The organism is Lysinibacillus sp. FSL R5-0849 (assembly GCF_038595075.1).
GTDB classification, from domain to species: Bacteria; Bacillota; Bacilli; order Bacillales_A; family Planococcaceae; genus Lysinibacillus; species Lysinibacillus fusiformis.
Genome location: NZ_CP152004.1, coordinates 1,960,833 through 2,015,748, shown reverse-complemented (window position 1 = coordinate 2,015,748; position 54,916 = coordinate 1,960,833). Strand labels below are relative to the sequence as shown.

75 protein-coding genes (2 of these 75 only partly in view) are annotated in these 54,916 nt (G+C 37.3%); 26 read left to right on the top strand and 49 right to left on the bottom strand.

Going from position 1 to position 54,916, the window contains the following annotated elements; all coding sequences use genetic code 11:
- On the bottom strand, positions 1 to 1,133 hold the 5' portion of the coding sequence (locus tag MKY80_RS09795) for an oleate hydratase (protein ID WP_008175118.1). 640 nt of this gene lie to the left of the window's left edge; 1,133 of the gene's 1,773 nt are visible here — the first part of the coding sequence; its start codon is at positions 1,131 to 1,133; its stop codon lies beyond the left edge, outside the window.
- Between the two features lie 302 nt (positions 1,134 to 1,435).
- Entirely contained in the window at positions 1,436 to 1,690 is a 255-nt protein-coding gene (locus MKY80_RS09790) for a hypothetical protein (protein WP_008175120.1), read from the bottom strand.
- Between the two features lie 149 nt (positions 1,691 to 1,839).
- Between MKY80_RS09790 and MKY80_RS09785 the strand changes: the two genes are divergently transcribed.
- The 5 genes from MKY80_RS09785 to MKY80_RS09765 all read left to right on the top strand — a co-directional run bounded on the left by MKY80_RS09785 (position 1,840) and on the right by MKY80_RS09765 (position 4,401).
- Positions 1,840 to 2,292, top strand: a complete 453-nt coding sequence (locus tag MKY80_RS09785; protein WP_008175121.1) for a CBO0543 family protein — start codon at positions 1,840 to 1,842, stop codon at positions 2,290 to 2,292.
- A gap of 296 nt (positions 2,293 to 2,588) precedes the next feature.
- Complete coding sequence (locus tag MKY80_RS09780) at positions 2,589 to 2,897, top strand: hypothetical protein (protein WP_089984686.1); 309 nt, start codon at positions 2,589 to 2,591, stop codon at positions 2,895 to 2,897.
- A 106-nt stretch (positions 2,898 to 3,003) separates the two neighbouring features.
- Complete coding sequence (locus MKY80_RS09775) at positions 3,004 to 3,195, top strand: hypothetical protein (RefSeq protein WP_008175124.1); 192 nt, start codon at positions 3,004 to 3,006, stop codon at positions 3,193 to 3,195.
- A 113-nt stretch (positions 3,196 to 3,308) separates the two neighbouring features.
- Complete coding sequence (locus MKY80_RS09770; protein ID WP_008175125.1) at positions 3,309 to 3,938, top strand: LysE family translocator; 630 nt, start codon at positions 3,309 to 3,311, stop codon at positions 3,936 to 3,938.
- A gap of 232 nt (positions 3,939 to 4,170) precedes the next feature.
- The gene (locus MKY80_RS09765) at positions 4,171 to 4,401 is read left to right on the top strand and encodes a hypothetical protein (protein WP_043989880.1); all 231 of its coding nucleotides are present in this window, start codon (positions 4,171 to 4,173) and stop codon (positions 4,399 to 4,401) included.
- A gap of 81 nt (positions 4,402 to 4,482) precedes the next feature.
- Here MKY80_RS09765 and MKY80_RS09760 read toward each other — a convergent pair whose 3' ends face one another.
- Entirely contained in the window at positions 4,483 to 4,911 is a 429-nt protein-coding gene (locus MKY80_RS09760) for a HEAT repeat domain-containing protein (protein WP_008175129.1), read from the bottom strand.
- A 337-nt stretch (positions 4,912 to 5,248) separates the two neighbouring features.
- Here MKY80_RS09760 and MKY80_RS09755 point away from each other — a divergent pair, with 337 nt between their 5' ends.
- The 3 genes from MKY80_RS09755 (at position 5,249) to MKY80_RS09745 (ending at position 8,531) form a co-directional block, all read left to right on the top strand.
- Complete coding sequence (locus MKY80_RS09755; RefSeq protein WP_008175130.1) at positions 5,249 to 6,208, top strand: bile acid:sodium symporter; 960 nt, start codon at positions 5,249 to 5,251, stop codon at positions 6,206 to 6,208.
- 540 nt (positions 6,209 to 6,748) lie between these two features.
- Positions 6,749 to 7,621: a DMT family transporter gene (locus MKY80_RS09750; protein ID WP_008175131.1), complete on the top strand. Its 873-nt coding sequence runs from the start codon at positions 6,749 to 6,751 to the stop codon at positions 7,619 to 7,621.
- 406 nt (positions 7,622 to 8,027) lie between these two features.
- Positions 8,028 to 8,531, top strand: coding sequence for a DinB family protein (locus MKY80_RS09745; protein WP_342532767.1), 504 nt, complete (start codon positions 8,028 to 8,030; stop codon positions 8,529 to 8,531).
- Between the two features lie 66 nt (positions 8,532 to 8,597).
- Here MKY80_RS09745 and MKY80_RS09740 read toward each other — a convergent pair whose 3' ends face one another.
- Positions 8,598 to 9,401 (bottom strand): SDR family NAD(P)-dependent oxidoreductase, encoded by an 804-nt coding sequence (locus MKY80_RS09740; RefSeq protein WP_008175135.1) that lies wholly within the window; start codon positions 9,399 to 9,401, stop codon positions 8,598 to 8,600.
- Between the two features lie 164 nt (positions 9,402 to 9,565).
- Here MKY80_RS09740 and MKY80_RS09735 point away from each other — a divergent pair, with 164 nt between their 5' ends.
- Positions 9,566 to 9,766 carry a hypothetical protein gene (locus MKY80_RS09735; RefSeq protein WP_008175136.1) on the top strand — a complete coding sequence of 67 codons (201 nt, stop codon included), beginning with the start codon at positions 9,566 to 9,568 and terminating at the stop codon, positions 9,764 to 9,766.
- A 306-nt stretch (positions 9,767 to 10,072) separates the two neighbouring features.
- Here the strand turns inward: MKY80_RS09735 and MKY80_RS09730 are convergent, their stop codons facing one another.
- The 3 genes from MKY80_RS09730 to MKY80_RS09720 all read right to left on the bottom strand — a co-directional run bounded on the left by MKY80_RS09730 (position 10,073) and on the right by MKY80_RS09720 (position 11,949).
- On the bottom strand, positions 10,073 to 10,279 hold the full coding sequence (locus tag MKY80_RS09730; RefSeq protein WP_171364765.1) for a hypothetical protein: 207 nt from the start codon (positions 10,277 to 10,279) through the stop codon (positions 10,073 to 10,075).
- Positions 10,269 to 10,817, bottom strand: a complete 549-nt coding sequence (locus MKY80_RS09725; RefSeq protein WP_342532763.1) for a DUF1697 domain-containing protein — start codon at positions 10,815 to 10,817, stop codon at positions 10,269 to 10,271. The genes MKY80_RS09730 and MKY80_RS09725 overlap by 11 nt, the downstream gene beginning before the upstream one ends.
- Positions 10,818 to 10,911: 94 nt before the next feature.
- Positions 10,912 to 11,949, bottom strand: a complete 1,038-nt coding sequence (locus MKY80_RS09720; RefSeq protein WP_043989882.1) for a low specificity L-threonine aldolase — start codon at positions 11,947 to 11,949, stop codon at positions 10,912 to 10,914.
- 416 nt (positions 11,950 to 12,365) lie between these two features.
- Here MKY80_RS09720 and MKY80_RS09715 point away from each other — a divergent pair, with 416 nt between their 5' ends.
- On the top strand, positions 12,366 to 12,863 hold the full coding sequence (locus MKY80_RS09715) for a hypothetical protein (RefSeq protein ID WP_008175141.1): 498 nt from the start codon (positions 12,366 to 12,368) through the stop codon (positions 12,861 to 12,863).
- Positions 12,864 to 12,932: 69 nt separating this feature from the next.
- Here MKY80_RS09715 and MKY80_RS09710 read toward each other — a convergent pair whose 3' ends face one another.
- From MKY80_RS09710 to MKY80_RS09695, 4 genes are all read right to left on the bottom strand, one after another.
- Positions 12,933 to 13,151, bottom strand: coding sequence for a hypothetical protein (locus tag MKY80_RS09710; protein WP_043989883.1), 219 nt, complete (start codon positions 13,149 to 13,151; stop codon positions 12,933 to 12,935).
- 248 nt (positions 13,152 to 13,399) lie between these two features.
- Positions 13,400 to 13,582, bottom strand: coding sequence for a hypothetical protein (locus MKY80_RS09705; RefSeq protein WP_230584799.1), 183 nt, complete (start codon positions 13,580 to 13,582; stop codon positions 13,400 to 13,402).
- Positions 13,583 to 13,654: 72 nt separating this feature from the next.
- Complete coding sequence (locus MKY80_RS09700) at positions 13,655 to 14,212, bottom strand: integrase (RefSeq protein ID WP_342532759.1); 558 nt, start codon at positions 14,210 to 14,212, stop codon at positions 13,655 to 13,657.
- Between the two features lie 191 nt (positions 14,213 to 14,403).
- Entirely contained in the window at positions 14,404 to 14,733 is a 330-nt protein-coding gene (locus MKY80_RS09695) for a general stress protein (protein ID WP_043989884.1), read from the bottom strand.
- A 225-nt stretch (positions 14,734 to 14,958) separates the two neighbouring features.
- Between MKY80_RS09695 and MKY80_RS09690 the strand changes: the two genes are divergently transcribed.
- From MKY80_RS09690 to MKY80_RS09680, 3 genes are all read left to right on the top strand, one after another.
- Positions 14,959 to 15,579, top strand: coding sequence for a hypothetical protein (locus MKY80_RS09690; RefSeq protein WP_008175149.1), 621 nt, complete (start codon positions 14,959 to 14,961; stop codon positions 15,577 to 15,579).
- 163 nt (positions 15,580 to 15,742) lie between these two features.
- Positions 15,743 to 16,450, top strand: coding sequence for a DNA alkylation repair protein (locus MKY80_RS09685; protein ID WP_342532756.1), 708 nt, complete (start codon positions 15,743 to 15,745; stop codon positions 16,448 to 16,450).
- 292 nt (positions 16,451 to 16,742) lie between these two features.
- Positions 16,743 to 17,345: a copper amine oxidase N-terminal domain-containing protein gene (locus MKY80_RS09680; protein ID WP_342532754.1), complete on the top strand. Its 603-nt coding sequence runs from the start codon at positions 16,743 to 16,745 to the stop codon at positions 17,343 to 17,345.
- 42 nt (positions 17,346 to 17,387) lie between these two features.
- Here the strand turns inward: MKY80_RS09680 and MKY80_RS09675 are convergent, their stop codons facing one another.
- Both MKY80_RS09675 and MKY80_RS09670 read right to left on the bottom strand, forming a co-directional pair.
- Positions 17,388 to 17,672: a hypothetical protein gene (locus MKY80_RS09675; protein ID WP_008179733.1), complete on the bottom strand. Its 285-nt coding sequence runs from the start codon at positions 17,670 to 17,672 to the stop codon at positions 17,388 to 17,390.
- A 109-nt stretch (positions 17,673 to 17,781) separates the two neighbouring features.
- Positions 17,782 to 18,561, bottom strand: coding sequence for an N-acetylmuramoyl-L-alanine amidase (locus tag MKY80_RS09670; RefSeq protein ID WP_008179735.1), 780 nt, complete (start codon positions 18,559 to 18,561; stop codon positions 17,782 to 17,784).
- Positions 18,562 to 18,949: 388 nt separating this feature from the next.
- Here MKY80_RS09670 and MKY80_RS09665 point away from each other — a divergent pair, with 388 nt between their 5' ends.
- Positions 18,950 to 19,858: a phosphotransferase gene (locus tag MKY80_RS09665; RefSeq protein WP_342532751.1), complete on the top strand. Its 909-nt coding sequence runs from the start codon at positions 18,950 to 18,952 to the stop codon at positions 19,856 to 19,858.
- A gap of 5 nt (positions 19,859 to 19,863) precedes the next feature.
- Here the strand turns inward: MKY80_RS09665 and MKY80_RS09660 are convergent, their stop codons facing one another.
- The 5 genes from MKY80_RS09660 to MKY80_RS09640 form a co-directional block, all read right to left on the bottom strand.
- Positions 19,864 to 20,676 carry a DnaD domain protein gene (locus MKY80_RS09660; protein WP_089984704.1) on the bottom strand — a complete coding sequence of 271 codons (813 nt, stop codon included), beginning with the start codon at positions 20,674 to 20,676 and terminating at the stop codon, positions 19,864 to 19,866.
- Between the two features lie 198 nt (positions 20,677 to 20,874).
- Positions 20,875 to 21,294, bottom strand: a complete 420-nt coding sequence (locus tag MKY80_RS09655; RefSeq protein ID WP_008179741.1) for a hypothetical protein — start codon at positions 21,292 to 21,294, stop codon at positions 20,875 to 20,877.
- Between the two features lie 108 nt (positions 21,295 to 21,402).
- Positions 21,403 to 21,711, bottom strand: a complete 309-nt coding sequence (locus MKY80_RS09650) for a hypothetical protein (protein ID WP_008179743.1) — start codon at positions 21,709 to 21,711, stop codon at positions 21,403 to 21,405.
- Positions 21,712 to 21,817: 106 nt separating this feature from the next.
- On the bottom strand, positions 21,818 to 22,033 hold the full coding sequence (locus tag MKY80_RS09645; protein ID WP_237068775.1) for a hypothetical protein: 216 nt from the start codon (positions 22,031 to 22,033) through the stop codon (positions 21,818 to 21,820).
- A gap of 25 nt (positions 22,034 to 22,058) precedes the next feature.
- Positions 22,059 to 22,343: a DUF5316 domain-containing protein gene (locus MKY80_RS09640; protein WP_008179747.1), complete on the bottom strand. Its 285-nt coding sequence runs from the start codon at positions 22,341 to 22,343 to the stop codon at positions 22,059 to 22,061.
- Between the two features lie 298 nt (positions 22,344 to 22,641).
- On the opposite strand from MKY80_RS09640, the gene MKY80_RS09635 reads away from it, so the two are divergent.
- The 3 genes from MKY80_RS09635 to csaA all read left to right on the top strand — a co-directional run bounded on the left by MKY80_RS09635 (position 22,642) and on the right by csaA (position 24,081).
- Positions 22,642 to 23,358, top strand: coding sequence for a hypothetical protein (locus MKY80_RS09635; RefSeq protein WP_089984706.1), 717 nt, complete (start codon positions 22,642 to 22,644; stop codon positions 23,356 to 23,358).
- A gap of 114 nt (positions 23,359 to 23,472) precedes the next feature.
- Entirely contained in the window at positions 23,473 to 23,649 is a 177-nt protein-coding gene (locus MKY80_RS09630; RefSeq protein WP_008179752.1) for a hypothetical protein, read from the top strand.
- A 99-nt stretch (positions 23,650 to 23,748) separates the two neighbouring features.
- The gene (gene csaA, locus MKY80_RS09625; RefSeq protein ID WP_008179754.1) at positions 23,749 to 24,081 is read left to right on the top strand and encodes a chaperone CsaA; all 333 of its coding nucleotides are present in this window, start codon (positions 23,749 to 23,751) and stop codon (positions 24,079 to 24,081) included.
- Positions 24,082 to 24,092: 11 nt separating this feature from the next.
- Here csaA and MKY80_RS09620 read toward each other — a convergent pair whose 3' ends face one another.
- The 4 genes from MKY80_RS09620 to MKY80_RS09605 all read right to left on the bottom strand — a co-directional run bounded on the left by MKY80_RS09620 (position 24,093) and on the right by MKY80_RS09605 (position 26,947).
- Positions 24,093 to 24,977, bottom strand: a complete 885-nt coding sequence (locus MKY80_RS09620; RefSeq protein ID WP_043990647.1) for an AraC family transcriptional regulator — start codon at positions 24,975 to 24,977, stop codon at positions 24,093 to 24,095.
- A gap of 409 nt (positions 24,978 to 25,386) precedes the next feature.
- Positions 25,387 to 25,944, bottom strand: a complete 558-nt coding sequence (locus tag MKY80_RS09615) for an isochorismatase family protein (RefSeq protein WP_342532744.1) — start codon at positions 25,942 to 25,944, stop codon at positions 25,387 to 25,389.
- Positions 25,945 to 26,004: 60 nt separating this feature from the next.
- Entirely contained in the window at positions 26,005 to 26,643 is a 639-nt protein-coding gene (locus MKY80_RS09610) for an O-methyltransferase (RefSeq protein ID WP_089984711.1), read from the bottom strand.
- Entirely contained in the window at positions 26,627 to 26,947 is a 321-nt protein-coding gene (locus MKY80_RS09605) for a hypothetical protein (RefSeq protein ID WP_085961726.1), read from the bottom strand. The genes MKY80_RS09610 and MKY80_RS09605 overlap by 17 nt, the downstream gene beginning before the upstream one ends.
- 174 nt (positions 26,948 to 27,121) lie before the next feature.
- On the opposite strand from MKY80_RS09605, the gene MKY80_RS09600 reads away from it, so the two are divergent.
- Together MKY80_RS09600 and MKY80_RS09595 are read left to right on the top strand one after the other, a co-directional pair.
- Positions 27,122 to 27,322: a hypothetical protein gene (locus MKY80_RS09600; RefSeq protein WP_036125393.1), complete on the top strand. Its 201-nt coding sequence runs from the start codon at positions 27,122 to 27,124 to the stop codon at positions 27,320 to 27,322.
- Between the two features lie 81 nt (positions 27,323 to 27,403).
- Complete coding sequence (locus tag MKY80_RS09595) at positions 27,404 to 27,535, top strand: hypothetical protein (RefSeq protein WP_258954896.1); 132 nt, start codon at positions 27,404 to 27,406, stop codon at positions 27,533 to 27,535.
- A gap of 1,788 nt (positions 27,536 to 29,323) precedes the next feature.
- Here MKY80_RS09595 and MKY80_RS09590 read toward each other — a convergent pair.
- Both MKY80_RS09590 and MKY80_RS09585 read right to left on the bottom strand, forming a co-directional pair.
- Positions 29,324 to 29,836: a hypothetical protein gene (locus MKY80_RS09590; RefSeq protein WP_139150934.1), complete on the bottom strand. Its 513-nt coding sequence runs from the start codon at positions 29,834 to 29,836 to the stop codon at positions 29,324 to 29,326.
- A gap of 22 nt (positions 29,837 to 29,858) precedes the next feature.
- Positions 29,859 to 30,473, bottom strand: a complete 615-nt coding sequence (locus tag MKY80_RS09585; protein WP_342532739.1) for a hypothetical protein — start codon at positions 30,471 to 30,473, stop codon at positions 29,859 to 29,861.
- A 418-nt stretch (positions 30,474 to 30,891) separates the two neighbouring features.
- Between MKY80_RS09585 and MKY80_RS09580 the strand changes: the two genes are divergently transcribed.
- Together MKY80_RS09580 and MKY80_RS09575 are read left to right on the top strand one after the other, a co-directional pair.
- Positions 30,892 to 31,227, top strand: a complete 336-nt coding sequence (locus MKY80_RS09580; protein ID WP_089984717.1) for a helix-turn-helix transcriptional regulator — start codon at positions 30,892 to 30,894, stop codon at positions 31,225 to 31,227.
- 278 nt (positions 31,228 to 31,505) lie between these two features.
- Positions 31,506 to 32,650 (top strand): IS3 family transposase gene (locus tag MKY80_RS09575; protein WP_342532736.1). Its coding sequence is split into 2 segments (ribosomal slippage): positions 31,506 to 31,785 and positions 31,785 to 32,650, totalling 1,146 coding nucleotides; the frame shifts between segments, so codons are not numbered across the junction.
- Positions 32,651 to 32,774: 124 nt separating this feature from the next.
- Here MKY80_RS09575 and MKY80_RS09570 read toward each other — a convergent pair.
- The 6 genes from MKY80_RS09570 to MKY80_RS09545 all read right to left on the bottom strand — a co-directional run bounded on the left by MKY80_RS09570 (position 32,775) and on the right by MKY80_RS09545 (position 36,428).
- Positions 32,775 to 33,311: a CueP family metal-binding protein gene (locus MKY80_RS09570; RefSeq protein ID WP_170844062.1), complete on the bottom strand. Its 537-nt coding sequence runs from the start codon at positions 33,309 to 33,311 to the stop codon at positions 32,775 to 32,777.
- Positions 33,312 to 33,582: 271 nt separating this feature from the next.
- Positions 33,583 to 34,416 (bottom strand): GNAT family N-acetyltransferase, encoded by an 834-nt coding sequence (locus MKY80_RS09565; protein WP_089984723.1) that lies wholly within the window; start codon positions 34,414 to 34,416, stop codon positions 33,583 to 33,585.
- A 426-nt stretch (positions 34,417 to 34,842) separates the two neighbouring features.
- Entirely contained in the window at positions 34,843 to 34,998 is a 156-nt protein-coding gene (locus MKY80_RS09560) for a hypothetical protein (RefSeq protein WP_008179775.1), read from the bottom strand.
- Between the two features lie 156 nt (positions 34,999 to 35,154).
- Positions 35,155 to 35,325, bottom strand: coding sequence for a hypothetical protein (locus MKY80_RS09555; protein WP_164908692.1), 171 nt, complete (start codon positions 35,323 to 35,325; stop codon positions 35,155 to 35,157).
- A gap of 15 nt (positions 35,326 to 35,340) precedes the next feature.
- Positions 35,341 to 35,961 (bottom strand): SDR family oxidoreductase, encoded by a 621-nt coding sequence (locus MKY80_RS09550; RefSeq protein WP_342532733.1) that lies wholly within the window; start codon positions 35,959 to 35,961, stop codon positions 35,341 to 35,343.
- A gap of 80 nt (positions 35,962 to 36,041) precedes the next feature.
- Positions 36,042 to 36,428, bottom strand: coding sequence for a hypothetical protein (locus MKY80_RS09545; RefSeq protein ID WP_089984727.1), 387 nt, complete (start codon positions 36,426 to 36,428; stop codon positions 36,042 to 36,044).
- 200 nt (positions 36,429 to 36,628) lie between these two features.
- Between MKY80_RS09545 and MKY80_RS09540 the strand changes: the two genes are divergently transcribed.
- A complete protein-coding gene (locus MKY80_RS09540; protein ID WP_089984729.1) occupies positions 36,629 to 36,997 on the top strand; it encodes a hypothetical protein in 369 nt (122 codons plus the stop codon).
- A gap of 89 nt (positions 36,998 to 37,086) precedes the next feature.
- On the opposite strand, the gene MKY80_RS09535 is transcribed toward MKY80_RS09540, so the two are convergent.
- Both MKY80_RS09535 and MKY80_RS09530 read right to left on the bottom strand, forming a co-directional pair.
- Positions 37,087 to 37,386: a hypothetical protein gene (locus MKY80_RS09535; protein ID WP_090001695.1), complete on the bottom strand. Its 300-nt coding sequence runs from the start codon at positions 37,384 to 37,386 to the stop codon at positions 37,087 to 37,089.
- 161 nt (positions 37,387 to 37,547) lie between these two features.
- A complete protein-coding gene (locus MKY80_RS09530) occupies positions 37,548 to 37,748 on the bottom strand; it encodes a hypothetical protein (protein WP_025117029.1) in 201 nt (66 codons plus the stop codon).
- A gap of 75 nt (positions 37,749 to 37,823) precedes the next feature.
- Here MKY80_RS09530 and MKY80_RS09525 point away from each other — a divergent pair, with 75 nt between their 5' ends.
- A complete protein-coding gene (locus MKY80_RS09525; RefSeq protein WP_008179789.1) occupies positions 37,824 to 38,120 on the top strand; it encodes a hypothetical protein in 297 nt (98 codons plus the stop codon).
- Between the two features lie 5 nt (positions 38,121 to 38,125).
- Here MKY80_RS09525 and MKY80_RS09520 read toward each other — a convergent pair whose 3' ends face one another.
- Genes MKY80_RS09520 through MKY80_RS09510 form a run of 3 tightly spaced genes read right to left on the bottom strand, consistent with a single transcriptional unit; the run spans position 38,126 to position 39,995 of the window.
- Positions 38,126 to 38,809 (bottom strand): DUF1963 domain-containing protein, encoded by a 684-nt coding sequence (locus MKY80_RS09520; protein WP_342532727.1) that lies wholly within the window; start codon positions 38,807 to 38,809, stop codon positions 38,126 to 38,128.
- Positions 38,799 to 39,374, bottom strand: a complete 576-nt coding sequence (locus MKY80_RS09515; RefSeq protein ID WP_090001701.1) for a DNA-3-methyladenine glycosylase I — start codon at positions 39,372 to 39,374, stop codon at positions 38,799 to 38,801. Before MKY80_RS09515 ends, MKY80_RS09520 begins: the two co-directional genes overlap by 11 nt.
- 24 nt (positions 39,375 to 39,398) lie before the next feature.
- A complete protein-coding gene (locus tag MKY80_RS09510; protein WP_008179795.1) occupies positions 39,399 to 39,995 on the bottom strand; it encodes a class I SAM-dependent methyltransferase in 597 nt (198 codons plus the stop codon).
- A gap of 166 nt (positions 39,996 to 40,161) precedes the next feature.
- Here MKY80_RS09510 and aac(6') point away from each other — a divergent pair, with 166 nt between their 5' ends.
- Positions 40,162 to 40,596, top strand: coding sequence for an aminoglycoside 6'-N-acetyltransferase (gene aac(6'), locus MKY80_RS09505; RefSeq protein ID WP_107921899.1), 435 nt, complete (start codon positions 40,162 to 40,164; stop codon positions 40,594 to 40,596).
- A 70-nt stretch (positions 40,597 to 40,666) separates the two neighbouring features.
- Here aac(6') and MKY80_RS09500 read toward each other — a convergent pair whose 3' ends face one another.
- From MKY80_RS09500 to MKY80_RS09440, 13 genes are all read right to left on the bottom strand, one after another.
- Positions 40,667 to 40,858, bottom strand: a complete 192-nt coding sequence (locus MKY80_RS09500) for a hypothetical protein (protein WP_008179801.1) — start codon at positions 40,856 to 40,858, stop codon at positions 40,667 to 40,669.
- 452 nt (positions 40,859 to 41,310) lie between these two features.
- A complete protein-coding gene (locus MKY80_RS09495) occupies positions 41,311 to 42,870 on the bottom strand; it encodes a right-handed parallel beta-helix repeat-containing protein (RefSeq protein ID WP_107921898.1) in 1,560 nt (519 codons plus the stop codon).
- Between the two features lie 234 nt (positions 42,871 to 43,104).
- Complete coding sequence (locus MKY80_RS09490; protein ID WP_342532719.1) at positions 43,105 to 44,022, bottom strand: hypothetical protein; 918 nt, start codon at positions 44,020 to 44,022, stop codon at positions 43,105 to 43,107.
- A 100-nt stretch (positions 44,023 to 44,122) separates the two neighbouring features.
- Positions 44,123 to 45,805: a methyl-accepting chemotaxis protein gene (locus MKY80_RS09485; RefSeq protein WP_107921897.1), complete on the bottom strand. Its 1,683-nt coding sequence runs from the start codon at positions 45,803 to 45,805 to the stop codon at positions 44,123 to 44,125.
- A 160-nt stretch (positions 45,806 to 45,965) separates the two neighbouring features.
- A complete protein-coding gene (locus tag MKY80_RS09480; RefSeq protein ID WP_089984752.1) occupies positions 45,966 to 46,403 on the bottom strand; it encodes a hypothetical protein in 438 nt (145 codons plus the stop codon).
- Between the two features lie 354 nt (positions 46,404 to 46,757).
- A complete protein-coding gene (locus tag MKY80_RS09475; RefSeq protein WP_089984755.1) occupies positions 46,758 to 47,027 on the bottom strand; it encodes a GNAT family N-acetyltransferase in 270 nt (89 codons plus the stop codon).
- Between the two features lie 15 nt (positions 47,028 to 47,042).
- Positions 47,043 to 47,267, bottom strand: a complete 225-nt coding sequence (locus MKY80_RS09470) for a (4Fe-4S)-binding protein (protein ID WP_089984757.1) — start codon at positions 47,265 to 47,267, stop codon at positions 47,043 to 47,045.
- Positions 47,268 to 47,277: 10 nt separating this feature from the next.
- Positions 47,278 to 48,219: a VOC family protein gene (locus MKY80_RS09465; protein WP_342532715.1), complete on the bottom strand. Its 942-nt coding sequence runs from the start codon at positions 48,217 to 48,219 to the stop codon at positions 47,278 to 47,280.
- Between the two features lie 177 nt (positions 48,220 to 48,396).
- Positions 48,397 to 49,155 (bottom strand): alpha/beta fold hydrolase, encoded by a 759-nt coding sequence (locus tag MKY80_RS09460; protein ID WP_342532713.1) that lies wholly within the window; start codon positions 49,153 to 49,155, stop codon positions 48,397 to 48,399.
- 108 nt (positions 49,156 to 49,263) lie between these two features.
- Entirely contained in the window at positions 49,264 to 49,788 is a 525-nt protein-coding gene (locus tag MKY80_RS09455) for a hypothetical protein (RefSeq protein WP_239355047.1), read from the bottom strand.
- Between the two features lie 201 nt (positions 49,789 to 49,989).
- Positions 49,990 to 50,706, bottom strand: coding sequence for a toast rack family protein (locus tag MKY80_RS09450; protein ID WP_036125356.1), 717 nt, complete (start codon positions 50,704 to 50,706; stop codon positions 49,990 to 49,992).
- Between the two features lie 109 nt (positions 50,707 to 50,815).
- Positions 50,816 to 51,199, bottom strand: coding sequence for an SRPBCC domain-containing protein (locus MKY80_RS09445; RefSeq protein WP_008179824.1), 384 nt, complete (start codon positions 51,197 to 51,199; stop codon positions 50,816 to 50,818).
- Between the two features lie 29 nt (positions 51,200 to 51,228).
- A complete protein-coding gene (locus tag MKY80_RS09440) occupies positions 51,229 to 52,434 on the bottom strand; it encodes an MFS transporter (RefSeq protein WP_090003179.1) in 1,206 nt (401 codons plus the stop codon).
- Positions 52,435 to 52,574: 140 nt separating this feature from the next.
- Between MKY80_RS09440 and MKY80_RS09435 the strand changes: the two genes are divergently transcribed.
- Both MKY80_RS09435 and MKY80_RS09430 read left to right on the top strand, forming a co-directional pair.
- The gene (locus MKY80_RS09435; protein ID WP_342532708.1) at positions 52,575 to 53,447 is read left to right on the top strand and encodes a LysR family transcriptional regulator; all 873 of its coding nucleotides are present in this window, start codon (positions 52,575 to 52,577) and stop codon (positions 53,445 to 53,447) included.
- A 99-nt stretch (positions 53,448 to 53,546) separates the two neighbouring features.
- On the top strand, positions 53,547 to 54,416 hold the full coding sequence (locus tag MKY80_RS09430; protein ID WP_043990654.1) for a DMT family transporter: 870 nt from the start codon (positions 53,547 to 53,549) through the stop codon (positions 54,414 to 54,416).
- A 33-nt stretch (positions 54,417 to 54,449) separates the two neighbouring features.
- Here the strand turns inward: MKY80_RS09430 and MKY80_RS09425 are convergent, their stop codons facing one another.
- Positions 54,450 to 54,916: the 3' portion of a HAMP domain-containing sensor histidine kinase gene (locus MKY80_RS09425; protein WP_342532706.1), read on the bottom strand. The gene runs 523 nt beyond the window's last position; the window shows 467 of its 990 coding nt (coding positions 524-990); its start codon lies off the right edge, out of view; it ends in the stop codon at positions 54,450 to 54,452.

Below are 54,916 nucleotides of genomic sequence, written 5' to 3'. Positions count from 1 at the left end.
CCTCCTGTTACTACTTTGCCTGCATACGGGTCCCTTTTACTAATTTTTTCAATATAAGGAGCCACACGATCGTCTAAAGTCGTTAGAGTGGCGGAAACAAACCAGCTTTCTTTTGGAAGATTATCACAGAACTTTTCTGGTCGTCCAAAGTCAGTATCTTGGGCAGCGATGTTTTTCCACAGTGACCAGCTTCCACCTAATTCTTTATTGACAGGGGCTGGGGTATAATTATCCCCGTATGTTGTACTCTCCGTAATACTACCATTTGTCACAAATACCAATTCATTTTCTGTTAGCTCAATATTCTCTTTCACACCATTTTTTCTTAAAACTAATGTATGAGCTACTTTTTTGTCGCCCACTTTATCGACCAAAACATTCTCTACTACCGTATTATATTGAAAATCAACATCATGACCTTCTAAATATTTTATCATCGGTAGCACTAACGATTCATATTGGTTATATTTTGTAAATTTCAATGCTGATAGATCTGGTAATCCACCAATATGGTGAATGAAACGCATAATATAACGGCGCATTTCCATTGCAGAATGCCATTTTTCAAACGCAAACATAGTGGACCAATACAGCCAAAAGTTCGATTCAAAAAATTCCTCTGAGAAAACATCTGTAATTTTTTTATCCTCTAACTTTTCCTCAGGTGTAAAGAATAATTTAATCATTTCCTCAGATGACTGATCCGATAAAGTAAACTTGCCATCATCTTCAAGTCTTTGACCTCTATCTTTTATTAAACGACATTTTGAATAATTGGGGTCCTCTTTGTTTAACCAATAAAATTCATCTAACACAGAAGCATTGTCTACCTCTAAGGAAGGAATGGAACGGAATAAATCCCATAAGCATTCAAAATGATCTTCCATTTCTCGACCACCGCGAATAATAAATCCTCTCGTCGGATTAAGTATGCCATCAAGACTGCCTCCTGAAATATCTAGCTCTTCCAGAATATGAATGTTCTCACCTTTCATTTGGCCATCACGAATTAAAAAACATGCTGCTGACAGCGAGGCTAGGCCCGAACCAATGAGATAAGCAGATTTTCCATCTACTCCCTCCGGTTTTTTAGGACGTGCGAAAGCTTCATAGTTACCATTGCTGTAATACATATTACCGCCTCCATATTTATTATTCTAATATAGAATAACATGAATTACCACAGAAATGGTAAAACGAGCGAATGATTAACAAAATATTCAAATTCAGAAGAAAGCACTCCATTCGAAGTCCCCTATAATTGGACATAACAATCGTTTGTATTTTTATAAGTGGATGATGAAGTATAAAAAATCACGATCAGCGCCTAGATCAATGCCTTGAAAAGGAAAATAAAATACAATAATTGGATGTAAAAATTGCATAAATATTATATCGAAAAATTATTTGTCACATAAATTTTGATTCTCCATAGCTAAAACTTCCTTTTACGTTTACCAAATTTTTCATTACCTCTTTTAAAATTACCTGTCATTTTCGCTAATAATAATTGAACTTCTATTGTCTGTTGTTCCGCTTCATGGATTTTTGCTAAAAGATGCTCTGCCTCTTTTTCCTTAACCACTTTAATTTGTTTCCCCTCGTAATAAATAGCGACAGTCCCTTTTTTGGTAATTTGATACGTAAATGGCTCCTCGCTTAATCGATTTCGTTTATCAATTCCACTCACTTTGTTCAACTCCCGCCCTCTTTATTGTCCACATCAATAAAATATTTTTCACGTCTTGTTATATACCACATCACCAACATCTGTATGTTTCTACGGTTCTGCAGTAATACTAATAAATATTAGATTAGGTAGTAATGAAAGGGTAAAAGATGATTTTACATTTATTTTTAGTTTTTCTAATTCCTTGGACGATTTGTCTCATGCATCTATACAAAAAAGATAAAATATTGCTTTTTTTAGTGGCTCCATTTTTTAGCGTCGTGGCTTATCTCATGAATGCTCTCGGCTTTTATTTCGATTTTTGGGAGGTGCTACCTTTTCCCCAACAAAAAAGTTTCGCTGCACTACCTTTTGATGTAGGCATATATCCTGTCTTATCCTGCTACTGTATCTATTTCATAAAAAAAGTGAACAAACCTTTTTTGGTTCTTCTATTAATGACTTTGCTCACCACTTTTTTAGAAGGGATATTTGTTTTCTTTGATAGGGTCATCTACCAAAACGGATGGAATATTTATTTTACCTTTTTCTCCTATTTGCTCCCTTATTTATTTTTGTATGGATATTATAGATTTTTACTGAAAATACGCGTTCTCCAATAACTATTTTTATGCTTAAAAAAATAATTTTTCTTCAATATAGTTTTAATTTCTACTGAAGAGGCAATCAACTAGATATACTAAGTGAACTCATCATATATATAGTAGTAGTTAAGCTAAACTAGTTTAACAACCTCCTGATTTGTTACTTAGGGTCACTTCTAACCAAAGTGACCCTTCATATGTTTAATAGGGCTTACATAAGTTATTAGGAAGATTTAGTAAACATAAAATTTACCATATATTGAAAAATTACCCTCCCTATTTTCGTTTTCAAATTATAAAGGAGGAACTGTTCCATGATGAGTATGCTAAATGTGGGAAGCCTAGTCCTTGGATTAATAGCCATATTGTTACCCATTGCTAGTCTTTCAGCTACTTCGAAACAAATCCAACATTATAGATTAACGATAAGCATATTAAGTCTAAGTGCTTGTGCTATTTCGATTAGTTTCCAATTATTTTACAATTTCTATCTTGTGAAGATTGAGGATTGGAGTGCCCTTATGGATATTACAAGAAGTTCCGTACTGGCTGTCCTATTCTTATTAGTAAGTACGATTCTATTAAATATCCTCATTCTTATTTTTAAACGAAATAAAGTATAAAACCGAAACATGTAGTAACTCTGTTATGGGCTACTACGTATTTAGTATGATTTTCCCTCTCGACTTTTCTAACATTCAAATAGTTTTTATAAAAGGAGGTGGGTGCATGTCAAAAATACCCGTTTATATAAAGCTGCTCATTGGGATTGGGATGATTATTATCCTTACCTCACTGTTTCTGTTAAAGGATCATCCCTATTATTTATGGTTAAGATGGACAGGCAATATTTTATTGATCGTCGGGATTGTACGGATTCCTTTTACAAAGGAAACTGATAAAAAACAAGTCAATATTTGATAAATCCGTTAGACTTTCAGGTAAATTTTCACATCAATAAATCCTTTTATTTTTAAGTCATTTCCTTTATTATCAATAAGGGCACCCTAAAATAGAGAGAAAGAGGTGCTGACATGTTTGGTATTATTAATTATGAAATGTTTTTATTAACAGGGATTTTATTAAATCTAGTTCCTGGTGCAGACACAATGTATATTATTGGGCGAAGTATTGCCCAAGGGAAAAGAGCGGGTGTATATTCTGTTTTTGGAATTATTACTGGCTCCCTAATTCATACGTTATTGGTTTCTTTTGGTCTATCACTCATCCTGACAAAATCAATTGTATTATTTACAATCATTAAGGTAATGGGTGTTATATACCTTGCTTATTTAGGGATAAAGATGATACGCGATCAGTCAACGATCGATTTTGAGGCATCTACAGGGACACTAAACTTAAGAAAAATTTATATACAGGGCCTATTTACAAGTTTGACGAATCCAAAGGTTTCCTTATTTTTCATTGCGTTTCTCCCGCAATTTATTGATGTTCACGCATCTGGGCCCATTCCATTCCTCCTTTTAGGCCTTACTTTTACAGCAACTGGACTTGTCTGGTGTTTAGTTGTTGCGTACTTCTCCTCGTATATGACGACAAAATTACGAGGCAATCAAAAGTTTGGACGCCTTCTAAATAAGGCGACAGGAATACTATTTATTTATATGGGCTTCCAATTACTGCAAACAAAAGCTCCACACTAATACAGAATTTCACAACTATGCCCCCCACGAACAGCTCCTTTCATTTTGAAGGGGCTGTTCGACTATAATTTAGACAAATATCAAAAGAAATGATGCACATGAGACAAGAAAATTGAAATTTATAAAGTTTACTTAAAAATTCTGTGTTGATAGGCAGAATCTTTTCTTCTACAATCAGGCTAGATTGTTGAAGAACATTCTTTTAAGAAAAATTTTCAAAGGGAGTGTAAAATTGGACCTATTACTTTGGATAACTATTGGTTTCATAATAATTGGATTTGTAGTTCTCACTTCTATGAAAAAAGGGATGGAAAGTAAGGTCACTTTTATAAAAGCAAATAGGGAAAACGAGGAAAATTCGTTAAAAGCTAATTCCGTCATTTGGTGGATATGGAGTTCCACTGCTTGGGGGATAGTGAGTATGTTTCTTGTTGTTTGGTGTCTTCATAATCATTTTAGATGAACCGCAGCGTAAGATAAGAAAAAGCCATTCTCTCTACAAGCGGAGAGAATGACTTTCCTTCATAAATCGCAATACTACAGATTACAGTTTTGCCCAACGTTCCTCTAACCAGTTCATAAATTGTTCACCTTTGTCGCCTTCATACGCATCAAAGACATCTAAACGCATACGTTTTAGTTTATCCGCAAAGTCTGCCACTGTATGGTCCTTCGGCAAGCTCTTTTTAACACGCAGGAAAATTTTATCTGTTCCTTTGATAATATCAAAACGTGCAGGAGATGGCTTCTCTACGTCCTCGCCAAGCGCCGCAAGTGCTTCATATGCTGCTACCTGCACCTTGTAGACAGTATCATGCTGCATACGATTTATTAATAAATCTATGATATTGTCATGTTGATAAGCCGATAACTTTTCGACTGCATCTAAACGCTCTCGCCAGCTAGATGTATAATTGGCCTGTTTTTTTAATGTTTCATACTGCTCAGGTAATGCTGTTTCAAACTGTTTCAAATAATTGCACCTCTTTTTTTAACTAGAGGAAAAATGATTTCTTTTTCTTCTGCTTCACTTATTATACGTTGTCTTGGTGAAAATAGCGATAATTCGTTAGTAAGGACACATACAGAAAGCTACATTAAGGTGAACCGTATTATAGGGTGCAATCGTTAAACAAGAAATATACTAATCATCTCCCCTAATCGGGCGAGATTCTGTAATAAGGATTAGCGCTCGTTTTCATTTGACCGAGTGCTATCGGACCTTCTGCTTTTTTATTTACCTATCCCCCTATTCTTCTTGTTATTATTAACATAAAGTTATAAAATCAGATGAAAAAGAAGGTCTTTTGATGTTAGAAAAATTAAATGTATTTCTCCAAAAATACATTGCGATCTTGACACCATTAAGTTTAATTTTAGGTGTATTATTAGAAAGCATAGGACAAAGCTTATTATTCCTCGTATCATGGCTATTTGCATTCATGACATTTTCAGGAAGCTTACATATGAAATTTAAAGATGTAAAAATCTTTGTGAAGCATCCCGGACTTATTATCTTCTCCATTATTTTTCTTCACCTATTCATGCCGTTATGGGCGTATTTCTTATCTACTGTTATCTTTGACGACCATTTGTTAACGGTCGGATTTGTTTTAGCGGTTGCACTTCCAACAGGCGTTACAAGTGTTATTTGGATCAATATTTGCAAAGGAAACTTACCGCTAGGCTTATCGATCATTTTAATCGATACGCTACTTTCTCCATTTATTCTCCCTTTCATTCTCTTCTTGGTGTCGGGAGAAAAAATTGAACTAGACGTTCTATCGCTTATACTTAGCTTACTCTTAATGATTGTCTTACCGACGATTGTAGGTATATTGGTAAATGAATGGTCAAAGGGAGAAATACCAAAAAAAATTGGAAAGAAGCTTGCGCCTTTTTCAAAGCTATGTTTATTTGCCGTTATTTTAATTAATAGCAGTGCGATTGCCCCATACTTGAAAGATTTTAATCTACACCTATTATTCGTTATATTATTAGTGTTTCTGCTTGCTGTTTCAGGCTATGTTTTCGCCTTTATCATTGGTCGTTATCTGCTAAAAGACTATTCACATATGGCTACCTTTGTCTATACTGGAGGGATGAGAAATATTGCCGTTGGGGTCATTGTGGCCACAACATACTTCCCAGGTAAAGTAGCAATGCCTGTCGTGTTTGGGATGTTATTTCAACAAGTGCTTGCTTCAATCTTTAGTAAAATGGTGATAAAAAGAACCGCTGTGATGGCTGACAATCAAGTTTCACATTAGGTGGGGTTTTCATGAAAAAAGTCATGATCCCTGTTTTTTCTGTTTATGGGATAGGAGCTATTTTAGTTTTATTGATGCCACTCCTCCTTTATTGTTTTTTATCGTGTATCGAGCTTCATTCGCCAATCTAATGTTTAGGGAGGATGTTATGACTGTTAAAAATAGGAATTTCATTTGTTTCATTAGTGGCTTAGCATTATTTTTAGTAGGAGCCTATAAAATCTTTACCGATCACTTGGAAGCTATGTCCCTACTGGTAGCTTATATAATCTTCGTTTGTGGATTCATAGGGTCTGTTTTTAGTATTGTATCGTTATTTAGAACAGCTCGAAATTAGCGTAGCTACTCAATTGGAATAGCTTCTATGAAATTATAGACTTTTCCTTTATACTGATAAAAATATATGAATAGGATGGTGTGATCTAGATGATGTATGCTCCATTATTTGAACAGGACGTTCCAGCACTTCTTCTTCCTTAACGGTAGAAGCACTTTTTCTCCGTTAAGGACATAGGTAACTATGAAAACGGAGGAAAAAACATGAGAAATAAACTAATCGGCGCCTTCTTTTTATCGCTTGCGGCGAGCATTTGGGGCGCTATGTATGTAGTTGTCAAAGTTGTGGTGGAGGTCGTGCCACCGTTAGAGCTTGTTTGGATTCGTTATGTAATTGCCGTCTTGGCACTTGGTTTGATTGGCATTATAACGAAACAATCTTGGAAAATCGCCAAAAAGGATTGGCTCCTTATTTTTCTTGTCGGTCTCATAGGCAATACGATTTCGATTGTTACTCAAGAAATAGGTACCATGCTTTCCACTGCACAAATGGGTGCAATTATTACGGCTACAACACCTGCTTTTATGGTTGTCTTTGCACGTGTCATTTTGAAGGAAGACATAACCTTAAAAAAATGCTTGTCTATTATCCTAGCAACGATTGGTGTCGGTGTCATTGTAGGCCATGGCGGAATTGATAGTACCCAACAATTAGGTGGACTCTACTTATTGCTCGCTGCCTTAACATGGGCATTGATGTCTGTTCTAGTAAAAAAAGTTCCAAGTCATTACTCTCAAATTGTGGTGACAACCTATTCTTCCTTCATTGCCGTCATCCTATTGACGCCATTTGTCATTCCAAGGTTAAAAGAGATGAATTTATCCATTGTTGTGCAGCCAACAATTTCAGGTGGCTTGCTCTATTTAGGTATTGTTTCAACTGCTGGTGGTTTTTTATTGTGGAATAAAGGGCTTCAACTAATGAATGCTTCTAGTGGGGGCTTATTTTTCTTCTTTCAGCCCGTTGTTGGTACATTTTTAGGCTGGCTCCTTTTAGGGGAGACGATTGGTCTTTCATTTTGGTTGGGCTCGCTTTTCATTTTTAGCGGTGTATTTATGGTCATTCGAGAAGAGTAAAAGAATGTGCGTTTCTATCTTGTATAGAGGCGCACTTTTTTAAATCCAGCTACTGGCGGTTATGCCGTTGTGTGTAGTCATGTTCCTACAGCTCGCCTCATATATTGCAACAGTTTAAAGGAGCTGATGATTTGATTACCCTTTTAGAATCCATAAAGGAACTATCATTTCTAGTTATACTTATTTCTAGTATGGTGTATTGCAGACATCTTAAATTAACAAAATGGAAAAGAAAACTGACGATTGGTGAATGGACAATGTATATCGTTACTTCCACCGCACTTTCTGTTTATGCCGTACTTTATTTTGCTTTTCTATTGGGAACAAAATAGATGAAAAAATAAAATGTTTCAACCTTAAAAACTATATAATTAGGTGGAAGACTTCATTTTAGGAGGGTTATTTTATGTTTCAAACAGTAGAGCATTTTTTACAATCTTGGACATTTGAAGCTACTGCTACGCAAAATTTACTCCACCAGCTTACCGATGAATCGCTTCATCAAGCAATAACGACTGAACATTGGACTTTAGGACGTATCGCTTGGCATACTGTCACAGCTATTCGAATTATTTCCGTCAATACCGATCTAACCTTCGAGGCACCAGCAGAGGATTATCCTGTTCCCACTTCAGCTCAATTGATTGCAGATAGTTATCATCAAGCGAGTAATTCCTTTATTGAAGCAGTAAAAACACAATGGACAGACCAGACCATGAATGAAATGATTGAATTTATTGGTCAATCCATCCCTAACGGCTCTCTTTTATTATTTTTATTGCAACATCAAAGTCATCATCGTGGACAAATGACTGTGCTCATGCGACAAGCCGGCTTACCTGTTCCAGGCATTTACGGTCCTGCCAAAGAGGAATGGGCACAGTTCGGGTTGCAAACCCCCAAAATGTAATTGAAGCTAGACAAACAACATTCAAAGTGAGGTTGCCCATTGAAGGACAACCTCTTTTTTGAGAGCTTATTTAAGAGTAGCTAACCAATTATTTGTGTCTGCAATGGTTGGGTTTGCTAAATAATGGCCACCTTCAATTTGCATTGTTTGACCTGTCATAAATTTTGATTCGTCCGAGGCTAAAAATACCACTGCGTGACCGATATCATCTGCTTCACCATGGTATGGTAGGGCATTAAATTTAGAATAGATCGCTAGCATTTCATCTGGCATATTATTTTTTGCTGCTGGTGTTAAAATGAGACCTGGTGCGACCGCATTACAGCGAATTTTATCTTTCCCATATTGAGTGGCAATGTTTTTAGTCATATTTACCACTCCTGCCTTTGTAGCACCATAGGCTGTTCGGATTTGGTCACTAGCGAATGCAGCCATGGAAGCTGTGTTAATTATGGAGCCCCCACCTGCCTTTTGCATATGTGGAATCGCAAAACGACTTCCAAGTAAAATGGATTTTAAATTCACATTGACTAAACGATCCCATTCATCTAAGTCGATATTCACAACATCTAAATCCTTCTGCAAGTTTGTTAAACCAACATTGTTAAACAATACGGTTAATGTACCGTATTGTTCCACCGTGAAGTTCACTGCCGCTTCAATTGAAGAAGCATCCCCTGCATCAAGGAAAATCGCTGAAGCCTCGTAACCTTCTTTCACTAAAGAATGTGCTGCTTCTTGAGCACCCTCTATATTGAAATCAGCAATAACCACTTTTGCGCCTTCCTTGGCTAATAAGGTTGCTGCTGATAAACCAATTCCTGATGCGCCACCTGTTACTAATGCTACTTTATTTTGTACACGATTCATATTTAATTCCTCCTTATAACAAAAAAGAGCAACCCACTCTTTCTTTTCGGTGAATAGTTTAACATTAAACTATTTATTTTTAAACTAAAAAGACTAGCTCATTGATTACCTGCGCCATCTTTTTTTATGTTATATTTACATATATTACATAAAGAGGTGTTTATATGGAAAATAATAAAATGAATTGTAAAGCATGTGGAAACGATGCCTTTGCCTCAGGACAAATTGGCAGTTTCACGAGTGAAGGAAATATACGGCCGTTCGGTTCAATTATGGCTACTGGATCTCCACTTATTTTAACGTTTTGCACAAAATGTGGGGAAGCTGCATCCATTAAAGTAGCTAAGCCGGAGAAATTTAAGTAAGATAGCGAGTATGCGAAAGATAAATAACGAGGTATATGCCTCCTCGATAGATAGTTAATGGTGGAAGATTGATGGCGTGTGACAATGCAAACACTTCAATCCTCCCCCTTCTATGCAAGAAATAATTAATTATGCTATAATACATTGGAAAACCTCAAAGGGTCAACCAATTCTTGGCTGTAGCGAATAACCTCGCTACAGCTTTTTTATATGATCGTTTACTTATTTATTAACACAACTAAAAAAATAAAACGAGAGCATCCTTTCAAAAGAAGTGAAAATTGCTCCCGTTTTTATGTTTCCTTATTATTTTTCTTCCCCCATTGGTACGGCTTTTTCGACCAATTCCACAGCAAAATAAAGAGATATATGATGACCATCGTAATTATCATCATTGTCACGTTTTCGCCCCATGTAATAGATGCTTGTTTCCTCCATTGATTGATCGTTCTTACGATAAAGTAGGTAATTGGATAAATGAAATAACTTAATTGAGCCCGTTTCATGATTCAAACATTGACGTAAGCTTCAGGATAGTTTTCCAATTACGAACCGTTGCGGGCATCTCGAGCTTGGGCAATTGTTGGCTAAGTTTGGCGTTGCGGATGCTCTTGTGAAATAAAAGATAAACCTCTCTGCCAATGATGACGCAACGCTCTTGATCATTTTCATATGATAAGTACTTATGACGATTTTCTTCTGTTGGGGTAGCAGGTAAAAAGGCAACATGTAGGCTTTCCCCAACTGCTGTGGCACTTGCTTCAGCGATGTCTTGCTGAGAAAATGGGCAATTGTGGACGATATGCTGAAGTTCCTCAGCGGTTCTAATGATGACTGTACTTGTCATTTCAAAATTCATTTGGATTGTTTCATGAATTTGCTTCTGCAAAACTTCCTCTAATTCGGTCGATTCAAAAAGGATATTTCCACTTTGAATATAGGTACGAATGTTTTGCAATCCTAGCGGTATAAGAGCTTCCCTTAAGTCAGCCATTTTTATTTTATTATGTCCACCTACATTAATCCCTCTTAGTAATGCTACGTAGTTCATCCTACACTCCCACCTTTCTCTACTCTCATTATAGCCATAATTATGGAATAATAGGGAAAAACTGCACCTTGGGAGTCCAAGTGCAGTTTAATCCTTATGCTAAACGCTCAATGTCCTTTATTAAACGCTCCACATTTTCTTTTTTTGTCGCCCAGCTTGTACAAAAGCGAACAACTGTATGTGTTTCATCGAATGTTTCCCAAACGGAGAATGAATATTTTTCGCCTAATGTCTTTAGTAAATCATTCGGCAAAATTGGGAATTGCTGATTGGTTTTCGAATCATAGCGTAATGCAAAGCCTTTATTGATAAATGCCTGTTGAATGAGCATGGCCATCTCTACCGCATGTTGGGCAATATCCAAATAAAGATGGTTCTCCAATAATGTTTCAAACTGAAGACCTAGTAATCTACCTTTTGCCAGTAGCCCACCTCTTTGTTTGATCATATAGCGAAAATCTCGTTGATAGGCAGGATTCACGATTACGACCGCTTCGCCAAATAATGCCCCCATTTTTGTACCACCTATATAAAATACATCGCAAAGCTGAGCGATATCTGCTAAAGATAAATCATTATCCTGTGCTACTAAACCATAGCCTAAACGAGCGCCATCTAGAAACAATGGCAATCCACAATCCCTGCAAACTTTACTTAATGCGGTTAATTCAGCTTTACTATATGTTGTTCCATTTTCTGTTGGATGAGATATGTACACTAAGCCCGGCTGTACCATATGTTCATGTGTGCTGTCTTGCCAGTGTGCGTCATAGCATGCTTTAACCTGTGCGGCTGTTAGTTTGCCATCATCACTAGGCAAAGTAAGCACTTTATGACCGGTCGCTTCAATTGCCCCCGTCTCATGGACAGCAATATGGCCTGTAGTTGCAGCAATAACGCCTTGATGAGGACGTAGGATGGAGGCGATTACAGTTGTATTCGTCTGCGTGCCACCAACTAAAAAATGAACGTCTGCCTGCTCAGCCGCTATCGCTTTTTTGATATACGCTCTAGCTTTTTCAGAATGCTCATCCATCCCATAACCTGGTGATTGCTCTTCATTGGTTTCCACTAATTTTTGCAAAATTTGCGGATGGGCACCTTCTGCATAATCATTTTCAAATCGTATCATATCTTTTCCCTCCAAATTCTCTCTGTATCTATCCCTTATTTTACAACCTTATGATGGTAATAATCTATGGTTAGTTAGTCGGAAGGAATTATTTAGCTTTGGAGGCTGCTAACAGAAAGTTGATCCACATTCAACCACAAGGAAAAACTACGGGCATAGATAATAAGAAGTAGTTCAGGACAATCGCTCTCAGCTTAACATATTGCTGTATATTCGCTATGCTCATTCCACCTCTATATCATCATTTTATTCATAATTTCTATTTGTTTAACTGTAAACTAACTGGTATACTTATTGTATCAATGCGCAGTAATGGGGCGAATTTATATCAAATATTGCCCTCACGCATAGTGTACAAGCCGACTTGTTTCACAAATCTCTGCCATCTGAAAATATTGAAAATGGAGAGGATAAGTATGTACAAAGAAGATCGGCTACCACAAAACGCAAAAGAGGGTATTTTATTTTTATTGATTATTTCAGTTATTTCTGTCAATACCATTGCACCCATTATTGTTGGGCTAGAGCGAGGTTTCAGTATAGCTGTATATATGGAGACACTAAAAATTATTCCTATTATGTGGGTCATTGTCATTTTATTAGTGAGAGCTGTTGCGGGTCCCTTAGTTGGAAAAATAATGTCTGTTATAATAGGCCCAACAGATGGGTTCAATGCACGCGTGCTATTGGATACATTATTAAATGTAACGGTATTGTCTATTTTTTTATCAATCATTGGTCCTTGGGTAGGCACCAAGCAAATTAGCTTAGAGCCTTTTCAACAATTTCTTCACATTTGGCCAAGGAATTTTGCTGTGGCCTTTTGGATTGAACTTTTATTAGCACAGCCTATTGCTCGACTTGCGATGAAAAAACTACACCAAAGACAGTCCATTCAAGCACATCAATTATAAATATGAATTTGCCTAATGATATTTGTGTATCATTAGGCTTTTTTAATGCTCTTCCATTCAACTCATTGATCAGTCCCCTGAAGGACCGCATGACGAATCAGGAGTTGTTGAACTATTGTCAGCACAATGATGGTTCTCCTGAATAGTAGTATGTGCATGATGCCCATGTAAATCGTTTGTTGAATGTAGTTCATGTATTTGCTCATTGGATTCGTTAGATTTTTTGCTAACATTACTGATGATGCTGACGACTACGATGATGCCAATAAATATAATAAAAAATTCCATTTTTACCACACCCCCCTCTTCCATTATAAAGATTATAACATTGCGTTGATAAAAAAATGATAGTTCTTAACATATGTAAAATTCCCCATTACCTCTTAAGAGGAAAGGTCGTTTTAGGAACCATTCTGAATGAATGGCTCTCTATTATTTTATGTGACGATTTAGTTCAACTTCTCTGGCTTTCGTCTATTTATGGTGAAATGACGGACAAAAATAATACCACAATCGAATGGATTGTGGTGTGTGAATTATGATTGAGATTTACGTGATGATGATTCGTTCGAACAATGAGTATCGTTTGAATTTTTCTTTTGTTCTTTTGTTAACGCATTATCTTCACGCACATCTAAATCATCTGGACTTAAATCTGTCGCTAATTCCGCCAACTCTGACTGACGTTTATATTGCTTGCCCTTTGTCAAAATGATCACCTCCAAGTAGTATTACATTGCCCTAATTGGTTTGATCTCATTCTTGGAAAGGTATGAAATAATCATTTGTAGCTATGCTAATTGAGGTACTGGCTGGTTCAAAAGATGGTGATATGCCTGTAAATCTTGCTCATATATTTTTTTATAGGTCGCTAGGCTATGTTGCCTTATATAATCAAATTCCTTATCACATACGAAGTGATGTTTACAATTGAGAGCCCAAGCATTTTCCCATGCTGTTTGCTCAAATTGAATATTCATGTCATGTTCTTCCAGCAACATAGATAACAGATGCTCATGAAGATAAATTTCCTGTAAGCTATGTTGTTTTTTCATTGTAAAAATTTCGATAGTACGTGGAAGCGAGGATTGTAATGCTTCACGATCCACCGCATGACCCAGTTCATGTAAGGTCATTGTTTTTACATACACTTCTAGTGATGGTGGATATTGCAACTCATTCTTTGCCTCAATTAAACGTTCAGCATCAAAGCCCACATAATCCCCAATAAAGTTATAACTCATATTTACGCCTGAGTGGTCCTGCTTTATGGTCATCGTCATGCCAACAGCCTGCACAACGGAGTTGATGATTTCATATATTTCTTTCTCTTTAAGTTGTTTTGTCATGAACCGTCCTCATTTCCTCTGCAAACATTCTCATGTAACTATAATAGAAGCGGATTAAATATATACTACAAATCATATAAATTCAACCAATTCATCCTGTACATATAGAGGAAATGCTCAACAAAAAAAGGCGCTTGTAGTAAAAACTACAAACGCCTCGTGTGTGAAGGGTTTTATTTTATTTAACGAAATTAGCGATTATTGTTACTTCGGCGATTTTGGTTACTGTTGGTGTTGGTACTACGCTGTTTGCTGCGAGCCTCGCCGCCTTTGCGACCTATTTCTTCATAAAATTCCTCGCCGTGGTTGTCAGCTGTAGCTTTTCCACCCTTTTGACCAATCTCTTGATAAAATTCATGTCCATGATTTTTAGACGTAGCCTCGCCGCCCTTACGTCCTATTTCTTCATAAAAATCACGATCATGATTTTTGGAGGTAGCTTCTCCGCCTTTACGTCCCGCTTCTTCGACAGTCATGTTTTCATTGTTGTTTCTGTTGCGATTGTTTTGCTTGTTAGCCATTTTCTATTCCTCCTAATTATTTTTTGAGCTATTGACTAGCTCGCTATTTATATTCCCAGCTCTATCCTATCTAAACATCCTTTTTCAAAACAATGATTTTTCTATAGTTGTAGAACCTCTCAATGCTAGCGCTCATCAGGCTTTGAGCAAGCATATAAATTTAGCCATTCCAATATAATACTAATCTATAACATTGTAATTTTTTGAAGGAAGGGTGATGTGAAAATGACGATTTTGACAAAGCCATCTATTGGCTTAACACAATTTACGGACTTCACAATGAAGGGAAGTGCCGCCAAGACGAAGTTTGTGAAAGATATTAAATATCAGGGTGATTATCATCCAATTAAGGATTATTGGAAAGCGTTACGCGAGGGGTTAAAAAAATACCATGAGCATCATTTTAATGACTCCTACCTTCTCGATATTATAGACAATGCCCTCCCTGCTCGGCAGAAAAATTATCAAGAAGCGATTAAAGCTTATTTAAAATTTTTTAAAAACAAAAATGTGCAGTGGTTTGAACCAGGTAAATCTAATTGGGTTTGTGGTGACTTAATCGTGCGTTCAAACCCAGAGCTTGGTTTAATCATCGATGACATCCCCTACCTTATAAAATTATATTTCAAAGGAAAAAATGAACGCATTGATAAGCATAAATGTCGATCTGCCCTGACACTTCTAAAGGATTCCCACTATTCCGTTGAACATCCCGATTCTGTTAAGCATGCCATTTTAAATGTTCAAAAAGGTCGCTTAATTTCTGAGGATGAATCGACCGAGTATCACCAACTAGCTCTTGAAGCGGATGCAGCACAATTTATGTTTATTTGGAATAGGCTTTAAATCCATTCAACTATATTTGAATAGGGTATTTTTTATTCTAATCGCACGGAAAGCATAAGCAGCATCTCCTTCTCCAGACAAACTAGTTCAACCATGACAAAAGGACATTCCATATAGGATAATAAGGGATGGCGTTGAAATTAGATAAAAAGGAAGTGCTTCTATGAATGCAGAAATGGTCATGCAGGAGCTGGAGAAGCTAGGCAAAGAACGTACGAAGAAAATGTATATGTCGAATGGGGCACATGAGCCGGTTTTTGGCGTGGCAACTGGAGCGATGAAGCCGATTGCTAAAAAAATTAAAATCGATCAGGCTTTAGCAGATGAGCTTTATGCTACTGGCAACTATGATGCGATGTACTTTGCGGGTATCATTGCAGATCCAAAAACGATGACGGCGGCTGATTTTGATCGATGGATGGATTCTGCCTATTTTTATATGCTATCTGATTATGTAGTGGCAGTCACTTTAGCGGAATCCCCTATTGCACAAGAGGTAGCAGATGCATGGATTGCAAGTGGTGAGGAACTGAAAATGTCAGCGGGCTGGAGCTGCTATTGCTGGCTTTTAGGAAATCGCAAAGATAGCGAGTTTTCTAAGGGCAAATTAGCGAGGATGCTAGATGTTGTGAATAATACGATTCATACTGCACCCGAACGAACAAAATCTGCGATGAATAATTTTCTTTACACAGTCGCGATTTCCTATGTACCCCTTCACGAGAAGGCAGTGGCAACAGCGCAGGCAGTTGGTCCTGTGGAAATGAAGCGTGACAATAAAAAAAGCACGACATTGAATGCGTATGAAAACATTCAAAAGGAACTCGATCGAGGGAAGCTTGGTTTTAAACGGAAATATGTAAGATGTTAATGAATCATACTAAAAGGCATTGATCCAATATGGATGAGTGCTTTTTTAAATAAAAAAATGGATTATGGATAAATTTATTTTAGAATCTTTACCGCTGTCCTCCATCGCCTCTTACAAAAAATAGAGAAGTTAAAATGAACTAACTTCGTTTAAATCAAGTTGGCACTAATAATTGATCTGTTAGTACCTTCCATTTTGTGTTGTTTTTTAATACTAATTTACTATAAAAACATTCCAAATTTTACTTTTATATAGTATAATAATTACATATTTTGATAATAGGAGGATACATATGAAAAAACTGGTCTTGTTTTTAGCGATGGTTACACTATTCTTCACTACTACCTCGATTGCTGATGCGCATCCAGGGCGTCTCGATAGCAATGGTGGGCATAATTGTTCTGATAAGTCAAAGGCAAAAGGTCTTTGTACAGGCTATCATTATCATAATGGGAATAGCGGCGGTGGTTCTTCCTCAGGTGGTCAAAGCAACTATACGCAGCCTACAACAGCAATACAAGCACCGTCATTGACAAAAGTAGCCGTTTATTTGAATAATGTAAAACAAAGCTATACGCCGAGCGCCTACATGAAAAATGGCACAACATTGGTACCGATGAAACCGATTTTTGAAGCACTTGGTGCAACAGTTTCTTATGATAGTGCTACTAAAAAAGTAACTGCGACGAAGGACAGCAAGAAAATTGTCATCGGCGTAGGTAACAAAACTGCTTATGTAGATGCAAATGGAACGACATCTACCATTAACCTTAGTCACCCTGCTGAAGTTTATCAAGGAACAACAATGGTACCTTTACGTTTTGTAAGTCAAGCTCTTGGCGCAGAGGTAACATTTGATGAAGCCAAATTAACGGTCTATATTACAACAAAATAATGGACAAGCAAAAAGCAGCTTCCCCTGAAGGATGCTGCTTTTTTAGTGTTGATTTAACTCGAACTGATATTTTTTATTAATTTTATTAGCAATTTTCTCTAAAAATGCAGCAACTGTCATATTTTCTACTTCATTTGTATACCATGCCAGTTTAGCACCATAATTTTTCTTATTATAATTTACTTCTAATGGCCAGAAGTTTTTAGTCTTATAAGTATAATCAAATTTGACATATAATTGCTTTCCCTCTGGACACTCCATGACTACGTTATATAACGGATTTTTTCGTTCCTGCTCAAATTTTACTTTTCTTATTTTTGTTAACATCCTAACCCCCGCCTCTCTTCTATTTATTTCGACAAAAGTTCTAAAAATCTAAAAAAAAGATAAAGCACGCTGTTTCAACGAACTTTATCCTTTCTATATTATAGCATAGTTATTTATTATCGACAAATTTATCGTAATATCGTTTGAGCATAGTAGCCATTTGCTCCCGCGTGAGAACGCCTGCTGGATTCATATTTTTACTACCATCTCCTCGGATAATACCTTCTTGAATGGCCCAATCCCATGCTTCTTTGTAAGATGCGCCTACTTCTCGGTCGGATTGTAAACTGGCTTTAGTAGCTAATAAGCTTTTTAAAGCCTCTATTTCCTGCTTCAACTCATTATATTGTGACACGGTTAACTCCTCCTCCAGGCCATTTTTTATATCTTGTTGGAACTGTGCTTCGGTAACACCCATACTCATTAAATAGGCAAACGGATCTTTGTGTGTGGTGCCGCCCAAATTATCGGCAATCCATCGATGGGATTTAATGCCGTTGCCAGTACCATCTAAAATAGTTGGTACCCCTGCTTCTATAGCCATTTTGCGCAATAACCAAATATAAGCCGCATAATCCTTTTTAAATTGTTCCTTATCGGAAGTCCGCGCTAGCTCTACTTGAGCATAGCTATACGGATTCCCTTTTGGTCCACAACCATATTGGACGCGGTTAACGGGTGCTATTTGCACAATGCGTCCACCTCCTCCTACCCAGTGAGAAACGAAGGCATTGGCTTTATTTCTATTCATATAGGCAATTTCATTTTCTAATGCGTTTGGACCTGTGTTTGTGCTGTTACCTGATTCATGTGCTACCACGTATTTGATGGCGGTGAGCGGCTGATTCGGTAAACCTGACATTATTTGCATTTCAATAACATAACTCATTATGCACCACCCTTTCCTATCATTTTTTTGCGAATGACAACCATGTTATTCATTAGTTATGTCGATTTTAGGGGAGAATCAACAACTAGTTATAGTGCGATATTCTAACTATTTGCCATGGTTGACTGATGGGGCTGAATGGGTGACTGCTCTATTTCACCTTTTTTGCTGCTACACATGTCAAGCTAATGACCGTGAATGATTGAAGAGAATAACATTCACTTATTCTAGTAAATGCAAGCTACACCATTTTTTCTAGTTAGTTGTGCTCATGACTATTATTTAAAATGATGAATAAATGATCATTTCACTTCAACAGGTACATTGACAAAGGACAGCTCCATATAGTATTTTGTATCTTCTAAACTGATGGAAGGAGAGAGATAAAATGGTTGTAGAAAATATCATGAATCGATTAACTAGCTTACAAGGTTACACTGCTATTAATAAAATCGACAAAGGTTATTCCTCTGATACCAAATATGTTGTAACAGTTGATGATACACCTTATTTTGTACGGCTATCCGATCTCGCACACCACGACAAAAGGTGGATTGAGTTTACTTTGCTGCAGGACTTAGAGCTACAGGGAGTTCAAACACATAAGGCCATTGAATATATGGTCCTCCCTGACAACGATCTTTCAACGATGGTTATGAGCTATTTAATAGGCACCCCTGCGGATGAAATCATTCCTCACCTTTCGGACACAGAGCAGTTCCATCTCGGTCTTGCGGCTGGGAAAGAATTAAGAAAAATTCATCAGGTGAAAGCTCCAAAAACTGTCCAATGGGAGACGTTACAAAAAGAGAAATTTACCAATTATTTACAATCCTATCAACAGGATTCTTATCAAATTCCGCAAGAAGCTAAATTATTGAGCTTTATCGAAGAACATTGGCCGCTATTAAGACAACGTCCTATTACGCTGCTTCATGATGATTACCATCTTGGTCACATTATTTGTCACCAAAACAGCTTCAATGGGGTTATTGATTTCAATGGCTATGATGCCGGCGATCCCTATCATGATTTTTATAATCTAGCCCTGTTTAGTAGACGGCATAGCGTCCCCTATTGCGTCGGGCAAATAAATGGGTATTTCACACAGCCACCAGATGATCAGTTTTGGCGCCTTTATGCCTTATATGCCGCGATGAATGTCATTGCAACTATTGCTTGGACACGCCAATATGATCCGCAATCGTTTGACGATGCATTAGCCAGAATTCAGCTAATTTTGGAGGATCATGCTTACTTTTCATCTGTGAAGCCTTTATGGTATGCCGAAAATTAGGACGTTTAACCACTTTCGAGCAGCGCTAATATTTTTTGTCGTTCTGCTTCAAAATTAATGGTTGGCTGCTGTGGCCGTTCCTCTTCATGACGATGATGAAACCACTGCGGAATAATCTCTTGACGTCTATTGGCTGGAATGTCCGTCACTTTTATCTTCTTGGCCTGAAAGCGCCTTTGATCTGAAGCAATATCTGCCATGGTCTTTAGTTGTTTATGATGCCAATTTCGCAATATCTTCTCAACATACCGCCAGCGCAATACATTGTGTTCTACAGCTAGCTTCATCGCATGAATGACGATTTCCTCTGAAAAAATGGTAAGCCAGGAATGAATTTTTGCCGTTATATACGCCGACAGTGAGCCAAAGCCTTGTTGTTCGTAAAAGTAGTCGGCTGTATGTGATTGTTGATCATCATCTTTATTTTTTAGTAATTGGTTATTTAGTAATTTATTATTTAGTTGTGTGGGCTTTTCCGTTTGTGGTGCGTCCGTTGACGGATAACCCGTTGACGGACGGGCAGCACGTTTTGATACTTCAAAAACGACAAATTCCACCTTGCTGAATTTCCCATCCTTTGTTCGCTCCTGCACCTTTTGAAGATAACCTGCCAAAATCAGTTCATTGATAATGCTAGCAGTTGCTTCACGTCCGCATTTACTACGTGTCGCTAAATCAGTCAGACAAAAATCCCAATCATCTGGTAATGACAGCATATAGGCAAGTAAACCCTTTGCCTTCCAACTTAATTGATCATCATTTAAAAAGCCCTTGTCCAATACGACAAAATTTTCGTTCTTTACTACTCTGTAGATCATAGCTACCCCTCTCCCCTACAATTAATCTCTGTACTATCTATATAAACGGGCATGCTGTAAAAGGGGACAATTTTTCTAATTCACTAAAATTTGTGGTCGTTTTCAGAGAATGGCCTTCTGCATACATATACAGCAAAAAAGACACTTACCATTTAGTAAGTGCCTCTGCTAGGCTAACTGCCCATTTTGCGGCCTTGTTTATTCGTACAGTTCTTTATAAATAATAACTTTTAATGCAGCTATTTCTTCATCTGATAATTTTCCTTCTACCTGTTGCAATGCTTCTTCCTTTGTCATGGAGCCATCTTGTAATTTCACACGAATATCATTGAGCTCTGTAATGCCAACCTTTTGAATGATTACTTTCGTAGCATCTTCTTTTGATGTAAACGGTAACGTACTACTATCAACCGTTTTCGCCTCTTCCATATAGGCTTTTAACTCCGGATCATTTTCAATCGTATTTTTTATTTCTTCCATTTGTCCACTATTCTCTAATTCTGTTGAAAGTGTATTGACAATTTTTTCGGACGCAAATTTCGTGCCAAAATGTAATACACCATAGCCAACTATACCAATGAGAATAATAAAAACAACTAACCATTTAATGAATCTCAAAATCGCTTCACTCCTTTATCCACGTTCATCATACTATATGGAGTGGGGTATTGAGAAACAATTCTCCCTAGAAATTATGTAAAAAAACCCCATTCAACGATGAGGCTTTTATTTGACGTATTTCAAATACTTGCGGACAAATTCTACAATATAAAGTACTTCTTCATCCGTCATGCCTACAAGATTGCAAACACGTTGCAGTCTAGCGGGTGAAGTTAATTGTTGGCGAACTTGATGGATATACATGTATTTGCATTTACGCGGATTGACCTTATCCCGTATTTGCTTGTATCGAAGATATGCATAGCGTGCAAAGGCATTAAGCATCTCCCGCTCCTGCTCATCACGTTCCTTTTTTCTAGCAGCTTCATCAATTATATCCGTTTCAAACGTCCGTGTACCATCTGTTAATTGCATAGTACCACCTCTCTATTGCAAATGTACTTTTACTTATTAAATGCAACAAAAAAAGCCACACCTAGGGTAGATGTGACACTTTTATTGATTATCTATGTAAAGATTATTAAGAGCGCTTTCTTTTTTGATCTCGTTTCTTCAAAATATAGCGTGTAATCCCAAGAGTGATAACAATTTCATTTATTAATAAAAATTGAAAACCATTGGGTGTTGCGTTTCGCCAATCATAGATGCCCCAAATGATGAGTGTGAAGAGAACAACTGCAAGTGTATATCTAGATGCTTCTGAATAATAATCTTTTTCTTTATCCAAGGTACACATCATCCTTTCAATTGAGCTGGTATGATCACATATAATACGCAAAGATAGCGACAATAATATTTGGTAATGCTAACAATAAAGCATTATTCATCATATGATTGCGTTCGTCCCTATCTTCTTTTGTTGCTGTTGCAAAATTAGCCCGCATTCTATCCCCACTCCCCATCGAACCCGACACTAACAGAGCGAATATTATGAATATTCCACCTACCAATCCAGAAAGTAAATGCGCTTTTTCTGTACCCCATATTAGGATTGAAAATACTACACCTAGGATGGACAATATTGTTCCGATGCCTACATATTTCATTTCCGCCCCCCTTTACTTTAGTATACGATTGAGGCTTCATTTTCGTTTCAATAAATCCAAAATTTTCATATTTACTACATCAACTATATAATATAAAGAGGAATTTGCTTTATTTTGTAAATTATTGTAATGTACGAAGTCGTCTTGTTGTTTTCTACTAAGCCCACTTTGTAGAGGGAGAAAAAATTTCTGTAGTAATAGTTCGCTTATGTATATCGGCTTCTTCCCCATTATTGCTTGCAGCTATTTGTGATAAATGACATAGATTTTACAAAGATTAAGAAAGGTGTAGATACGATTGAAAAAAGAAATTGGTACATTGCTATTGTTAAGTACAGTTATATTTTCAGGATGCCAATCAGATCAAAAAGATGATCCAACAGAAGAACGAATTTCGAAGGAAGCCCACAGCCCAACACATATAGATGCCACATTAATTGGGGCCTCTGACCATAAAGAAGTAAAACTGTATAAGAATGGAGAGAGCGTAAAGCTAGAGATTAATGGGAAGGTGAAGGACTTTAATTGGAACAACCCTGGTGATACAGGAACCGAGCCACAAGTGTTTTACATAGATATGACGGAGGATGGCAAAGAAGAAGCTGTTATCATCATTCAAACTGGCAGAGGAACTGGGCTAGATAATTATGATATTCATATAGTAGATCAGGACTTACAAGAAATAAAGGTCCCTCATTATGAGGAAATTGTTGCTCAACATATTGAGTCAAACGTTGTGAAAAAGGATCATGAAACATTAACGATTACGGGCCAAGCACTGGGCAAGGAATATCACTTGGACTATCATGTCGATCCAGAGCTAGAATTACAGCAGGATGAACTAGGTTTTGGTGGGATAACGATTTACTATTTAGAAAATCAAAAGATAAAATTGACTCTTGCGGCTAGTGTCTTTCCTATAAATGTGGCTGATTTCCACATTACCTATAAATTCGATCATACGAAGAACGAATTTATGGTCGATCAAATAAAAGTAGCACCTATTCAACAATAAATGACAGCCGTATATTTTCAACCTATTATTTATTCGTATAGGATACGCTGCAAACGTTCATAGTAAATATGGTATGAAACTTATACCGAATCATACGACGGAGGGATCAATTTTATGAATAATGTTCGTGAAGGTTTAATCCCAACTATTCTCGGGTCGGCTGTCACAGCGGCAGGATATGCCATGAAGCAAAAGCATGGCTCTAATAAAATGGTGGCCAACACCATTTTTGGCTTTGGTTTAGCTCATATTGTGTTAGGAGCTATTGACCTGGTAGAGCATCGTCGTTAAGAAAAGAAGGGCACTCTATGTGCTCTTCTTTTTTATTTTGAATAATTTCCCACATAATGTTAGCATGATAATATAGTTGACATGAAGGAGAGTTGAATAATGGCCACATTTGAAGATTTTACAGCGCTTGATCTACGAGTTGGTACGGTCTTGGAAGCACAGGAGCTACCAAAAGCACGTGTTCCAGCAATAAAAATGAACATCGATTTTGGTGAAGAGCTCGGTATTAAACAGTCTTCCGCCCAAATTACAAAACGTTATACGCCAGAGGAAATGGTCGGAAAGCAAGTCGTAGCAATTGTTAATTTCCCCCCACGCCGCGTTGCCGGTTTTAAGTCAGAGGTGTTAGTCATTGGTGGAGTGCCAGGTGAGGGAGACGTCATCCTGTTAACACCTGATCAGCATGTACCCAATGGAACAAAAATACATTAAAGAGCCATGCATTATGCAAGAGGCTCTTTTTTGTGAATGGGTATCCATATTTCACTTGTAAAGGTTGGTGATGAAAAATCGGTGCTCGCAAGACTGACAATTTCAGGGCCAGCAACCTGTTCATAGCTGGAAGATGGAAACCACTCAGCATAAATGCGGCCCCACGTCTCCTGAAGTGTTTGCGGGAAAGGTCCGACCACTGTAAAGACAGCCCATGTATTCGCTGGGACAGCAAGTTGGCAAAAGCGCCCAGGGATTGTTGCTGTAGTAGCCACGCCAATATAATGATCGAGTTCTCCCTTTTGCTCCATTCGCCCCTCTGAAAAATTTGTAGAAGCTTGGATGATGCCCTTAGGTTCCACATTAGACAGCTTTTTAAGTTGCTCAATATCTGTGGTTGTTAGGGATTGCGCCAATTTCACAATGTCCGGATTTTCTCCCTGAAAAATAATCGGTACGCGTTTCATCAAACCAACGATGCGAAAGGCTTCCTTTTGCTCGAGTCGGTAATTCATTTCAATTCCTCCTTGGATGGTCAATTGGAAGGTCATCCGTGGAAAAGCTTTGAATGTTTGGCCAGTTTGCCTCGCCTCTGAAGGTGTAATCCCATGTAAGTGCTGAAAGGCTCTTGTAAAAGCATCTGCTGAGCTATAACCATACATAACTGCTATATCGAGGATTCTCAAAGAGGCGTTCGACAATTCAAGAGCGGCCAGTGTCAAACGTCTCCGACGAATGTATTCGGAGAGCGAGATGCCTGCGAGAAAAGAAAACATTCGTTTAAAGTGATACTCAGAACAATACGCTCTACTTGCCACTTCCTTCATATCAATGTCATTGGTCAAATTGGCCTCAATATAGGCAATCGCTTCATTCAGTCGTGTGCATGAATCCACTTGAATAACCTCCCTTTTCACAACAATAGCAAGAATAGAATTGAGTCATCCGATATATTGTGCCCGATTTAGTCGCCATTCAAAAAAATAATCTATCGAACAGGCAGATAACTAACTTTCGAAGTTACTTTCACATACATATAATAGTGTAAAGCTAATTTTAGCCTTACACCTCCTGACTTGATACTTAGGGTCACTGCTCGCACAGTGGCCCTATGAATAAGAAGGATTAAGCATAGCTTGTATTCCATTTTTTGGAGCAAAAAATGTGTTACTGCTTTCCATTTCTGAAAAAACTCCATCCTTTTGGACAAGCTTTTGCTCTATCATAACGTCTTCTATGTAGTAGTTTGATCATCAAGAACGTATAAGAAATGACCAAGAACTAAAATTCTTGGTCATTATTATGTTAGCGGTAGGTTGAATGGCTAGGTTCAAATAAGTCTTCGTCTGAATGACGCACCAGCGAGAAATGGTCAACATTGTAATGACCGTGTAATATGTCATTATGATGTGCGATCATGGCTTCTGGTACTAAATGCTTGGAGCCGTTCGTCGAATGTCCATCAGCGACAACTGTGACATCGAAGCCGTGAACAGTGGCTGATCTGACGGCAGTATCCACACAATGCTCGGTTTTACACCCCATCATTACCAAATGCTTCACGTCATGATCCTTTAAATACTCCAGCAGCCCAGTTTTGTAGAATGCATTGGTAGCGAGTTTGTCAAAAAAGACAGCTGATATTGGAACATGGATTTTTTTATGTACTTGAAAGCCATCTCCCTCTCCACCAGCCACATCTTGATCACGAACAAAAATAATTTGAACATTTTCCTCGATAGCCTTTTTAATTACCTTATTGATGGTCTCTAGTAATTCTTCTTTGCGATAAACAGCTTGTTCCTCCTGATTACCTTCTATCAGTTCTTGCTGTGCATCAATCACAACTAACGCTTGTTTCAAACGCATCTCTCCTTTTTCAGTTACTAACCATACTTTACCATAAAGGAGGACTAATCTTTATTATTTTTTTACCTTAGAAACGGTTATGCCATCCCCAATGGGTAAAAGAATTGACTCCAATTGTGGGTGGTTCGCCACCAGACGATTAAATTTCTTCATGATGGCTGTATATCGTTTTGGTGTCACTTCTGGGTCTGCAACACTACCCGCTGCTAATACATTATCCGTGACAATTAATGCATCAGTATTTGCTAGTTTTATACAATATGCTAAATAATGCTCGTAATTTTCCTTATCCGCGTCAATAAAGAAAAAATCAAAGCGTTTTCCATCAGCTACAAGCTTTTCAAGGCTTTCAAGGGCAGGCCCAGTGAGATAGGTCACTTGTTCAGCAAAGCCTGCATTGGCAAGATTTTGTGCAGCTAACTGTGCATATTTTTCCTCTAATTCTAGTGAGGTTAATGCGCCCTCATCTGCCATTCCTCTCGCTAGACAGATGCCACTATAACCACCTAATGCACCGATTTCTAAAATATCCTGAGCCCCTGTAAGCGATACGAGCATCGTCAATAGCTTTCCTGATGAAGGAGAAACTGAAATGGCTGGCATACCTTGTTCCGTAATGGAAGCTATGACATTCTCAAGAATGGGGTCCTGCTGGGCAAATACCGTATCAATATAGTTATTCACTTTTTTCATGCACAGAATCTCCTTCTTCTATCTGTGAATGATCAACTGCAGTTTCTACTGTTTCGCTTTCATGTATATCAAACAGCTGGCTAAATTCTTGGATCACCATATCAATGGCCTTTAACTCACCTACTAAAATTTGCTGAATGGATTGAAACTCGGGCTTTTCTAATTGCTGTTTAATCGTTGCACGTTTCACATTTAACGTTTCTAAAAAGGCAATGGCTCTCCCTCTTCGGAACGTTTTTGCTCCACGTGATGCCGTTCCCTCCATTCCTCTGTGACGACCACCTCGATGATGACCTTCCTTCATATGCTCTCTAAAACCTGAACCTCTCATTCATTAAACACTCCCTTTGTATACAAACGTATACGTTGATTTAAAGTTATTGTATACAAGTGTATACAATAAGTCAATTAACATATTGCTTTCATCGTTCAACATATACTAGGGATACCGATTACTTTTGAAATGGAGGTACGTGTATTGAAAAGAGTCATAAAATATGTTTTGGCGATTGGCACATTATTGATACTGTCAGGCATATTTTTAATTGGTGCGCAATCTCACTATAATCAGAAGGAAATTAAAATTGCGAGTAAACTTTGTCTTGAAAATGGCGGACATCCTAAAATCATTCGTGATTATTTGGCCCTTAACTACTCCTTTTCATGTCAAAAGGATTGAGGTTTTACATAAGATAGATACTCCAGTCATTTTTAACTATCGTTCGGACAAAAGGCTAGCTGGAAAATATACTTTCCATATATGTATAGAATTATGAAATCCCTCGGTCATAAAAAGATAGAAACGACTATCATTTATATGGAGAAGGTGTTGGAGACAGAACAGCATGCTATTCATGAATGGGAAGCGGAGAATTTTAGTGGTTATATCTAAAAATTTTAGATTTGGTTGTTGTTTGTTTGATTAACTAATTTTTCAATAATTAGAGTAAAAAAAAATAGTTGCTCCTATTTCTACATCTATGGAGGTATTCCCGCAGTTCCATCATAGTATATTGTTATTGTTGCCTGTCTTAAGTTTTGTAATTATTTGTAATTCGTTTGCAAAATATATAGGATTTGAAATTATTTAATTCAAAGGAAATCCACTACTTTCTAAATTAATTTTGTGATTTCCATACACCTGCAAATAACATTTTATAGCATGCACGCAATAAAGAAATATATACAACAAATACATCAATTTAGAATTTTAGAAATTAACAGATTATTTATTTCAAATTAATTCTCTAGTATGGCACAATACTTCAAAATTTTAAATGAACAGCAAAATACAGTCTGATAATAGATAAAGAAGCTTCCCTTAGATGTCTATCTCTAAGTCTGAGAGAAACTTAGGAATCCTTTTACCTAGAATATAACTTACTTCATATGACTATAAGCTATTGCATGATGTGTTCAAATTGTTCAGTACTATTTTGCTCCTTGCAAGGCTATATTCGGTTCCCAGAATTTACTGGTATCACTTAACTAAAATATTGATAAAATGAATTGAATTCTTTCTTTTTCGGAGGCAATATGACTGAAATAATAAAGCAGCCTATAACCATTTCGCTTTCACAACTGGCAAATAATCCCTTTTATACTAGTAGTAATTCTTTCAATTGTAGTATTATTTCAAGCTAGAAATGATAAAGGCTCAACAGCAATATATTTATATATAACGGTTTTATATATATTCATTTATCTACTAGTTGGTTATTTTTACATATCGAATTGATACATTGTTACTGCACAAAATCTTTCAAGTATGCAAAACCACTTTTAAAGAGAGTTTACTAAAAAAACACAACTCCTATTATAGGATTTGGCCCGAATGTGAAAGATCAAAAGCATATTTCTACTTAAACTAAAGCTCTCCTTTAGTTTAAGTAACTTTTTCACATACTTTATTATTTAGCTAAATTAAATAGTTTATATAATAAAAAAACAATACTTTGTTAGCAGCCTTTGAAAAAGAGATCTATCCAGGAGAATTACTTCCTTTCTTTTCATCTTTACTTATTACTTCGGCTGTTAGTATGAACTAGCCTGCTAAATAATCTTATAATTAATTGCCCTAGAATATAAATAATTGAAACAAATACAATGGCGGCATCTCTGCCAAAAGGTTTAAACCAACCTCCATCATCATCTATGAAAAAATAGCCAAATATCAAAGAAATAACGGTCATAATAAAATTCAAGCCAATGAACAAAGGCAATTTAATGTTTCTCGATGAAATACCTACAACAATTATGAACACTAGAAATACCTGAAACAAAAAATCAGCTTGTTGCCTAGCAAGATGACAATTAAATTCGTAAAAATGAAATAAGAAAGGAACTGGAAATAAAGACAAAATACTTTTAATAAACCTCTTCAATTTATATATACTCCCATATTATATTGATAACGAAAACCACCCATAAGTGTAATTTTACACTATCGGACATTTTTTTCAATATGTTGTAGTTTTATTTTTTCCAAGGCTACATATACGGTATATAGGACATTCCTGAAGGTTGAACGTTGCATAATGCCAAGGTACGGTGTACAAAAAGTTTGTCGTTAACAATAAGCTTAAAAAGAAAAGGCATTACCATGAGTATGTCCTGTAAAGGTACACTCGCTGATAATGCACTTATCGAACAAAAATTTTTCATTAAGAACAACCAAATACTAATTATTTGTAGCCTCTTTTTCTTCTTCTTTTATAAATTCTTCTGTGTTGTTTATGTCTTCCGAATTCAAATCTTCTGCTGATAAGGTTGAACTAGTATTATAACTCGCTGTATTAAATCCAAAATTTATAGCATGTTGATAATTTTCTGATGTCCCAAAAAAGATATCAAACCAATTAGGAGTTACATTTTTTACACACTTAACATCTCCCATATCGTAAACTTGGAAAGTACTTCTTAAACGAGCGTCAGGGAATGGTAATCCGGCCTGTGTTGTAATTATTGTTCCAGCAGGAAATTTTGTACCCGATAATGCATTCCCACACACTTTAGGGCGAACTGCAGCAGTACTATACATAACTGGAACAGTACCATGATAAGTCAGACTACCCTGATCGGCTACATATGCGGTAACTGATTGATTTACATATGTTGCTGCTAAAGTACTTTCTGAAAGTATAGATGCTCCTAAAATAAATAACATTCCTAAAATTATAGGAATCTTTTTCATATTTGATTCCTCCTGTAAAGGTTTATTTTTTTTCAATTCCTCCTAAATACTCTCCGTTTTTAGGATTGAAATAGATTTCTGCTCTCTTGCCTGTTTTTTGACCTCCCACCCCCAAAAATACATTTTTCTCATCTCTTATTAGACGGAAATGATAACCATTCAAAAAATTATCATTTCCTGGTTCTAATTTAAATTCAGATATGGCTTTTTTTACAACCTCGTTACTATCTACTTTTATATCTTCATCTTTAATAGGCAGTTGTTCATCACTATCTATTACATCGTAACTTTTCAGTTTCCCCTTTTCGATAACAAATATGATACTTAGTCTTTTGTTAGGTAAGGTAATATACCCTTGCCAATTTCCTTTTTTTCCATCTGAACCATTTATTTTGCCATCATTCACACTATTCATAAAAATAAGTTCCGAATTTTTATCGTATTCTTTTGCTATGTCCATCCCTATGTCATATGCTTCTAATAAAGTTATTTCCTTATTGGGTAGTGATTCAAAAGAATCCACTTTATAAGAACCTTTCTCTAGTTCAGTTGCAAATAGTCTGTCCCTTATTGTTAATGCTCCGATAATTGATAGTAAGATTATTAGTAAAAGACCTGGAATAATTTTATATTTCACGGATACCCACCTTCACTTTTACTACTTTTAATTGCTATAGTATTTAACATATGATGGAAATTACTATATTATACTTAAAGATAGATAATATATTATTAATTTATATATTTTTATTAACAACCTACTAGATTTGAACAAGCTTAGTATAGCCATATAAATTGTAGTTTAAAAAAAGAATGATTATTTATAATAAAGTTGGATTAAAAATTCTGTGGGCATTGTTTTTGTTCTATAATTCAGAACTTTCCATAAAGAAAGACGCTTTCCTTATTTCAGAAAGTACCCGATTTTTTAATAAACTTATCCACTTATATTTAATTCTCAATGATGCAATATTTAGTTGCATAGATTGAATAAAAATGTTATGGATGTTTAATATTGAATGATATGATATTTGTAGATAGGTGGAGAGTAGGATATGAAAACTAACGACATCGTAATAAGCAAAGTAATTAAATGGTTGAAAGCTGAGGATAAATCATATCAATGGCTAGCTGAACAATTAGGAGTAAGTAAATCACTTGTAGGACTTATGTTAAAAGGAGAACGTACTTTAAAATCAGATCGCATTGAACACTTTGCCAAGATAATGGGGATCACGACAAAAGAATTGGTTCATTCAGATACAATAACGGAAGGCCAATTAACTGTTAACTTGCTAGGTGAATTATCTAATCGTCACTCTAAGAGAGAATTGGATTATTTATTGTTTGCCATCAATGATTATCTTGGATTAAAAGAGCAGGTCCAGTAGCTATCGAGATTAGGGGGACATTCAAGTGGCTATCGTTTTTTGGTAAGATGCTAGTTATAACTGACATAATTCATAGTTCTTCAACCAAAATAAAATAAGGATTCTAATTTGAATAGAGACCCTTTTTCTGGTTGTCACACTATGAGTATGATGCTGTAACCCGTCACACTCAACACCCCCTATCCTCGTAGGTTTTTGGTTGAATCGGCTACACTAAGTTGGACATAAAAAATAAGGGCTAGTACACTTAGACTACCAACTTAAAGGAGCGTGCTACTATGTCACGTCAACGTCGAACTTTTACATCTGAATTTAAATTGCAATTAGTAAAACTTTATGAAAATGGAAAATCCCGTGCAGATATTGCCAGAGAGTACGATATAACGCCTTCGGCTTTAGACCGTTGGATTAAAAACCATCAAGAAACCGGTTCATTCGCTGCCAAAGATAATCCCTCTGAAGAAGATAACGAACTAGCTCGATTACGCAAAGAAAATCAACGTTTACTGATGGAGAATGATATTTTAAAGCAAGCAGCGCTGATCATGGGACGAAAATAGATGTGATTCGAAATAACGCTCACAAATATTCAGTATCAGCAATGTGTGACGTCCTTAATATTCCGAAAAGTACGTATTACTATCATGCCGAAGTTTGTGGCAAACGTGCGCTAAAAACTGAAGATAATGAGATTTCCAAAGAGATTGCTCGTATTTTCAAAGAAAGCGGTAATAATTATGGTACGCGTAAAATCAAGAAAGAACTAAGTAAATTACCAGAGCCAAAACACGTATCACGTCGTCGAATTGGTCGTTTAATGAAAGGTCTTGGACTAGTATCAAACTATACAGTAGCACAGTATAAGGTGCATAACTCAACATGTAATGAAGGGCCGATAAAAAATGAATTACAGCGCCAATTTGAGCAAAAAGAGCCGTTGGCTGTCATCGTGAGTGATTTAACATATGTCCGTGTCGGAACAAAATGGCATTATGTATGCTTATTTGTCGACCTTTTCAATCGTGAAATCATTGGCCGTAGTACTGGTGCAAATAAGACAGCAGAGCTGGTTTATCAAGCACTAGTAAGTATTAGAGGTAACTTGAACGACATACAAATGTTTCATACAGACCGAGGAAAAGAGTTTGATAATAAGCTCATTTCAAAAGCCCTAGAAACATTTGGAATCCAGCGATCCCTGAGCATGAAGGGATGCCCTTATGATAACGCCGTGGCTGAGGCGATGTTTAAGGTATTTAAAACCGAATTCGCTAACGGAGCACATTTCTCTACTCTTGAACAGCTCGCTCTTGAACTTGATGATTATGTTCATTGGTTCAATAACATTCGAATTCACAGGACACTAGGCTATTTACCCCAGTGGAATTCAAGCAACAGACCTTATAATTTTTGTGCAGTTTAGTGTTGACATACCAAACAATGCAACTTAAATGCAAAATCTAAACCTATAATTTTAAAAATATAAATAGTAAAGGGCTGCCACAAATAATCAGCTTTCACTGACTTTTTGGACAACCCTACTTTTTTTATTTTAATTGCATTGTTGTAATGCAAGTGCCATCGCTTTCATAAGTAGAAAATGACGATTTTACAGTTTTGCCTTTGTGCTCCATTTTTATGTTATACGTTTGGTCACGAGGTAGCCATAAATCAATAAATCCATTAGCTAGAGTTTTCATGGTTTCGTTCACTAGCACATTACCTTTTGAGTCTTCAATATAGACAGCTATATCCTTATTAGCCAGCTCTCCTTGGCAACCCGTCAAGCTATGGTTAGTACAAGGGTGAGTTTCATTTATGTAAGGAGCTACAGAAACAAAAAATTCGTCTTCTGGCAAAGCATATGCTGACTCAATTCCTTCTTTATCAGTTACAATCAGCTGGTTTGATGTGATTGAAGCAGATTCGTCTTTTGTTTTGTTCCCGCTATATTCATTCACCAACTCCTTAATATTTTGCATCTCCACTTCTTTTCTAGGGTTATCGTCATTAGTACTCTCTCCATTGCAAGCACCTAGGACAATCGTAGTAAGCAAAGTTACAGCAAAAGCTTTTAATTTCATTTTATTCACCTCTAATTTCCTCATTCTTTCTACTTTGTAAAACGCTGACGACTTATACTATAAACTATAAATAAGAAGAAATTGTGCAGAGGAAAAATAGATTAATGACAAACAGATTTTATTTATTTGAGTATTGGAGACTCAAATCCATTCCAATGAAACAAACGTGACAATGTTGCTGATATATGATTGATTTTTAAAAGTTACAGCAAAAAAATTCTGAATATTTAATATTATAATCCTTTCATAGTTTATAAAGAGTATCTCATGATCATTTCCATTCAAACTCCAATGTTTTTAGTTTTGACTCAAATTCAAAGCCCAATTTTTTTGCTAAACGTTTAGATTCAAGGTTTGTTTCCATCGTTGACCATTGGGGTATTAGTCCATTTTTTATACAATCATCTAAATATGCAGAACACACTAAAGTGGCTAATCCTTTATTCATGTGTTTCTCGTCGTATGTTTCAACACTAATTTCATGTTTATTCTCGTGTACACAGCAAGAAAAACATGCACTTACTATTTTATTATCCCTTATGATACAATATCCCAGTCCATGAGTATTAAAGTCTTCAATTGAATACCAAACCTCTTCTACTACTTCAGAAAGAATCCCATCTGGATCGTTCTTAATGACTTCGGTATCAATTTTTTTTATAAGATAATTATCCGGTAAAGGTTTGTATTGCTCTTTTAAAGAAACGAAAGCCTCAGGATTGAATTGATAATACAGCTCATAATCTGGTTCGTATTCTTTATCATCAATAACATTCTCTAATACTTGTTCCCATATCTCATCTTTTATGACTGCAATAAACCAGGTTCCACCACACGATTCATAAGTATCCATTTTTAATTCATTATCAAGAAAATCACGTAAAGAATCAATAAACTGTTGATTAGTCGCATTCCCAATAAAAATACTGCTTATTCCTGTTACATCTATTAGTGCTGTATTGGGTTCTTGCGGATTGTCTACATAAATTGTCCCTCTGTTCATACCATTAATTATGGAATTTAATGTTAAATCATTCTTCTGATCAGGTGTTTGTAGTAACCTTTTTATTTTATAATAGTCTCTTTTATCCAATTTATAAATCATAAAACAGCTCAGCTCCTTTCATAATCTAGATAAAATATTTGTTTGTATTTAAATTCCTATAGTTTTTTTAAGAAAAAAATGCTTTATACAGGCGCTATGAAATGACGTAGCGATGGTACATTTTAACTTGAGTGAATGTCTACTTCTCCCTAGAAAAATCCCCTATGCCTACTGATTTTATTTTTTTATCTGTACTAAAGAAATATAGGGTAAAATCCTTAAATTAAGTCCTTCTAACTCTTTTCATTCTAAAAGTTCGGATGTACTATTTAATATTTATTACCATTTTATAACTTTTTATGAAGTAAAGCTAATAACTGCACGTTTTGATTCACCAATAAATGAGGGAACCTTTTCCAGTATTGATTACTTCGGGGCAGGACTATTCTTTACTATGAATGATGCAAACCCAGAATAAAAAAGACGTCAGGTAGACGCCTTTAATGTTTGATCGATATCCTCAATCAACCTATCCACTTGTTCCTTTGTTATCTTTATGACATATAACTCTGTCTTTTCGATTCCATCTTGAATGGCTAGGTGTTCAGGATATTGATAGTTGTTTGATATCTCTTTGTCCATACAATCACCTCTTCAATGATATATATTCGACATAAAGTATAGCAAACCTTCTATAAAAAGGAAAATTCCCAATACTTTCTCACCCTATAAGCATAAGTTTCCACTATTCCTATTAAAACCCAGTCAATTGAAAGAACCAATTCCTTAACGGGGCTATTACTTATCCAATTTTGCCGTTTTTTTAAGATAGAACACCCCAATAGACATAAGGATAATGCCATATACTTTCACCATCCTGTTTCGAATGGCTGTATCCATCGTTGTATTTAGCAGGGCAAGCCCAAAAAATGTAATGAGCAGGCCAATGAGCGTATGAATGATTCTCATTTTTCTACTCTCCTTTTAATAGGCGATCCCTACTCGACTTTTAACGAATTCCTTACTGAAGATTTGTTGGTAGGCAAAGTAGGCTGTATCGGCTACTGATATTTCACTACCGCCTTCAGGTAAAAAATTGCGCTCCACTCGATAGGTTCCTGTAAATGATCCATCTGGTAAATAGGTTGGACAAACAATCGTCCAATCGACATTGGAAACGCGTAATTGTTCAAAAACGTACTGATGCTCCTTAGCAGCAAACGTAGATTTACGTTTGGATTCCGTTGATTGATATCGAAGAATCGTAGGTGACACTCGACTTTGTAAAATACCCGCAGTGCCAATCGTAATAATTCTCTTTATCTTTTGTTGCTCCATCACCTCAAGTATGAGCGAAGTACTAGTAGATAAAGTATCATTCCCATCTGTATTTAATGCACTTACTACTACATCCACATTCACCATAGCCTGTTCGAGATCTTTCTTATTTAAGACATTTCCCTGAAAGATATGTAAGTTCTTATTGTCTAGCTGTAATTTATGGGGATCACGGACAAATGTCGTTACTTCGAGTTGATCTTTTAACGCGAACTCAACAATTTGTCTTCCCACACGTCCTGTTGCACCCAAAACTAATATTTTCATAGACCTTCACCTCTTCATTCCATTATAACATGCCCCCTCTATGCAAAAGAGACACATGCAATATGTGTCTCCCGCTTTCCTTATTTTGTTTCTAATAGCTGAACATTCACTATAAATGCTCCCATATTCTCTTCTTTGGCCAGCTCATGGATAATCGTTTGAATCTCACTTTCTGTGCTTTTTTCTATTTCATTACCATCGTGTAATTGGATGGTGATGATTTGATGGTTAGGAGAATCTACCAAATAGCCTACCGTACTATCTGGTGAATATCCTGCCTTTCGTACCGCTTGTATGATCTTTTGTGTAAAATTAGTCTCTTGTAATTTTTCACTAAACTCTTCCGCATAGGTCGGAGAAGGAGAGAAACTTACGGCTATTGGTAAAGGCTGTTTTTCTACAATCAGCCATGATATCACTACTATAGCGAACATCAGTAAAAAGAAACCTTGTAGCATTCTCTTCATACACTCGCTCCCTTTCACCTTCATATTAACAGGCAGAAATCTAGTATTACCCCCTAAAAACGGTTAGTTATGTACGACAAAGTTTCCATTTTTCTATTCAAAGGGCAAATTACCAAGAACTCTATTTGTTTTGTTCATAGATTAGATGTGTAAGGGTTGCGCGACCAATACTAAAAATTAACCATAAGGGAGATTAAAAGATGCAAGATTGTAGATTTAATCATTATATGAACTGGGGTCAACAAAAAGAGGAATCGAAAAAATGCTGTGAGAAAAAATGTAAGCATACGTGTAAATGCGAACACAAAGATGAAAAATGCCCTGAGAAAGATTGCTGTTCCAAAAACGAATGTAAAGGCTGTATTTGCCATCAATTAAAATGCCTGCCTATTGGCACACTTGTAGACGTCGTGTTAGTAGGTGGTTTTAGCTTAGCTGATGTCTTTTTCATTAGCCTAGATCCTAAAACATGCTGTGCTACATTCTTAGAAGTAGCAGATGTAGGAGCTTCTCCGATTATCATAGATTGCCAACAAATTATTGTCATACGAAGAAGCACAATTGCTTAAAGAATTCTGGAATTGATATTTTCAGATATATGTAAACAGACTATTTATTTGATCTTCTGCCAGGTTAAATCCTGGCAGAATTTATAGTCTTATTCATTAATAATTACTTTGACAATGGGCTCCAGTTTGCCTCGGTACACATTGCCCAAATAATCCACTTCCACTACGACTGCTCTCGGCTCAAAACGCTGGATACACTCAATCAAACGTTTGGTGTTCATTTTTTTCATACGTTGGAAGAGTTTACGAATATCTGACCGAATGCTCCATTCCCATTGCGGGCAAGAGACCGTAAACGTCGATAAAATAAATGCTACATTTTGTAAAATACCTTCCACTCCCGTAGCTTTTCCATTCACATTACTTAATGCCGTTACTTGATGTGTCATGCTATCAACCTTTCTTCTACGTTCATACTGAAGTTTGTTCTCTTGAAAAAGAGCACTTTGTTATTTATGCTTGTTAGTCAATATTTATGAACGTTACTTTGTTTGTACCCCATAAACTTTTGGATTAAACAAATACTTAGCTGATAGGTATGCTTTAAAGTTTAGCGAGTAAATGCATAATAGAGAACGTAGAGCCAGCTAAAGCAGCCATGAATGATTGCCCATATGATGGAATGATGGACACTCCATGATATTGTGATCGCTAAAACAGAACCAAAGCCTATACCATTCTTGACGACTGTTTTGTGCTCCATTTTCTTCACCTTCTTTACTTTTTTCATCTCCCCATCTTGCCGTCTCACCTTATTCCCCTCCTCTATATCTTTGGTTTATGTAACAGCTAACAAGGGCATCCTGAGAAAAAAGGATGTGTGTTGATGAACGTATTCATAATGGTTACCATCATTGTCATACCTGCTCTCATGGTCTATCTTCAGCAAAAAAGTGATAAAATGCGCCTTGTTTTCAATGCATTAGGTGTCGTGTCTGCCATTCTTTTTGGCTATATTGCCGCTACTTCTATAACGCAGATTATTCTGGAGGATGTGGTCTTTATGACAACGATTCATGCTGTTTTCCTAAATCCCATTTTTCTACTGACAGGCGCGTATCTAGGTTTATTTTTCATTCAATACATGATCGATATCACAATCCATTTTAGGGCTAAGCGTTAACGATATTAATAAAAATCACAATAGACGCGCCATGTCTGTGCTGTTGGATTATAAAAGAAATAAAAATTGCCATTATCCACAATATTCAATTGTGCCTTGGCATCTGAGGCAATTTGGAAGACAAAAGGTGTATCTTCACCAAAATCATAGCCACTTTGACAAAAGGTCGGGTAGCCGCCAATTTTGTGTTGCGGATACATCTCTTCAAGGATGTCTTCAAAATAATTAAGGCCGTCTTCATGCTCCAATCTTAGTATGTCCTCTTCTATTTGTGCAGGAATACCCCCGCCATCCCATACTGGATAATCATTGTGAATATGCTCTACCTGCAGAGGAAAGGCTCGAATACGGTCGTGCTGCCAGTCCCGCTGTACTAGGTTTTCTAAGGTGGTGTAGGCTCTTATTTCAAAATAGATGCTCAAATCATCCTCCATAAGATGATCGAAAATATTCTCATGGACAAATAGAGTTACCAATTGAAACGGCTGTAAAGCTTGAGGTACATAGGGCAAATCATTCAAAAATAATGTAGCGAGCGGTTGAAAATCGGAAGGTCGATCCTCCTCTAGTAAAGACCATCCAACATAGCCAATCCAACTTTCTAAAAGCTCATGGGTTGGACGGAAGCCACCCGTCTGGAATATTGTCGCTTGCTTGGCTAGCTGAGATTGGATATGTTTAATGCTCATGCGCAAGCCCCTGTTGTCGACAGCAGCAATCCGTTATATGATCATTGACCATACCGACAGCCTGCATAAATGAATAACAAATCGTACTACCCACAAATTTAAAGCCGTCCTTCTTCAATTGCTTACTCATCCGATCACTGCGATCTGTTGTCACTGGTACCTCTGCCATAGATGGCCATTCATTTATGATTGGTTGATGATCGACAAACCCCCAAATATATTCAGAAAACGAGTCATATTTTTCTTGTATTTGTAGAAATGCTTTCGCATTCGTCACAACGCTAGCTATTTTTAATTTATTGCGCACAATCCGTGTGTCTTGCTGTAATTCCAAAAGCTTGTCCTCTGAATAAAGGATAATTTTTTTAGCATCGAAATGATCAAATGCCTCTCGATAGCCCTCTCGCTTTTGTAAAATCGTCCACCAGCTAAGTCCTGCCTGTGCCCCCTCTAAACAAAGCATCTCGAATAAATGCTGATCATCATAGACGGGTACTCCCCATTCTTTATCATGGTAATCTACATATAACGGCTGATCTAGCTTGACCCATGAACATCTTTTCACCGTATAACCTCCCACGTTTATGTATTATTTAATGGCCGTAATACATAGCCATCCTTTACTTGTTTTTTCACTTATATATACCGTTTGGAAACCGGTTTGTTTCAATAATTCTTTCATAGCTGCGGGTGTTTGGAAAGCCTCCATATGGTAATTCATTTTGTAGTACTCGGCGATGACAATAAATTTTCCTCCATTTTTCAATACCCTCCATACTTCCCCAACATCATGTTCCAATGATGGCCAAAAATAATGGGTTTGAAAAGCTGTAATGGCATCAAAAAATTGGTCCTCATATGGTATTTGAGACACACTTGCCTCCTTAACAATCATACTGCCACTTGCGACATTCGCTTCATTCATTTTGATGGATTCCTTTACGGCTTGTGCAGAAATATCGATCCCATAAATTATACCATTGGGATTCAATTTCGATAAATTTCTGAGTGTTTTCCCTCCGCCACAGCCAATATCTAACACACGGTCCCCATCATTGATGGCACCTTGCCGGATAAACCAGCTATTCATGCCACGATGAGTGATATTCATGATACGTAGCATCCATGAACCCATCCATCCTTTTGGATTTTTTGCCTGTTCAATTAACGATTGTAATAATGACATATCGGTTCCCCTCTCATCAAAATCGATGTGGATTTTATCCTTTTTTTACATGTATACCCTGTATATAATAATAGAAAGCACATCAACGACAGAAACTCTTACTAGTTTGTACGTGCAAAAATGATTTTTGTTTCGTTTTCGAATGAATAGGATGGAGGGACTTTGAATGATTCAACAAGCAGAGCAACAGGATGCCCTGGCAGCTGCCACATTAGCTTTATTGCTGTGGCCTAGTCATACAGTAGAGGAATTTACTGAAAGCATGACACATTTATTGAAGGATGACCATGCAGTCATTTTCTTAGCCTACGACCATGACAAGGCGATTGGCTTTGCCCAATGTCAGCTGAGAACAGATTATGTAGAGGGTACGGACTCTAGTCCAGTCGGCTATTTAGAAGGATTATTCGTCATGGATAACTATCGACAGCAAGGCTATGCTAGACAGCTTGTAGCACATTGTGAACAATGGGCCAAGCATATGGGATGCTCAGAATTTGCAAGCGATTGTGAATGGGACAATACCGAAAGTTTACAAGTACATTTACAGCTTGGTTTTACGGAAGCGAATCGAATCATTTGTTTTACAAAAAAATTATAAAAAATGTGATAAAAAAATCACAAGTGCTTCGAATCCTGCACTTGTGATTTTTTGCATCTATATATATAGGTTAATTTAAATATGTATGGTTAGAAATATTACGTTCGCGCTCATCGATAATTAAATGGATCAATAATGCAAGCTGTTGTTCTATTCGCATATTGTTTAGATGTAAGATATCAGCAATCGCACTTTTATGCTTCTCTGCTAATTCAATTTCCTCTAACTTTAAAAGAATTTCCTCTTTTGTCAGCCCAAACATCTCTTATCACCCCCACTCCTTTTTTATTATTATTTTAAACAAATTAAACACACTTCACAAATAACATATAATCATCTTATATATGAACCATTTTTACTAATTATAGGCTAATTCACCGAAACTAATCAATCTATTATCTAAAATTTCTTAATATTTTTTTTACATCAATTCCAAACTTTATTATTCAAAAAATAACATTTACAAGAAAATATACCATTTTACTTCTTATTTTTTTGGAAAATTGCAGTAATTGAAAAGAAGTTGTCTATACCATTATAAAAATAATCAGTCAGTTTGTCGAATAATAGAGTTTTCGCTGCCTATTTATCTCATCGTTTTTAACCCAAACATATTACTTTACCCATAAATATAAAGTTGAAACCTTCTGATGCCTACCGCAAAAAAAGTAATTTCAAAATTGAAACTACTTGTCTTAGTTGTATAATCGGTTATTAAATTATTTTTTTAATATCATTTTTCAGCATTTTTATATGGTTCTCATCATTTGTTTGAACCCTCTCTATTTGTGATACTCTTGATGTCGTGTCTTGTTGCCAAGTTGTTGTCTGAACATGCTTTTGCACATATAACTGACTGTTTTCCTGTACCACCGCAGGAGCTTTCACTGCACTTAAATCTGTATCACGTATTTCTAATAAAGATTGATTGGACAAAGCTAAAAATGGGCGTGCTGCTTCGCCTACTTGACAATGTTCAATACGTCCCATTGAACGATCAGACCATATCATCGCATACGTGCTATCCTGACAGTCATTGAAATGGCTGTTGGCTACTTCAAAAATGGCATCGATACATGTAATCCCGTTGCCTTTCATTTGTTCAAACGTACAATGCTGTGTAAACAAACGGGCATTGTTCAAATATACATGTTGCTTTTCCAGCTCTCGAATGTTTGTATGGTGAAGCATAATTTTGGCATGATCATTGCCATAAATACCACCTGATTGCCCAAATTGAATAATCGTTTGATGGAGCTGTAGCCCACTTGCATCCACAATGATATGAAATTGCTGATGGTTTTGGATTTGACATTCGGTCATCGAAACATCAGCTTCATCTACGATGGTCATACCAACAGCCATTCCATTACGTACATGACATTTGCGAAACTCTGCCTTGCTATTCTCTATCAGCATTTGTGCTTTCACATGACGATTAAACTGACAATCGTAGAATTGAGCTTCTGTTTTTTCTCCCAGGTACAGCCCGAGTCCTTGGCCATCTGAAAATATAGAATCAGATACCATTACCTCACTACGGTGGACGATCATATTCGTGTCATGATGATTCTTGATTTCACAGCCATCCATACGTAAAAACGTATCATCAAATAGCTGTATACCAACCCCCTGTCCTTGGTGAATAAGGCAATTGGTGATTGCCAGCTCACTAGACGCCGCTACAATTTGCTCCTTTTCATGACCATGAACTTCACAATCCTCCATGACCATCTTCACATGACGAATCGCAAAAATACCATGTTTCTTCCCTTCGAGCAGCAGACAATTGCTTAATGTCATCTCGCAGTTTTGCGCAATAATTTGAGCTTTCACATGATGCTCAAGTGTTGTATCAACGAGAATAACACTGGAACCATTAGCAACACGTAGACCAAAATGATTGAGCGGTGTAGCAAGCACAGCACAATTTTTCATCAGCAAACTACCATAGCTTACCATAATCTGCGTGCGAATCAATTGCTCCTCAATAATACAATTTTCTAACTGTAAATCTCCTTTTACATAAAGTCCCTGCCCTTGGCGAAAACGTAAATTACGCATATCTACATGGGTCTGGTAGCGAATAAAAACACCACCTTTAATTGTAACATTGCCAACTCCATACAATGTCAGCCGCTTGGAAATATCCAAGCTCTCCTCATAAATACCATCTCGAATTTCTATCATATCCCCAGGCATAGCCTCTTCAATTGCCTGCCCAATGCTTTGGTACCGATGCATAATACTTCTCTTTACTACAAGCGTTGCCATTTACACACTCCTCAGCCTAAAAATGATCGTATCCTATTTATATACCGAACAGGCTTGTGGTTATTCAATTTTGTGTAAAATTACTGGATTATGCATGTATTCGTTTGTGAGGAATGAAGATTTTATGACGGTTCATGGCCGTCCTGACACGCCTCCATGTATACGTATATGAGGTGAATCAAAAAAAAACCAACAAAGGATGATTCCATCTTTGTTGGTTCTTATTACTCTCAATTATTTTTTTCTTTTCACAAAAACAAAGGCAAAAATAGCCGCGAGCACGACTAGGATAGCAATGATCCACACTGTGCTTGAGTTAGATGATGTTGTTTCATCAGTTTGCTGCTCTTCTCTTGGTGTGGCATTCGAAGACTGTACTTCTTTCGTGTCATCTGCTGCTACCTGAGCAGAGCTGATTTGCACATATTGAAGTGTGGCTGTATTGGATGCCGGTGCATCATGGCCGTCTCCATGACCTTCTTCATGATCACCATGTCCTTCTTGATTGTCATCATGTCCATGATGGTGATCTCCAGCTGTCGTAAAAATAGAACGTTCTAGCTGTTGACCTACCCAGCTTTTAGCATCCGTTGATTCTGCAAAAATGCGAGGGTGTCCTGACAGCATATACGTTTTACCGTTGATGATAATGCCCGTTTCATCACCTGTCACGACATCTTCAATAGTGCCAGTTGGACCTTCGGCAAAGCCACCCATTTGAAGAAGCGTATGACCGCCCATATCAACATCTAGGTGTTCCGTTAAGAAGGTAATATACTCCTCTTTCGTCATTGTCGCATCTGGGTTCTCTACTTCAAGTTTATGATGAAAAAGTGCTGTATTTATTTCCTTGTATGTAAGGTCGCCCTCTAAAGAAGAAATGTATTCTTCTTTTTGTGCTGCTTGTGCTAATTCATCCACTGTTGCTCCTTCAAGTCCAAAGAAGCCACCTACCCAGCTTGCAAAATCTTTGCGTGATAAGTTGTCAGTTGGGTTTAAGGCCATATCTTTGCCATTATACCCAAGGAGCCCAATACTATGTAACACCATTATGTCCTTAATAGTTGAAGTTGTTTCAGGGACATCCGTAAATAGTGTACTTTTATCCATCGTATGGGCGTAGGCAGCAGGTGCCATGAATAAAGTACTCATTAGTAATAAAAGTAAATATTTTCTCAAAATGATTCCACCTTCCAATACATTAGTATACAGCGTAAATGTGATGGAAGTTTGAAATTAACGGGTCAAATCGTTACAGTTTAAATCGGCGTATTAAACTATTTAATTGCTCGGCCATCTCTGCTAGATGCTCAGCACTATGTTTAATTTCTTCCATAGAGCTAGCGGACTGTTCAATTGTGGCAGAGGTCTCCTGTATGCCTGCCGCTGACTGCTCAGAAATAGCTGCCATTTCATCTATGGACTTATTAATCGTGACAGTATTGTGAACGACATCATCTAGCCCAGAGGACATCCCCTCAATATTTGTAGCAATGGCCTCAATTGCGTCGGCAATATGATGGAACGTTACATTGGTCGTTGTAATTTGCAATGCCCCTTTCTCCACTTCACTATAGCCCTGCTCAAGAGAAGCGGTCACTCTATTGGAACCATCCTGAATGTTACGGACGATACCTGTAATATCTTCCACAGAATATGACACTTGCTTGGCTAATTTTCGGACCTCATTGGCCACTACGGCAAATCCTTTGCCTTGTTCCCCCGCTCTGGCTGCTTCAATTGCTGCGTTCAATGCTAGTAAATTTGTTTGTGCCGCAATGGTTTGAATGACCGTGACAAGCTTTGAGATTTCTTGTGTTTGCTTGCTTAATCCATCAACCTGATCTACTGCATCCTTCACAATATCTTGAATGGCTCCCATCTGCTTAGTAGAGGAGGACATTAAGTCCCGTCCCTCCCTTGTTAAAACTATAACATCCTGAGAATAGTGCTGAACGTCTTTATTGCTTTGATGAACAGAGGTTACTTTTCCTGCAAAGTCATTCATGGAAGTCGCAACATCTGTCGTGTGGCTGGCTAGCTCATCCGTCCCACTTGCAATTTCTGTCATCGTATGGGCGATTTGGTCTGTCCCCGTCTTTACTTCTGATGTTGATTGCAATAGCTCCTCACTATGGGCCGCTACGTCATTCGATACCGTTTGAATATGCTTCAATAAGCGATTCAAAATATCCGCCATCGTATTGGTTGCCTCCATTAGCTGGCCCACTTCGTCTTTCGATTGAATTTTTAAAGGAGGACCGCTTAAATCCCCATTCGTCATTCGTTGCATTCGCTCCGTTAATGTCATAATAGGTCTTGATATACCGCGGGCACTCAATAGCTCAACAATAATCGCTATGACAAAAATGAGTATACCTACGACGATGCCAATAAGCTGCTTATTCTCCCCAGCAACTATCATGTCAGCGCCTACCTCATTGATCGCTTGCTTGCGTTGCTCTGCTAAACCTTCATAGCCTTCACGAATGGTTGTGGCTGTTGCATCCATTTTTGTGATGTTTTGAATCGCGAGCTCCGCATTACCTTGATCATAAACAGCAAATACTTGTTGTTCAATATAGCGATTCCATTCCTTCGCCATTTCTGCAAGTTTGCTGAAATCTTCAGAGCTTGTCATGGCTAATCGTTGTTTTTCGTTGCTCGCTGCACGCGCTACATTATCTTGAAAAATAGCTTTATACTTTTCATCGCCAGACAATACATAGCCTCTAGCAGCAGCTATTCTTACATCGATGGTTTGCGCTTGTCCGTAATCTGTCGTTAATAGCTGTAATTCTTGCTCAACAATTTGTTCTGTTGCATGGTTACTTTGCTTAATAGCAAAATAGTTGTACACGATATATAACGCCATGATCGTAATAACAATGCTAAAGGAAAAAACAATTCTTCTACTAATCGTTTTGAATGACATGTGCAAAAACCCCTTATTTTCCGAATCTATTCCATAAAAAGTAATCTACCATTTTCAAAGAAAGATTGGTGGCTTTAGGAATTTTTGCTATATTTCCAGAAATAACTTGGTCAATTTTGTGTATTTTATAGCATCTTCCATCATGAGTAATTTGCCCTAATCAATCCCAAGCATGAAACATGACGTCACCAATAGTTTCACTTTTGAAATAGGCAATGTTCTTCCACTCCATTGCAGATAAACTATGCAAGGCTCGGTCTTTTTCCAGTAACGTATTTAGCGTTGCTGCTTCCAAACATTTTCGCATTGGAAAATATTTGTGTAGCTGTGGTCTCGATAAAAAGGCAAAGCTAAGCTCTTCATCCAATTTTGCAAAGGCAATATACGGCATCCAGCGATGGTGAAGAATGGTCACCATTTCCCCATCTATTTCCACTAGTGCTTGCATATAGACAAAATGCGGTCGATCGATAAAATGTCGTACTTTCGCTCGCTGTTCACTTGTTGCTAAATGGTACACCATCGATTGAAACATGCGCACATCTTGTTCGATTAAATGGTCAGCATCAAAACCAGTAATTCCTTTTGTTAATCGCATCCAATCACTCCTTCATGATTGTCACTCTATGGACCTTCTATTTTAACTAGTCCTATTCCTTCCAAATCGTTCAAATTAATTAATTTACTCAAAATAGCAATCGTAAAGTGAATGAGATAAGCAAGATATAATAGAAAGCGGTATTTCTTTGCTATAGATTGGTTGTTTTACTTGGCAAGTAGCTAGATAGGAAATAAATGTATTTATTATGTATAATTAACATACAACAAAAGTGAGGTGAGGATTTGTCAAATCTTCAATTTTTAATGTTGATGTTTATTTTATTGATAGTGATTGTTAGTTTAATTAAAAATAAAAACGCACCCCGGTTTGCTGGGGTGCATCTACATAATTTTAGCCTACTACTTCTTGGTATTCAGGATGCTTTTCAAACTCAGCTTTTGCGAAGGGACATAATGGGATAACTAGTAACTTTTCTTTTTTCGCATAGGCAACAGCCGCTTTAACTAATTGCTGTCCAATATTTTGACCTCTTAGATGCTCGCCTACATGTGTATGATCGAGAATGATTCGACTTTCCCCTACACGAACGAAATGCACCTCTGCCTCACTATTTTCCTCGTTTCCGATATAAAAGGATTGGTTACCTTGTTTAATTTCCATGACATAATGCTCCTTTTAAATTTTGTATTTTAATGCGCCACTTGGACATCGATTGATAACTTCTGATACATGTTTGGCCGCTGCTTCATCTGGTGCGATCCATGGCTTTGCTTTGACATTAAACACCTCTGGCAAGCCCTTTACACATTCAGCCGCATGTTGACACATGTCCTTATCGAAATAAACGGTTATCTCTTCTCCTCTATATTCACGGTACCCCATACCTAACACGTCCCTCATTGTAAGATTATTATTCTATTGGTGTTAATTTTTCTTCAATTTCCTGCCGCCGTTCTTCTAAAAATGGTGGTAAATCTAAATGTGTTCCTAAATCCTCCACAGCCGTATCCACGGTAAAGCCTGGTCCATCTGTCGCTAGTTCAACTATTATGCCGTGTGTTTCTTTCATATAAATACTTGAAAAATAGTATCGATCCGCTTTTTTTATAATAGGAAAACCAAAGTCTTTTATTCGCTGTTCCCATTGCTCAAGCTCTTCCTTATCGTTCACGCGGATAGCTAAATGGTGAACACTACCTCTTCCTGGTTTTTCTTTAGGACCCTCTTGCTCGACAATGATAATCTGTCCTTGCAATTGGTCTTCCTCCACTTGAAAAACAGCTTCAGTTTCAGTTTTTGATCGTTCTTTGTAGCCAAATAATTGTACGATGGTTTTCGCAGCATTCTCTAAAGAGCTTACAGTTAATTCCACTGGGCCCATTCCTAAAATTTGATGAGCCATCTCTACGGATGAATCTTGCCACTTTGTCCATTCTTGTGGAATAGGCTTGTCCTGATTATTTAATAACACTAGACGTAGACCGTCTGGGTCCTCAAAATAGATCGCATCCGTGTCACCATATGTTGTGATCTCGCTGTGCTCCATCTGAAATTCATCCAATCGATTTTCCCAGTACATTAAGCTGTCGAAAGAAGGAATGAGTAAACCAATTCTTGTAATCGCATCAGTGCCGCGATGTGTACGCCCGGCGTGCGCTAATTCAAAAAATGTTAAGCCTGTACCAGGACTACCTGTCAAATCACCGTAAAATAAATGATACATACTGGGATCATCTTGGTTAACTGTCTTTTTCACGCGGCGAAGTCCTAAAATATGATGGTAAAACTGATGATTTTCATGAGCATTTTTCGTAATCATTGAAATATGATGGTGTCCTGTGATCTTTAACATCGAATATTCTCCTATCTGCTATGCTTTTAAAAGAAGACTTGTTCAACTGCGAAAACATGCTTGTGTTTGTCTTAAGAACTATGACGAAATTATTATCTCGAATTAATATATCTCTAATTCGAGATAATAATAACACGATTTTTTATAGGTAGTCAATACCCTTTGATCGTCAGTTCTTCACTTTAAAAATTGCATGATTTCCTGAAGGATTTCATCTTGCTCCCGACCTAATGTCATTAAATGCTTGGAGTTTTCAAAGCCTCTGCTAATCTTCTGCATAGAATGAACTCGCTTATAAATAGTGTCGGCACTATGCTCGTATAAGTCCTCGTCTCTTTTGCCGTAGAAAATAGCAATTGGCATCGTGATCTTCTCAAGCTGTTGCATCGTTTCTTTAATAAATCGCTGAAATCCAATCATCGCGTCCAATGGCATATCGTTAAACGGCTTCATTTCATGTGTAATTTGCTGCTCTGATTTACCCTCGATATGTTTAAAATTATAAGCGTAGTCAATGATTCTTTGTTTTAGCTGTGCTGGTTCCTTATCAATTGGTACCGATAACACAATGATTTGCTCTAGCTTTTCTAATTGGGCAAGCTTTAATGTAAAAATACCACCAATGGATAAGCCAATAACGGAAATTTTTTGATAGCCTTCATTCAGCAAAAATTGGTGCGCCTTCACCACATCTTGCCACCAGTCCTCAACTTTGTACTGTAATAACGGTTCTGGCTTATGACCGTGTCCTCTATAAAGAGGTACATAACAGGTATAGCCCTCTTCGTGGAGCTTCGTCGCCACTTTCTTCATATCTCTTGTATGGCTTGTAAAGGAATGTAAAAGCAATATTGCATGCTCATTCCCTTTCAAGTATATTTCTTTAGCCGGTAAAATAGTTAGCACCCTATCAGAACCTTTCTTCACGTTCATCATAATAGAAGGTAGCCATATTTAAGGCTACCTTCTTGTTGTATTTATAGCATAATCGAATTACATATGCCACTGACCACAGCGACATATAATGCCAAATTTTTATTGCTGTTACGCTCCCACAAATAATACAGCCTGTCCAATCGCAATAAAAAAGGCCTCATGCTGTATAGGACTGTTGTCTTCAATTTCTAGTGTAATGTCAAAATGAGTTTCGCAAAAAGTCGCTTGCCAACGCGCTATCGGCTCCTCATTCCATGTAAAGATCGACCAGTCTTCCATTTCTTTGCTGAGCTTAATTTGCTGCTCTCCATCTGTTATAAGTAAATCAGGAATCATAATTTGCCAGCCATCATAGGCAATCATATAGTCTTTCCCTGTCACTAAATCCTTGCCTCGAAAATGCACGCGACCACGACGAGATACTTTTTTACAAGTAAATAAAGGTTGGCTAGCATGATCATGGACGTCAAAACGAACAAAATAACGAAAATCCATCGTCTTATCGAATGCTTTTTTAAGAGCATTAGAATAAACACGTTGAACCGTTGATGATGTCTCTCCTGATTCATTTAAAATAGAGACCACCTCGGTAGAATCTATTTCCATTGGCTGTTTATATGTATAGGTTTTCAAACGACTCGCTCCTTCAAAACAATTGCTTCCTTTAAACTAACATAAAATATGCGCCCAATTCAAAGAATGTAAACGCCAGATGGTGCGATATCATAAATTTGTCTTACTCAAGCTTACAAGCTTAATGTGCAAATGCTTAGCATCATTTTTTTACATACAAAAAGGAGACTACTTCTTTACTAGTAGCCTCCCACATTTTCTTTATTTATCTAATTTAAATGTAATGTCTCCAACGCCGATTTCTGATTTGATGTCCAGCACAACATCTGCCTTATCATATGCTTCATTGACATAGACACCTTGGCCCTTTGAAATGAGACCCTCGATATTGGATGAACCTATGCCCTTTTCGGTTGTTAATTTGACACCAACCTTTGAAGGTACAATAATCGTCGTTTGACCTACCCCAGTTTCAATATTCGCTTTAAAGCTTTTTTTCCAATCACCGCCTAAATTGACTGTGAGATCACCGACACCCGCTTCTATATCTAGTTTTTCTAGCTGCAGTCCCTGTAAATCAAGATTGGCTAAGGAAGCACCTGTTTCTACCGTCAAATCCATCGGAATATCATCATTTAATTGGATTGCCCATGTGTTTTTAATATTGGAGATGCCCAGCTTCGTCGAGCCTTTATGTTTAATTTCAACTTCTCCTGTATCGCCGCTTACATCATAGGTAACTTGGGGGGCTAGCTTTTTAATATTATAGTCCGCCTTGCCCTCAACCCACTCCTTGGCACCACCAGTTAGATTCATTTCGCCGACACCTAAATCAATATCTACTTCTAGCGTCTTCGCTTTATCCTTTTCTACTAAGATGGTTTCTTCTTGCATTTTGTTTGGCATAAACGAAAAGCACCCCGACAAGACGAATACTGATGTGCCCATCACGACACCTAATCCAACTAATTTTTTCAATTTAATTTCCTCCCGCTATATATTCTACCAATAATTTCATTATATAGGAGTGGATAATAGAAAATACGACCCTGCGTTTGAAATTTATCTAAGACCTGAGACGTAGTAGCTACGATTGGCGTGGAAGATCCTCACCCTCTAGCAATGCTTTTAAATTAGCAAGGGACGCATCATAGCCCTGCATATTGAAGCTAACCGTTGTGCCGTTGTCCTGTTCTGCTAAAGACATCGCGATTACCGTTTCTGGAACTTCCAAGTAAAATGAAAAAATCTCATGTTTTTGGACCTGCTGGATCGTTAACTGCATTGGCAGTGGATCTGCTAGCTGATTATGGTCATTAGGCATTAAAGTAAAGGTCATCATTTCCCCTTCAGCCAGTTTAGGAATGTCCCAAGTAGAGCCTGGCGCATACCATTGTGAAAGGGATTGCTCCTCTGTTATCGCTTGCCACACATTTTCAATTGCCGCCTGAATCCAAATTGAACTACTCATCCGCAACACCCTCATTTCCTATTTTTTCATTATTTTACCGAACTTTCAGAAGAGAAGCTACGATTGGTTGTTCTCGATAAATAAAATGCTCCTACAATGACCATCATTGCTACTATATCCAAGGCCATTTGATGACTTGAAAGAATGGTAACGAGTAAACCGTAGATAGACGGAGCTAAAACAATAAAGAATTGATTGATCGTTAAAGCCGCACTAACAGTCAGTCCCACAGATTGAGGATCAGACTGCTCCGTTACACTGGCTATATATAAGGAATACCAGCCTAGTGCGAAAAAGCCCATTACACCACAAAATAACATCATTATGCTATTAGCATGTAAAACAACAGGCATACAAGCGACCATCACAAATGTGGCAAGCATAACGATTATTAGTAAGTGCTCGCGCTTCTGAGCAAAGTATCGGTCACTCAGCCAAGCAAGACCAATTCTTCCTACCATCCCTCCAAGCAAGACCAAACTCAAATACTTCCCTGCTGCTGTTAAAGAATAGCCGCCTTCCTGATGTAAATAACTCATCAAATGGGCGATGAGGATCATCTGTAAGGACATCATCACAATGCCCACAAAAAAAATCGGATAGAGTGCTCGATTGTCTTTAATAGCCTTCATCTTTTCTTTAAACGGTATTGGTGCTGCTGCCGTATTTTGCTGTTTTGGCTCCTGATACATCAATAAAAATAGTAAACCGCCACCGATTGCTACGAAACCTTGTGCCCCATGCACAGCCGTCAGATGGGAGTGATGATATAAATAGGTAAGAATGAAGGAAGCGAGAGCCCCACCGATTGGAATACCTGTTTGGCGAATTCCGATTGCTAAACCCCGATGCTTGTCTGGAAACCATTTCACGATGGCCGTACTACCTCCCGTTTGAGCACTACCGTACCAAAAGCCAACAACTATTAATACGACTAGCAATGTCGTATAATGATTCACAGGAATTAAGAGGAACGTACAGAGGCCAAGAAAAATAGAGCCCCATCCAATAATTTGTTTTTCTCCCTTTTTATCCATGAGATAGCCAAAGAAAAGCATCGAGAATATCGGTCCAATATTCACGGCAGAAACAATTAATCCTGTTTGGAATGACGTTAAGTGCCATTCCATTTGATAAAAGGAAGCAACTGGCCCCATCCCGTATGTGACAAAGGTGGAAGCTGTTTGCGAAAGCGTAGCCACCAGTAAAATGATCCATTTATAATATGTATGCATATAAACCCTCCAGAGCTATATACCGCACTATTTATACGGTACATTTAGATATCTTGAGTTTACGTTGACAGCTTGCTTACGTAAAATGGAGGAAAATGATAGCGGCTATCAAAAAATTTAATAGGTGTGTGACGAATAACATGAACATTGAAGAAATTGCCATCAAAATTGAGCTTTTAGAAAGGCAAAATTTAAGTAAATCAGCCGAAATCACCAACTATACACAGTCGGCCTTAACTTCGAAGGTAAAGAAGATGGAAAGTGAAATTGGACAGGAAGTCTTTAAACGAACACCTCAGGGCTTAAAGCTAACAGAGGTAGGTGACCACTATTTACAATTTTTAAAGCAGGTTGCCCAACAATATGAGGCTTTTTTACAAACCGTAGGATTCACGCAAGCCCATATTCAATTTGGAACCTCCCATACGACAATTAAAATATATGGTGCGTCTATCATGAATGCGCTACAAACCAGTCATAGTCCTATCGATGTGGATTTCACGGTCGAATCGAGTACATCGTTAAATCACAAAGTCCATCTGGCGGAATTAGACTGTGCATTAACGAGTAATCCAATAAAGCATTATGCCGATTTACACTATGATTTAATGACAACCGAAACATTTGAAGTCATCTCGAGCCCTGCACATGTCATCGATTTTGACAGGCAAACACCTGTGACACTCCTAGTTTTAAGTAAGGGCTGTATGTATTCGAAAGCATTAGCCGAATGGCTTACTCACAAGAAAGTCCCTTTTACAATGAAGGAAATTAAATCCGTAAGTAGTATTCTTGATTTTCTAGAAATCGAGCATACATTGGCAGTGTTAAATACGAAGTTACTGGCACTCTACCCTTGTCCTGACCTGCATTTTTATGAAATGGAGACACTTAACAAGGTCATCGAGACTGTCTTTATTTATAAAAAGGAAAACCATAAGCAGTCTTCTATACTGCAATTAAAGCAAGTAATAGAATCCTTGCTTGAAAGGAATGAGCAGGGTGATCATTAGCTCAGGTTGCTCTTTATGCGAATATTTTAAAAAGCCTATATTATTCACGCAAGCTGCACTATAATAGGTTTGATATTATTAAATACATAGGAGTACATCATGTTTTATTACATCTCATTGTTTTTGGCAGTATTTGCTTTATCTACATCAGCTATTTTTGTTAAGCTTGCGGATGCCCCGCCGGCTATTACGGCTTTTTATCGACTATTTTTTGCGATGCTCGTGCTCCTTCCCTTTTTATTAGCACAAAAGGGACTACGACAAGAGCTAGCTAACCTGTCTAAAAAACAGTGGGGACTGGGCATTCTATCAGGTCTATTTCTGTCCTGTCATTATGTTTTATGGTTCGAATCATTAAACTACACATCCGTGGCCAGTTCAACGGTTATCGTCACGCTACAGCCGTTATTCTCTTTAATAGGTAGCTATTTTTTATTTAAAGAGCGCTTTTCCAAAGGGGCTATTGTTGGCTGTTTGGTAGCGATCATCGGCTGTTTCATTATCGGCTGGCAGGATTTTCAAATTAGTGGACAGGCTCTTTATGGCGATATTCTGGCATTTATCGCAGCAGGCATTATTACAGCCTACTTTTTTATTGGGCAATCTGTACGGAAGGATTTATCACTTATTACCTATTCGATTATCGGATATGGCAGTAGCTCAATCTTCTTAGCCATTTACGCCCTCTTTATGCAGGAATCGTTTTTCGACTATCCCGCGTCCACATGGTGGTCCCTATTAGGACTAGCTGTGATTGCAACCATTTTTGGGCAAACGATCTTTAATTGGCTATTAAAATGGTTAAGTACAACCGTCATCTCTATGAGTATTTTAGGAGAAACAATTGGCACATGTATTTTAGCTTATTTTATTTTAGATGAAATGATTTCCGTTCAACAAGGGATTGGCATAATGGTCATTTTACTAGGACTTGCCCTCTTTTTACTCCAACAACGTAAATCGGCATAATAAAAAACAACGGCAAAAAATGCCGTTGTTTTTTTATGGCTGAGTAAAGCGAAAGGTCGTACCCTCCTTGCTGGATTGTAAAGAGGCTTCCATATTTATTGTTCTAGCAATATCGTGGATAATTTTCAGTCCAAGTCCACTATGTTCGATATCTGAATCAAAGCCGATGCCGTCATCACACATCCATACCTCTCCCTCTTTAATCGTCACCACTAGTTTAGATGCTTGGGCATGCTTTAATGTATTTTGAAAGACATTATCAAATAAACGTTGTAACCATAATTCATTACTTGTCCAAATTACCTCTGCATCTATTGGATGAAAATGGAGTGCAATATTTTGCATGTGGTATAAATAACTCCATTTCTTGATCATCGTTTCTAATAGAAACGCTAGATGAACTTCCTCCTGAACGACAAAGGCATTATCGCTCGTATCAAAAGACTGGTATTGCAATTCATTCGTTAAATTCGCGATATAGTGAATTTGTGCATTTAATG

Coding starts and splice junctions, on each gene's coding strand:
- MKY80_RS09630 (WP_008179752.1), top strand. CDS start 23,473: ATGAATAATGTTCGTGAAGGTTTAATCCCAACTATTCTCGGGTCGGCT.
- MKY80_RS09745 (WP_342532767.1), top strand. CDS start 8,028: ATGTTTCAAACAGTAGAGCATTTTTTACAATCTTGGACATTTGAAGCT.
- MKY80_RS09555 (WP_164908692.1), bottom strand. CDS start 35,325: ATGAGAATCATTCATACGCTCATTGGCCTGCTCATTACATTTTTTGGG.
- MKY80_RS09665 (WP_342532751.1), top strand. CDS start 18,950: ATGGTTGTAGAAAATATCATGAATCGATTAACTAGCTTACAAGGTTAC.
- MKY80_RS09565 (WP_089984723.1), bottom strand. CDS start 34,416: ATGATTTATAAATTGGATAAAAGAGACTATTATAAAATAAAAAGGTTA.
- MKY80_RS09685 (WP_342532756.1), top strand. CDS start 15,743: ATGAATGCAGAAATGGTCATGCAGGAGCTGGAGAAGCTAGGCAAAGAA.
- MKY80_RS09645 (WP_237068775.1), bottom strand. CDS start 22,033: ATGTGTACCTTGGATAAAGAAAAAGATTATTATTCAGAAGCATCTAGA.
- MKY80_RS09490 (WP_342532719.1), bottom strand. CDS start 44,022: ATGAGTACTTTATTCATGGCACCTGCTGCCTACGCCCATACGATGGAT.
- MKY80_RS09710 (WP_043989883.1), bottom strand. CDS start 13,151: ATGGAATTTTTTATTATATTTATTGGCATCATCGTAGTCGTCAGCATC.
- MKY80_RS09570 (WP_170844062.1), bottom strand. CDS start 33,311: ATGAAATTAAAAGCTTTTGCTGTAACTTTGCTTACTACGATTGTCCTA.
- MKY80_RS09475 (WP_089984755.1), bottom strand. CDS start 47,027: ATGGAAATTAAACAAGGTAACCAATCCTTTTATATCGGAAACGAGGAA.
- MKY80_RS09480 (WP_089984752.1), bottom strand. CDS start 46,403: ATGCGATTAACAAAAGGAATTACTGGTTTTGATGCTGACCATTTAATC.
- MKY80_RS09770 (WP_008175125.1), top strand. CDS start 3,309: ATGTTTGGTATTATTAATTATGAAATGTTTTTATTAACAGGGATTTTA.
- MKY80_RS09510 (WP_008179795.1), bottom strand. CDS start 39,995: ATGTCATTATTACAATCGTTAATTGAACAGGCAAAAAATCCAAAAGGA.
- MKY80_RS09640 (WP_008179747.1), bottom strand. CDS start 22,343: ATGAAATATGTAGGCATCGGAACAATATTGTCCATCCTAGGTGTAGTA.
- MKY80_RS09780 (WP_089984686.1), top strand. CDS start 2,589: ATGATGAGTATGCTAAATGTGGGAAGCCTAGTCCTTGGATTAATAGCC.
- MKY80_RS09560 (WP_008179775.1), bottom strand. CDS start 34,998: ATGGACAAAGAGATATCAAACAACTATCAATATCCTGAACACCTAGCC.
- MKY80_RS09435 (WP_342532708.1), top strand. CDS start 52,575: ATGAACATTGAAGAAATTGCCATCAAAATTGAGCTTTTAGAAAGGCAA.
- MKY80_RS09540 (WP_089984729.1), top strand. CDS start 36,629: ATGCAAGATTGTAGATTTAATCATTATATGAACTGGGGTCAACAAAAA.
- MKY80_RS09775 (WP_008175124.1), top strand. CDS start 3,004: ATGTCAAAAATACCCGTTTATATAAAGCTGCTCATTGGGATTGGGATG.
- MKY80_RS09485 (WP_107921897.1), bottom strand. CDS start 45,805: ATGTCATTCAAAACGATTAGTAGAAGAATTGTTTTTTCCTTTAGCATT.
- MKY80_RS09440 (WP_090003179.1), bottom strand. CDS start 52,434: ATGCATACATATTATAAATGGATCATTTTACTGGTGGCTACGCTTTCG.
- MKY80_RS09670 (WP_008179735.1), bottom strand. CDS start 18,561: ATGAGTTATGTTATTGAAATGCAAATAATGTCAGGTTTACCGAATCAG.
- MKY80_RS09720 (WP_043989882.1), bottom strand. CDS start 11,949: ATGATACGATTTGAAAATGATTATGCAGAAGGTGCCCATCCGCAAATT.
- MKY80_RS09465 (WP_342532715.1), bottom strand. CDS start 48,219: ATGTTAAAGATCACAGGACACCATCATATTTCAATGATTACGAAAAAT.
- MKY80_RS09650 (WP_008179743.1), bottom strand. CDS start 21,711: ATGCAATTAACAGATGGTACACGGACGTTTGAAACGGATATAATTGAT.
- MKY80_RS09700 (WP_342532759.1), bottom strand. CDS start 14,212: ATGACAAAACAACTTAAAGAGAAAGAAATATATGAAATCATCAACTCC.
- MKY80_RS09715 (WP_008175141.1), top strand. CDS start 12,366: ATGTACAAAGAAGATCGGCTACCACAAAACGCAAAAGAGGGTATTTTA.
- MKY80_RS09470 (WP_089984757.1), bottom strand. CDS start 47,267: ATGAGGGACGTGTTAGGTATGGGGTACCGTGAATATAGAGGAGAAGAG.
- MKY80_RS09545 (WP_089984727.1), bottom strand. CDS start 36,428: ATGAAGAGAATGCTACAAGGTTTCTTTTTACTGATGTTCGCTATAGTA.
- MKY80_RS09690 (WP_008175149.1), top strand. CDS start 14,959: ATGACGATTTTGACAAAGCCATCTATTGGCTTAACACAATTTACGGAC.
- MKY80_RS09550 (WP_342532733.1), bottom strand. CDS start 35,961: ATGAAAATATTAGTTTTGGGTGCAACAGGACGTGTGGGAAGACAAATT.
- MKY80_RS09750 (WP_008175131.1), top strand. CDS start 6,749: ATGAGAAATAAACTAATCGGCGCCTTCTTTTTATCGCTTGCGGCGAGC.
- MKY80_RS09610 (WP_089984711.1), bottom strand. CDS start 26,643: ATGAAAAAAGTGAATAACTATATTGATACGGTATTTGCCCAGCAGGAC.
- MKY80_RS09725 (WP_342532763.1), bottom strand. CDS start 10,817: ATGAACTACGTAGCATTACTAAGAGGGATTAATGTAGGTGGACATAAT.
- MKY80_RS09580 (WP_089984717.1), top strand. CDS start 30,892: ATGAAAACTAACGACATCGTAATAAGCAAAGTAATTAAATGGTTGAAA.
- MKY80_RS09495 (WP_107921898.1), bottom strand. CDS start 42,870: ATGGCAACGCTTGTAGTAAAGAGAAGTATTATGCATCGGTACCAAAGC.
- MKY80_RS09445 (WP_008179824.1), bottom strand. CDS start 51,199: ATGAGTAGTTCAATTTGGATTCAGGCGGCAATTGAAAATGTGTGGCAA.
- MKY80_RS09675 (WP_008179733.1), bottom strand. CDS start 17,672: ATGTTAACAAAAATAAGAAAAGTAAAATTTGAGCAGGAACGAAAAAAT.
- MKY80_RS09595 (WP_258954896.1), top strand. CDS start 27,404: ATGTATAGAATTATGAAATCCCTCGGTCATAAAAAGATAGAAACGACT.
- MKY80_RS09755 (WP_008175130.1), top strand. CDS start 5,249: ATGTTAGAAAAATTAAATGTATTTCTCCAAAAATACATTGCGATCTTG.
- MKY80_RS09605 (WP_085961726.1), bottom strand. CDS start 26,947: ATGAAGGAAGGTCATCATCGAGGTGGTCGTCACAGAGGAATGGAGGGA.
- MKY80_RS09460 (WP_342532713.1), bottom strand. CDS start 49,155: ATGATGAACGTGAAGAAAGGTTCTGATAGGGTGCTAACTATTTTACCG.
- MKY80_RS09535 (WP_090001695.1), bottom strand. CDS start 37,386: ATGACACATCAAGTAACGGCATTAAGTAATGTGAATGGAAAAGCTACG.
- MKY80_RS09740 (WP_008175135.1), bottom strand. CDS start 9,401: ATGAATCGTGTACAAAATAAAGTAGCATTAGTAACAGGTGGCGCATCA.
- MKY80_RS09520 (WP_342532727.1), bottom strand. CDS start 38,809: ATGAGCATTAAACATATCCAATCTCAGCTAGCCAAGCAAGCGACAATA.
- MKY80_RS09660 (WP_089984704.1), bottom strand. CDS start 20,676: ATGATCTACAGAGTAGTAAAGAACGAAAATTTTGTCGTATTGGACAAG.
- MKY80_RS09785 (WP_008175121.1), top strand. CDS start 1,840: ATGATTTTACATTTATTTTTAGTTTTTCTAATTCCTTGGACGATTTGT.
- MKY80_RS09735 (WP_008175136.1), top strand. CDS start 9,566: ATGGAAAATAATAAAATGAATTGTAAAGCATGTGGAAACGATGCCTTT.
- MKY80_RS09680 (WP_342532754.1), top strand. CDS start 16,743: ATGAAAAAACTGGTCTTGTTTTTAGCGATGGTTACACTATTCTTCACT.
- MKY80_RS09430 (WP_043990654.1), top strand. CDS start 53,547: ATGTTTTATTACATCTCATTGTTTTTGGCAGTATTTGCTTTATCTACA.
- csaA (WP_008179754.1), top strand. CDS start 23,749: ATGGCCACATTTGAAGATTTTACAGCGCTTGATCTACGAGTTGGTACG.
- MKY80_RS09525 (WP_008179789.1), top strand. CDS start 37,824: ATGAACGTATTCATAATGGTTACCATCATTGTCATACCTGCTCTCATG.
- MKY80_RS09590 (WP_139150934.1), bottom strand. CDS start 29,836: ATGAAAAAGATTCCTATAATTTTAGGAATGTTATTTATTTTAGGAGCA.
- MKY80_RS09695 (WP_043989884.1), bottom strand. CDS start 14,733: ATGGCTAACAAGCAAAACAATCGCAACAGAAACAACAATGAAAACATG.
- MKY80_RS09500 (WP_008179801.1), bottom strand. CDS start 40,858: ATGTTTGGGCTGACAAAAGAGGAAATTCTTTTAAAGTTAGAGGAAATT.